Raw genomic sequence first — 56034 nt, 5'->3', positions numbered from 1 at the left:
AGTTCCTCGGCGAGACTGCGGAGGCTTGCGCGGCCATCTCCGAGAAGCTCGTTTATCAGCTCAGCATCAATATTCTCATAGGCCATATCATGAGCCACGTTTGCAGCCCTGTTAACAGATGGTATTCAAACCCGTTTGGACTGCGGTTACTCACAACGCTTAGGCGTAGAAACACGGAGTGATGTATTGCTCAGTGGGGTTCTCTCGCCAAGGCGAGGTGCAACCCCATCGCAGTGGTGTCCAGCCAGTTGAGGTTGCACCCTTGATGGCGGCTATCGGTAACGAAGTACGCAGCCATGACGGACTGCTGGAGTAGCCCTAGCTACACCGAGGCCCTAACTAGGCCTGATACCGACAGCGCCAGCACTGTCAACAGCCAAAGTGAAAAATATATCGACGGTAATACTGGGAAATCCAAGCGAGGATGAGCTAGTTCTACCAACTCCAGCACCTGCTACAGCCTCAACAAAGTAGTATAGACTGTATCACGGCTCAGAAGACTCGTAAACAGCCCTTAGTCGGGAATGAGTGTGCGGAGGTCGCGCACGTCCACGGTGTCGTTGAGGTCGTCAAGCATGCCCAATACGTCTGCGCGGCGGTCGTCGGGTCAATGCGGTCAGTGCTATACTCGGTTCTCATGCAAGGCTGACTACGTTCCGACGGAATACAGAGGTATTCGGCTCTGTTGAAATCCTCTTCTTCAGACAAATTCTCACCTGAAACAGCTGGTCGATGAGAGATGCGAACTGTTCGACAACTCTACTTTAGAGTAATAATCAAAGATTAATAACTCTTGAATAACAGACGTGAGTTATGGAAAAGCATCCGAAACCACAACGAGGGACAAACGGGGATGTGATCTGGCACCGAGTGGGGGCATACTTTATCGACTCAATACTCATGGGGCTAATCTGGGTTGCCGTTATACTCGCCGGGACGCCCCTCGGCGACATCGGGTTCCTCGTGCTGGCGTTCGCGGGACTGGTCGCAACATTGGTTTACGGGTTTCTACTTGAGGGACTGTACGGCTACACGCCGGGGAAATATCTGCTTGGACTCGTCGTTATCAAGTCCGACGGCTCAAACTGTACAATTGGGGCGTCAGTCCTGCGGAACCTGTTGTGGATCGTTGACGCACTCCCGACGTTGAACCTCGTCGCAATGGTGTTGATACTGCTTACGGATGATAACCAACGGGTCGGTGACCTCGTCGCAGATACAGTCGTCGTCAAGCGACAGTAATCAAACCGAGTCGTAGCTGTTTGCCCTGTATTGACCGTTCAGAGTGATCGGTCGATATTGTGACTGAGACAGGTGATGGTGAGTTCACGGAACTGCTTCCACCAACGTCGTGAGCGGACGAACGCACCGTACTTCCGCTTGAGCGTTGAGTTAACCGTCTCTAATTGACTCCGCTGGCCGTAGAGATCAGTATCTAAGCGCGCATTCCATTCCCGGTGGAGTGGCGTGAATTCACGATGCTTAATCAGTGGCCGAACCTCGTGTTGCCGGGCAAGTCGCCTGATTTTCTGGTCGTCGTAGCTCTTGTCACCGAGCAGAATGTCAATATCCTCGCAATTGCGCTTGATCAACGATGGAGCGATCTTGCTATCGTGTTTCCGAGTCGTCGTCACGTGTAAATCGAGAATCGCGTTTACCTTCGCATCAACCAGCAACGTCACTTTGAGCTGCTGAATCGTGAGTTCGGCTCGTTTCGTGTAGTGTTTCGAGGTGTGACTACGGTCAAACCCTGACGCATCAACTCCAACAACACCGCTTGTCGGAAGTGGCGTCGCTGAGAGTGTCAATATGACACGCCATACAGCCATATCAAGCCGATTGAACGCCTTACAGAGCGTTGACGGCGTAGGAAGTTCAGCCAATCCGAGGGCGTGACGAATTCGCGGCATCTCGATCAGTTCATCAAGCAGACCACGATAGGTCGTGTTCTTTCGAACCTTGAGACAGAGCATAACAACGTGCTGCGGAAGTGTGTAGCGGTGTTTGGAAAACTTCGAGGAGTATCGAGAGACCGCTCGGCGTGCCAGATGGATTGCCTTCTCAGTAAACCGGAGAATCTTCGACTTCGGGAGGGCCTTCATCCCGTAGGATTACACGGTGAACATGTAACTCTTTGAGGATTTCAACAGAGCCAGTTATTCCTAATGTGACCTCCTCCTCGCCGTGAACGGCGAGGCTTCCCACGGTACCGCACCGCTGATTTGGGATATTTGCTGGTTTACGACCTGTCGGTATGACAGGCCGATGGCGGGGTCGTTCGAAAGACGCGAGCGTCTTTCGTGATGTCGTCAGAACGCGAAGCATTCTGACTGCTAACCAGAAGCCGGAGACTTCTGGTGATGCCGAGAGATCAAAGATCTCTCGAACCACCACACCGCCGTTACTCCTATCCCCGGCAGGGGGATTCGAAGTTATCTTAACCGAGACACCACAGCGGTTCGAGAGTGTGTCTCGAACATTCTGAGCCTCGGAGTCCCCGATATTGTCCGATTAGGTGGGCGGTCATGCCGCCTCGGTGTACGTCATACTACGACACGATGCTACTTAATATCCGTAGGAAGCTGATGCGTGGTTCGTGGAGGTGTTGTCGGATTCACTCCCGTCCCCAGAACGCGGAGTGTTCTGGTGTGCGAACGAGACGCGAAGCGTCTCGTCAACGCCGTAAACGGCGGGATTCTCTCCCCTGAAGAAAGATAGACAATACTATGCGTGTTCGTCTGCGTTCAGTTTGCAGCGCAGTTATTCGGGCCGAGTTCGAGGGCTTCAGCGTCGCCCCCTGGCTGTTCCTTTCCCCAGTTGATCTGCTTAATCTCGTTGTAGTTCGCGGGCTCCTCGGAGAGGCTCTCAACGATCGTTTCGACGAACGCTTCCTCATCGTCGTCGGCGACGAAACTCAAAAGTTCGTTCGTCGTCTCAGCCCGAAGTTCGCCGAGTTCAGTAGCGATCGGACGGGTGGACTCGTCGCTGAAGTGCCCCGGAAGAACGATAGTTGTCTCGTCGAGGTCGGTGAGTCGATCAAGACTGTCGAAGAGTTCGCTCGCGGCAGTACGGATGGCGGCCTCCGTGGAGTCCTCAAGGTCGGGACGGCCGACGCTCCGCAGGAAGAGCGTATCCCCCGAGAGAAGTGCATCACCGAAGGCGAAGGAGATACTCCCGGGCGTATGTCCTGGAGTGTGGTGAACATCGAGTTCGCGCTCGCCGATGGCGATGGCGTCCCCGCCCTCGAGTTCGGTCACCTCGTTGAGGTCGCCTGCGTCCTCATCGTGGAGGTAGTAGGGGACGTTAAGTTCACCGGCGAGTCGACGCGCACCCGAGATGTGGTCGGCGTGTGCGTGCGTATCTGCGACACCGACAACTTTTAAGCCGCGTGCGTCTACGACGTCGAGATACTGATTGATGTACTGTGAGGGGTCGACGACGACTGCCTCGCCGTCGTCGTGGACGATGTACGAGACGCACCCGGTTCCAGGACGGACAATTTGAATGACGTCGTCAGCGGCGCCGTCGTACTCGCGGTGCACCCGTCCCCATCCGTTCATTCCGTCGTCGACTGACTTCGCGTCGAAGCCCTCCTCCCGAAGGAACTCAGCGGCGCGCGCGGATGTGAGACCGCCGACACAGACGACGGCGATTTCCTGCCTCTCGGGAAGATCCTCAAGGTGGTCCGCGAGCGTCGAGAAGTCGTGATCCAACAGTTCATCGTAGATCGGGAGGTTCGTACTCGTCGGAATACGCCACTCCTCGTAAGCGTCTTCGTTCCGGACGTCGAGGACGAAAAGGTCCTCTGTGTCGTCCTCCTCCACACGTCGGGCAACCTCTGATGGGGCAATAACAGTATTGCTCATCCCACACATTACTACACAATACAGAGGGATAAATATACTGCCCAGCAAGACGGCTTCTGGGATTGCTACGGCTGAAGAAACTCGCTAGTTGATAGCTAGTCGGATACAGCCCTGCAATTCAGAGAGATATATTCAAGTATGAGGTTAGTAGCAGTCGACTCAGTACGTTTAGATCGATCAGCTCTCTGCGGGCGCGCGCTGGCGCTGCTCGCTGTATTTCTCGTCAAACTCGTCGATGAGCTGGCCCATTTTCGCGTACCAGTCGTTGAGCGTGCGCTGCATGTCTTGGGCGATCTCCTCGCCATCACGAGGTTTGTAAACGTGGTAATAGCCGCCCTGATCGTAGTTCACCTGCTCTTTCTGGATGAATCCGGCTTGCAAGAGGCGCTGAACTGAACGATATGCGGTCGAGCGCTCCCGGTCAACTCGCTCGGCAACCTCGTCGACCGTCAGCGGTTCCGCGCTGTCGCAGAGCATCTGGAATATTTCTTTGTCGAGCGCCTTCAGATCGTGAAAGCACTCCAGCAGCCCCTCACACTCCATATCCTGCCGGAGCATCTCACTCATTGAATCAGCCATTGGTTGCTCATATTACGGCCTACACACGCAAAAGTGTTTGCGTGTATGATACAATACTGGAGCGAGGACACGGCTGCACATACCTGCACTACACTGCGGTTGAAAGAGGAATGGGACGGCGATCACAGAGCTGTCGTGTCCATGTATCACTACGGATCGGGCACAACCGGCAAATCATATGGCTGGCAATGTGCATTAGCTACTACACTAGAGAGTGAAGATGACGCAACACTCCCCCTATCCTACGAACGCACCACACATCGCCGGCCGACTCAAAATGGGACGACAATGACCGAGGACACGACTGACGAGGCGGATCGCGACGTCGGGAGGGGACTCTTGGATGAGGAGATGGGGCCGAGCGGCGCGATGGCGCACCTCTACCGGGGCGAGATCCACCGGATGAAGTACTGGCGCGAACGCCTCGACAAAACCACCAACTGGGCAGTTATTGTTATGGCTGCCATTCTTACGTGGGCGTTCTCCAGTCCCAACAACCCACACTACATCATCCTCATCGGCATTGCGATGCTGGGCGTCTTTCTCACGATCGAGGCGCGACGCTACCGGGGCTACGACATCTGGCGCTCGCGCGTCCGAACCCTCCAGGAGAACGTCTGGTCGGTCGGCCTCAACCCCGAAACGGACGTCGTCGACCCAGAGTGGCGCAAGCGACTCGGCGACGACTACCGCGAACCCGCGGTCAAGATCACCGCCGAAGAGGCTATCGCACACCGCTTACGGCGGATTTACCTCCCACTCTTCGCAATCCTCCTCGTCGCGTGGCTCGTCCGTATCACCGCCTTCTCTCCCGAGTCGTGGCTCCAGACCGCAGCCATCGGGATGATTCCGGGGCTCGTCGTCATCGGTCTCGTCGCCGCGTTCTTCGTCAGCACACTCATCATCGCGTGTCGCCCTCGGACGTGGCATACGCGCGGCGAACTCCTCGACGAGCGCCTCCGAAAGGACGAGTAGGCGATCTCGGTCTTTCGACGGCACTCGACCCCCAGTCCTTATCGCGAACTCGGGCGAAACACGAACGTATGCAGGCCGTCTTCCACCACTCGAACAACGATGCCGAACTGCACGCTCGGGTCGTTAACAACGTCATGAATCTCCTCGAGGACGAAACTATCGACCTCGACGACGTCGCGCTCGTCACGAACAGCGGTGGCCTCCAACTCGTCACGACCGACTCCCCGGAGCGAGCACGAGTCGAACGCCTCCTCGAGCGCGGCGTCACAATCAAGCAGTGTCAGAACACCATCGAGGGGACGGACGTCACGGCGGCCGACCTCATCGACGGCGTCGAGCTCGTTCCGTCCGGCGTCGGAGAGCTCACACGCCTCCAAAGTGATGGGTACGCCTACCTCACACCGTAGCTCAGAGTAGCGCGGGGATGGTGTTACGGAAGATGTTGAGCGAGATGATGAAGAGGAGCGTGATGACGAACCAGTTGAAGCGCCGCTGGTCAATCTCGAGGCGCCGCAGATAGGTGCCGAGGAGGAGGCCGACGATCGTGACGACAGCGATCGTCGAGCCCAACCAGATCCGATACGTCGTCAAAAGATCGGTGAACAGCGCCATCTGAACGAGACGTACCGTGAAGATGATGCCGAGAACCATCGAGAGCCCGCCGATGTACCGTTCGGTGTCGCGCTCGAACGTGTGGAAGTACGCCGGGAGGAGCGGGCCGAGGTTCGACGCCGCGAGCAAGAATCCTTCGAGGAAGCCAGCGGTGCTGAGCGCGATCGGGTGGTGTGCTTCCTCAATAGTGACGAAGTTCTGCACGACCTGGAAGACGACGTAGGCGAGAATGATGAGGCCGATGAGGAACGGCACGATCGGCCCGGTGTTGTACTGTGCGAGGAAGTAGACACCGACGACCGAGCCGATGATCGCCAAGGCGACCAGAATCCACTCCTCACGGATGAAGGAGACGCCGGTCTTCGTCTCGCCGACTTGGAACATATTGATCATCCACGGTGGAATTGCGAGCACCACGACGGCGAGCGTCGGGTCAATGACCGAGGCGAAGATTGGCGTCGTGATTAGTGCGTAACCGAAGCCAAGCATGCCTTTGATCGCGCCGGCGACGATGGCGACGACAACGAAGAGAGCGAGTAGTTCGGTCGTCACAGTCGACTGTACACCCTTCGTGACGTTCCCCCAACCCGGGAAGAGCAGAATCGAACCGGCGAGGACAGCGAGTGTCGCGAGGGACATCATCACCTCCCGATAGTGGAAGGCACGGAGGTTCGTCAGGAACTGCTGCGGGTCAATAGTTGGTTCGCGTGTACTCATATGAATCAGAGCGATGGACTCGGATATCATGAGATAGTGGCTGTACGCCTAACCATATCGGTGAATCAGCAATTCGGGCAGTAATGCACGACGTGACGCCGGCGCTGATCAGTCCTGTCCGTGCTCAGTGAGGCCGAAACCCTGATTTCGCTGCTCCTATGGGCGTCATAGATACCTGCGAATATCGCACCTTAGCGAGCGGCGAAGCGGTACAACAACAGCGTGATGCCGACGATTCGACCAGTCAGGGGACGAGGTGTCTATTGTGCGAGGTAGCCACCATCAACACCGAGGGCCTCACCAGTAACGAAGGACGCGTCGTCGTCACAGAGCCAGAGGACAGCGCTCGCGACCTCCTCGGGTGTGCCGAGACGGTTCATCGCGTGCTTATTTGCGATTTGTTCGCGGAGCTCGGAGCCCTCTTCCATACCGCCCTCGCGGAGGAGTGGCGTGTCGATAAAACCGGGACAGACGGCGTTCACGCGGACACCCGTCTCGCCGTTCTCGAGGGCAGCAGTCTTCGTCAGTCCGAGGACACCATGTTTCGCGGCGACGTATCCGGAGGAGGTTGCGAAGCCGACCTGCCCGAGGATTGAGGAGTTGTTAACCACGACACCACCGGCGTCCTGTTGTTTCATCTGCGCGATCTCCGCCTGCATACACTTAAAAACGCCGACGAGATTCACGTCGATGACGCTCTCCCAGCTCTCGGCGTCGTACTCCTCAACCGTCGCACTGTCACCGCCGATACCGGCATTGTTGAACGCATAGTCAAGGGATCCATACTCCTCAACGGCGGCTTCAACCATCGCCTCGGTCTCCGCGGCGTCAGTGACGTCCGTCTCCACGAATAATGCATCGCCACCGTCGGCTTCGATGTCGGCGATGGTCCCCTCGCCTCCCTTGACGTCGACATCCGCGACGACGACGCGTGCTCCTTCCGCAGCGAATTCAAGAGCGGTCTCTCGACCGATCCCAGATCCACCACCCGTCACGAGCGCCACAGAGTTATTAGCGACCATACTACAGAATCTATCGCGTGATGTGAAAAATATCGGGGGCAGTTCTCATACCCCACGATCGGGAGTTGACTGATGACGCGAAGCCAAGCTGATACTGCTACGCTCCGAGTGCTACACTGTGGCTGAGAACGTGGTATAGAGGGTTAGGATGTGGTGAGCCGGCACCACGTGCTGGATGCGTTACTGCGGAGGCGGCAGACGGCAGCGAGAACGACGGCGCCGCTCACGAGGAACGCGGCTCCGAAGATGAGCACCGTGCTCACGGTGTTGAGGGCCGCGATGCCGTAGATGTTCCCCAGTTTGTTTGTCGCGACGGCAAGACTGCCGGCGAGCAACATTGCGGCGAAGTAGCCCTTGATCTCGTCCTCGTCGACGAGGTTCGTGGCGCCCGCACCGATGCGGGCGCCGAGTGCGCTTCCAACGAGCAGGAACGCGACAACGGGCAGGGCGACCGCTCCGGACTGCGCGTAGGTGAACGCGCCGAAGGCGCCGGAAATCGTGATTTGGAGGATGTCCGTCCCGACGGCAATGGCTGCCGGGATGCCGAGCCCGTACATCATGGCGGGCATCAGGAGGAACCCGCCGCCGACACCGAGGAAGCCCGAGAGGACGCCGATAACGAGACCGATTGCCGCGACGATCACGCCGGAGACGCGGACGTCTCCACGGAAGGTGACCATCGGCGGAATTTCGATTGCTTGGACGCGTTCGGCAAGGTCAAGGCTGGCCCCGCTCTCGTCGTCGCTCTCGTCCGTCCAGGCGTCGCGGAGCGTGAACAAGCCGACGAGTGCGAGTAGGCCGACGTACGAGACGTTGATAACGAGGTCGGCCATGCCGGTCGCCTCAAGGAAGAATACGACGCTCTTCCCAAGTTCGATGCCAGCGGTCATCGCGGCAGTCATAATGGCCGCGAGTTTGTAGTCGACTTGGCCGTGGTCGCGGTGGCGCAATGCGCCGATGACGCTCGTCCCGAAGACAAACGCAAGCCCACTGCCGACGGCGACTGTCGATGGGTACCCGAGTACGAGCAGTGCGGGTGTCACGAGGAATGATCCGCCCATCCCAAAGAACGGCTGTGTTGAATCACTAGACGGCGTCGGGATGGGGCGCTAAATCAAAGGAGTTGAAGCGGAGAGATTCGGTTGCCTATGACACAAATCTCCCGCTTCACTGGTGAGATTGTGCCGATTGCCCAAGTTGTTACCGGTGATGGAGACGAATCCGCCGCCCCGGAAGGTGGCGGCGGATTCGCCGACTATGCCCTTGTTTCCCTGCATTGTCTGCGGATTTACCTCGACACGTCCTACCGAATGACGATTGACCTGTTGAAGGAGATGCCACAAATAACCGGGGAGATCGGCCTCAACGCGGCCGATCTCCCCTCGCCCTCCACCTTGTGTAAAGCATTCGACCGGATCAGTATGAGCGTCTGCCGAGTGCTGCTGCGCCAGTCGGCGCAGCTGCACGACCCCTCGAAACACGGCGCGATCGACGCTACATTCTACGAACGCTCAGCAGCGAGCCGCCACTACTGTCAGCGAATAAGCTACCGCGTGCAGAAGCTGAAGGTCACGAAACTCGTCGATACAGAGACTCAAGCAGTCCTTGACGTACACTGCTCAACGACTCGGGAAGGAAGCGATGCAGACCTCGCTGAGCAGATCGCCCGCCGGAATGCGGGCGATCTGCGGTCTCTCGCCGCCGATAAAGGCTATGACAAACAGTCACTCCGCGAATCCCTTCGTGACCTCGGGATTCGCCCGCTCATCAAACATCGCATCTTCGCACCATACGACCACGCGCACAACGCCAGAATCGACGAACAGCGCTACAATCAGCGCTCTATGACCGAAACCGTGAACTCGGCTGTGAAGCGCTCGCTCGGCTTCGCCGTGCGAGCGCGTTCGTGGTTCCGTGAGTTCCGAGAAATCGCGCTGATGTGTGTCGTCTATAACATCAAGCGGGCTGTGAAACAGTGAATTCCACCGCCGTATGGCGATTCAACACAGCCGCTGTAACCCACCTACCGTACAATCCCGTCAACCGCGACAAATGAAATGATGCGGACAAGATGGAAGGCATCTACAGATGACCCGATTCGATGCCGAGGGCGCAGCAGATAATGTGCCGCGTTTTATGCGTCGTGGTTCAACTAATTCACGACGACCGGCTCCAAAATGATAGGTCCCGTCGGGAATCCGGGCGGGCGTACTCAAGTCCTGCGAATAGAAGAAGCACCAACAGGCATTCTTCGCCGACGCCGCGCTCGACTACTTCGACTGGACGGACGGTGAAGCGGAACTCGACACGTACCGGGCCATAACCCAAGACGAACTGGGAAACCGTCCACGCACTCGAAGGTTAGGTGACAGAGTTAGAGGAGGCGTTCGAAGTGTTCCGTAAGCAGGTGCGCCAGAACTGGGGTAGCCTATCGTGGTGTGAATACGAACCACCGCAGACCTGCGACGAGTGTTCCAACAATCACCTGCATAATGACTTGTCCTACCGATGTCGGTGGGAGATACTTGATGAAGAAATACTGGAACACCATCTGCACGAAGTTCCCGTCGATGAAATGAGGGAACGCGTTCATCAGCGCCAGGATACCTGCCCCGTAGATGTAGAATGCGATAGGATTAGTGAACGGCCCCTTGATCCAATATTTGAACAGTCCAAAAACGTAGCCCATCTACGCATCCCCTCGGTACAGGTTCACCGCACGTTGAGTGATCGTATACCTATTGGAAGCCTGCCGCCATCCGATCGGAGCGTACTCATGATCGCCTTTTTCGATATCGCTAGCTTCGATCTCTTGCGCGACCTCGTCGAACAAATCCATCCGGTCTTCATCCTCGTCCAGATCGAACCGTGCCTTGATCGCCTCGAGCACTTCGTCCCCGTCCAGGTCTTCAGTCTCGATCTCCAGCAGATCGACGACAAACTCCCGCGCGTCCTCATCCTCTCGGAGATGATCCAGTAGTCGTTCGACTTCCACATCAAGGACAGCCTCCAAGTCGTCGGAAACACGCTCCCGCCGGCGTTCGTGGAAAATGAACGACCGGCCTCCACGGGGCTCGTGCTCCTCCACGAGTCCCACCTCATTCACCAAGTTGTCGATATGGGTCCGCGTCGCCTCGTCCACCTGTTCCAGGATACGCCGCGTCCGCACCCGCTGTTCGCTTCCGGAGACAGCACCCGTCGCGTACAGATACGAGACGACAGCCGCCTGCTGTTCTGCGCTCCGATTCGCTGGGTACGCCTCATTGATGTATTCGATGATCGCGGCTTCGCCCCGCGTCTCACCGTCCCACTTCGACCGGTAGAACTCCCGAACGTCCTCGTCTTGACAGATGCTACACTCCGGATTGGCGTTCGCGGGATAATGCATCGCTTCCCGCGGTTCGGACAGCATATTGTGCGTGAACCGGTTGTTGACCGTGTGATCCGGGAAATGGCGGTCCTTGATCACCTCGCCTGCCAGCAGGATGCCGGCCGTCACAGGGAGGAACGGGACCGGCACCGCCATATCCGCTCCGCCGAGGTCGACGTGGCCGCATTGCTGTCGGAACCAGTCACTGAACCGTTCCCCCGGTTCCGGCGGTGCTACCTCTCCAGTCCCTTGTTCTTCGATGACGGATACCTGGTCCGCTGTGAACGCCTCGTTGTTCGTATTCATCCGAACCAGCGTATCAGCATCGAGTCCGACCGTCTCCGCTAACGCCGCCATCTCTCTTTCCACGCCGTCCCCGCTCCCGACGTGCTTACACGCCAGGCACTGTCCTTCACCAAACTCTACCCGGAGTACCACATAATCGCCCTGCTGGTTCGTCGCCGCGTCAAGCACCGTCTCCGGCAAGTCCCACTGAATCTGCTTCCGCGCCCGCGCAGTATCCACCGTCGAGACCGCCAGCCGGAGTTCCGAACTATCGACCGTATCAGAGTACTCCTCGTACGGGACCGGATGGGAGTGGATCGACGACCCGAAATCCGGATGCGCCTCCATCAGTAGACGCTGGGACACGTCCGCTTTCATTGCCCCCACATCGTCCGCATACGCCCAGAGATATCGGTTCAAGTTCGACGCCGACACCTCATCGCTATCCACAAGCCGGACCGTCCCCTGCAAGTCTGATAACGTGCTGAGCGCGTACACCAGCGCACCCCCACCGGCCCCCACACCGATGACATGGAGGTCGTCCACATCCACGACATCCGGGAGAGCCGGGTTCGCTGGGTCGGTCGGATCAACGGTGTAGTTAAAGGTGGAGAACGTGACGTCGTCTACAGGGTCGACCGGGGTATCCAGGTTCTCGTCGCTTGCATCGGCAAGAAGCAACTGCTTGAACACCTCCGCACAGCCTATACAACCGGCCGTGTGCGCGCCAATCGGGTTCGGCTCATCGCCGAACGGATCGACAGCCCCGGTAGTTGATGTATGCACCAGCCATCCGCGGGAACTCACGCCCACCTCACCAGCAGCGCCAGTAAATTCGCCGTCGCCAAGATGAAGCACCGCATCATACGCATCACGTGATACTGCATCGAACCCGGCCGTGACTGGCGATCCGATGTTCTCATTCAGGGCCACCACCGTCTCCCCGATATCGTCTGCTCGAACTCCCGGCACGAAGACTTGCCGCTCGACAGACTCGTCGGCTTGGATATCGATCCGGTCGACCATCGGCGCCAACCGAGCGAGCAGGTTGATGGCGGTGAAGAGTGCGGTCTGGCAGTTCTGATTGTCCGTCTCCGGTACGTCAACGAGGACCCGATAGCCGGAGAACCTGTCTAGATTTTCCTCCGCACCGAGAATCGTCCGGAGTGCGGTCTCAGTCCGGTCCGAGTTCCAAGCAGTATCTGGCTGTGACATCGATTTTACACCTCCACGACAGTATCCTCGATCACGAACCGATCCACTACCCCGTCGTCATCCAGTAACTGCCACCCGCTGTCCCGTGTGTACGTGTAAACGCCGCAGTCCCGGAGGTCGTACACGGGCGTGGCCCCGAAATCCGGGATGACGATGGACACGAACCCCTCGTGGAAGCTTACCGCCTTCTCTTCGTCCACCGGTGAATGCCGTGCACGGCCCGGATGGGAGTGGACTTGCGCCAGCAGAATCTGGTCGCGTGCCCGGAGCTCTTGGTTGATCTCCGTCATCTTCTCCAGCGGGACCTTCACCCCGCCGTGCCGGGATTCGACCCGCGGATAGACGCACGTCGACACGTACGCCTCGTCACCGGCGATCGCCCCGGCCCAGAACACGTAACACTCGTGGTCACGGTTCCCGTGCTCCTCAACGTACCGCTGCGTCTCCTGGAGCACTGCGGTCGGGATATAGTACTTCTCTATATGATCCGTTACACGGCGTTTTCGCCGACCCTGTGCAGGGGACTCATACGCCCGTGGCGGTAGTGAGGGCGCAGGTTCCTGAACAGGGGCTGGTTCTTCGGAAGCGGTGAACAGGTCGCGGAGTCGATCGAGTAGTTGCATCGGCTATTTCCTCATGAGATGATAGATTTTCTGGAGCGTGGTCGTCAGGTTGAACCGGTCGGGATCCCAGTCTTCCCTGCGCTCGTCGTGGTTGAACGCAGTGTAGCACTCGCGGGTGCCGTCGATACAGATGCCCTTGTCCTCGTTGATGTTCGGACAGTTCGGCCACTTCTCGGTGAACTGGTAGGACGGGGCCTGCTGGGGGAAGTTATCGAAATTCACCTTCAGTTCGTACGCCGTACCGTCCTTCGGACAGGGTAGCGTGACGAACAGGTTGAGCCCGTCCTCCTCCAGCTCCCACCCGTACTGGTTGGGTAACGGCGACGATTCGAGATCGCCGACCTGCTTCTGCATCTTCGTCTTCGACAGTTCCTCGTCCATGTAATCTACCGACCTCTGTCTCAGATCACTTCGGGCTCAGGCTCGAGGACCAGTTCCGCACCGTCGGGGATGTCCAGCTCCTCCAGCGTCTTCCCGCTCGCAAGCGGGTCACCGTCGTAGACCAGCTGGTACTCCTCCGACTCGTCCGGATCGATATTCAACCGGCCCATGACCGAGGTCTTCAGCGCCTGTATTTTCTGTTTGACCGGGAACTCGTCCTCCAAGTCTCCGCTACTGCTCACGATCGTGAGCGTGATGCGGTTGTCGTCTGCACTCATCTGGGGAACACCTTCACCCCATACTTGCTGCCGAAGGATATATAAGCGCTTTCTGACAACTACAGTTCGTAGGTAGTACCCCACTACTTCAAAGTCGAAGTAACGATGTACCACACCTGAGTTGATGTCCCATGGAACAACTACGAGATGCACTCCAGGCATTCGGCTGGACGAAATACGAAGCCGCGTGTTACTCTGCACTCGTCCGGTTCGGTTCGATGAAAGCCAGCGCACTCGCGTCCGAAACCGACATTATGCAGTCAAAGATCTACCAGCCCCTCAACAGCCTGGAAGACGACGGATACGTCCGTATCACCGACACTGACCCGAAGATCTACGCCGCCCAGAACCCGCAATACGTCATCGAACGCGAAGAACGCAAGTTCAACAGGGAGAAGCAACAGATACTCGAGAAGCTGCAAGAAGGATGGGAGATCGGCGAAGAATACAGCAACGAGGACGACCGCGCCTGGGTCGTCAAGGGCCGCGAGGGCAAGACTATGGAACTCAGCAAGCTCATCGACAACGCCGAAAACACCCTCCGCGGCTTCGACAGCCGCTTCATCCAAGCACCACGCGATGCACTCGAAGCACTGGAAGAGCAGGCCGAAGACGGGCTCGACATCAAAATCGTCGGCCCATCACAAGCACGGAGCCGGCTGCAACGACTTGCGAAAGCTGGCGTAGCCGTTCGGGAACTCACCGATATCACGCGGACATCGTACTACATCGCGGACGGAGAACGGGTGCTCATGAATCTGAGCAACGGGAAAACGACCGTAACGCTTGATGACGCCGATATTGTAGGAATTATAAACAGCGACTTCGAAGAGACATTCAAGGAGGCGGCTGAGGTGACCAACAATGATGATTGACCGCCAGCTCATCCCCCTGACATTGCTACACGCTAGCAATGAGCAGGAAATCGAAGGGCGGACTCGGCTGCAGAAGATGGTGTTCCTGATTCAGCAGGAGTTCGAAGAACGTGGCGAAGACTTACCGGGTACGTACCAGTACGAGCCGTACGACTATGGCCCGTTCGCCAAGACGCTGTACGACGACATCGAATATCTGGAGGAACGGGACATCATTGACGAGTCAAAAGAGACGATTGCAGAGGAGGATGGGAAGGTGAAGTACAACTACGAACTGGGTCCGCGCGGCGAGGAAATCCTCCAGGAGTGGCCGGAAGAACAGGTAGAGATAGTGTTGGAGGTCGCGGAACGGATTAAGAGCGATTTCAACGATATTCCGTTGCTAACTCTTTTGGACCACGTCTACTCAGAATATCCGAAATACGCAGAAAATAGCGTTCTGTAAGCTTTCGTCGTACCAGCGCTCGAATCATTCTACTGCCCCTATACAGTTGGACACCCATCCCGGATAGGTTGGTTGACATCGTGCTGCGCCTCTCTCCGGTGTCCATAGACACTACCGTCGCCGTTTCGTTGTAAGGGGTTCATCAAACTCCGCCACTAGTAAGCAAGGTCGTGGCTGCGCGCGCAGCGACCGCAGGGAGCGAGCACGGAGCGGTGGGTGGGGCGGTGGGGCTTGGGCAGGTCCGGCACACATCAAAAAAGAGGGTACTCAGCCCTCCTATTCTTCCCACCAGCGGCGGTCGCGCTCTGGGAAGACGATCATACTGTTGTAGGTCACGGCGAGTGAGCACCGTCCCTCGTACCAGTTCTTCTTGACTGCCCGCATCCGCACGGTGTCACCTTCCTGGACGAAGGCAGGCTCCGATTTTCGCCACGAGGTGAACTTGATTTTCCCGGTGTCGTCCGCGACCAAGCCCACCTGAGCGATCTTCGGGCTGGAAGCATCCCAGAGCTGAACGACTTCTCCTTCGATGCTCACCTCGTCGGTCTGCACGTCCGGGATGTCCTCAATCGGGCAGATCGCGCCGGGGGCCGCCTTGAGCGCGTCCATCGTGTCGAACACTGCTTTGGTGATGTCCTGCCCCTTGGCGACCCGCTTTGCGAGTGCCCGCGAAACGGCTGCCCGACTATGACCGGTGCGAAGCCGCTGTGCCATCCGGTCTGCTTCCTGGTTCACCTGCGCCAGCTCCATCCGGGAGAGGCGCTCGCGCGGATCCGTCCGGTCCGGGGTGCGTTCCTCCCGCTTGCGCTGCCGCCGTTCGGTGACGACCTCGCGCGTTCGCTTCGCCCGCCCCTCTTGGGTGCCGAGTTCTGCCTGGGCGCTGATGTGGTCCAGTTCGGCCTCCCGGGCGCGAATCTTCTCTTCCTGCGCGAGGGGCAGGTGCGAGAAGTCTTGGACGATGCCGTCGGGGTGGTTGGAATCCACCTTCGCCTGCGTTTCCTGCTGAACCGTCGCCCGGAACTCCGGCTTGTCGTCGACGACCTCGAAGCCGTCCTCGTCGACGCCGGCGTCTTCGGTTCGTTCGAATGCCTGTTCATCCACCGTAACGACCTTGCGACTCGAGTTGTTACTTGACATTGGTATCCTCCAGATACCACTGAAGGCGCTTGCGCGCCGCCACCGCGATGTCCCAAGCATCGCGGTTTTCCGACGATGTCGACGTCCGATAGCACCGACTGCGCGCTCTCGCTCGCGCCTTCGCGAGCGCCCTACCGGGCGCGAGCGAGAGCGCGCCCGAGTGCGGCGACCCCAACCAGCGCCGCGCGCCGACCCGCCCGGAGCGAGCGGCCAGCGGAGAAAGCGTGGGGGGTGAGCAGCCACGCCGCGCAACCCCCCGCGCTTTCCCGCTGGCGTCGAGGGCACATTCATTTTAGCCCGGCAGCCCGCCCGCTACCGCAGGCAGGCAGCCCGGAATGGTCGGTCGCGAGCGACGCGGAGGGCGGCAGCGGCGAGCGGGGCGGGCCGTCACGGACACACCTGTCCAGCCGGCCGCGCCGCTCGGCGACCCAGCTACCGTCCTGGCGGACTTAGAAAGGGCGAGGCCGCCTCGGTCGTCCCCCGACCCCGCAAGCACCGCAGGGACGAGGAGCGCAGCGGTGGTCGCGGGACGTCGAGCGGCCGAGGGCTTTCATATCCGTCTCCTCACGCTCTCAATATTGACCCGGATTAGGTGCCTGAAACCTCGAACCGGGCCCCACCGTCTGTGCCCTCGGTGACCTTGATCTTCCACCCGTGGGCTTCGACGATCCGTTTGACGATCGCGAGTCCGAACCCGGTGCCGTCCGGGTTGGTCGTATACCCACTTTCGAAGACATCGTCTCGTTCGTCTTCTGGGATACCGGGGCCGGTATCTTCAATGAAGAAGCCACCGTCGATGGAGCCAACGCGAACCGTGACTCCGTCGCCGCCGTGTTCGATTGCGTTCCGGTACAGGTTCTCGAACACCTGGATGAGTCGACTACGATCCGCGTCGATCTGGACGCTCGACTCGACCTCGAGCGAAGCGGATTTGGTTGTGACGTTGGTCCAGGCTTGATTAGCGACTGCACGAAGCTTAACCGGTTCCGTCTCACCGACGGCATCGCCTTCGCGAGCAAGTGTCAACATGTCTTCGATGAGCCGTTCCATCCGATTCAGTGCACGGTCGATGGCGTCGACGTGATCTATCTCACCAGTCATTTGGATGAGCTCTAGGCGACCCTGTGCGACGTTCAGCGGATTCCGGAGATCGTGAGACAGAAGACTGGCGAACTCCTCGAGGCGGTCACGCTCCCGCCGAATCGTCGCCTCTGCTGATACCCGCTCAAGGGCGGTCACAACGTGGGTTGCCAGCATCTCCGCGACATCCTCGTCGCGTTCGACGAACGCACCCGGCTCCGAGGCGAACACCTGTAGGACACCGTAGCCTTCGAGCGGAATACTCAGCAATGCTCGGGGGTCCTCACCTGGTTGGGGGTCAGATTCAGCCCCGCCATCGCGGATCGTCGACGTGGCTGCCGACCGCGTGTCGGCGAGATCGTCGACCCGAAGGACCGTGTCGGTTTGATAGCTCTGGCCGGCGTACCCGAACGAGAGCGGAACCGGATCACTGGCGTCGACGCCGTTAGAACCGGAACTGGCAGCTGGCACAAGCTGATCACCTTCTACCACGGCAACCCGGGCAACGTCTGCACCGAATAACTCGACAGCGCCGTCAGCAGCCCGTCGGTGGATCGCTGCTCTGGAATCAGCCGCGGTGATGTCAGTAGCGATCTTGTGGAGTTGGGTCACCTTCGTCGTATGTTGCTGGAGCCGAGTTTCGGCTGCCTTCCGGTCGGCAACATCCTGAATGACACCCGTAAACAGGTGGTCGTCCGCAACCGCATACTCGCCGAAGCTAACCTCCACAGGGAACTCCTCTCCGTTCGCTCGCTGGGCGACTAATTCGAGCCCCGCCCAATCGAGCGAACGCTCATCCGTTGATAGATACTGCGTCATCGCGTCCCTCTGTGGCTCCTGCAGTCGGTCGGGCAGCAGCGTCGTCAGCGGCTCCCCGATGAGCGACGCTGGCGAATATCCAAAGAGCTCCTCGACGGCGTCGTTCGCATACCGAATCGTACTCGACTCGTCGATCGTAATGACTGCGAATGACGAGTTTTCGGTCAGGGCGCGAAACCGCTGTTCAGACAGTTCCAGCTGCTGTTCACGTGCTTCCAGGCCGGTCGCATAGTAGCCGAGCAGAATTCCAGCAGTCATAAAGATCCCAACGTCATTGAGAACGAGGACGATCGGTTCGCCGGCTGGAACCTGTTCGAGCGAGATGATGAACAGCACCCAGAGGGTGACGGCCACGCCGACGAGTGCGCCACCAAGGATCCACATAGCCAGCTGAATAATTCGGCCGACTGGATGCGTTCGTGCCAGCCAAATTCCACCACCGATGAGTCCAAGGCCGACAGCAAACGGGAGGGATACTTCGATAAAATCGACAAGAGGCGTGTCGGTATCAGTAATCGCGCGGCCAAGCGTCAGCGATAAGAGGACAAACCCAAGGGTGGCGACCGACCACTGACTGGCCACCCGATACACCCGATTCATTCCAAAATATTACGATATGGTGACCATTTAACAGACGTGGTCGCTAGGCGTCGGTGGTTCGGCCGATCACATTGTAAATCAATGTGTGCGGCCGGTGATCGGAGATCCCACACGACGGTCATCAGACTACTGCTGCGCCGATTCTTCCGTTTTGGCAAGCAGGACGTTGACGCTATCCGGCGTCACCGCGAGTCGGATGCCCTCGACCGTGAACCGCACTTCGACGTCCTCCTGTGACGAGTTCACGAGCTGGTCCAAGGCGTCGATGTCGATATAATCGTGGAGTTGGAAGGCGTCATTATCGAGACCACACGCCTCCAGTGCCTCAATAATATCAACGAGCAATTCACTCGATGTGGCCGGACTGTCCACTGGTGGGGAAGCCATCTATGCGCTTGGGACATAGTATGGCAGCGGTTTAAAAGGTTAGGAGTCAACCAGAGAAGCTTGTCGCTTTGCTACTTGACTTAGCGCGTTTGGGATAGCGTCGGCGCAACCAGAAGCGATTATGCGCTTTGACGCCGACTGGATGTCTCGTGCTGATGACCGCATTCTAGAGCATCTTTCTGACGACGGCCCCGACACCCCGAAGGAAATGGCGGACAGCGATCGCGTGCGCTTCTCCCGCCAACACATCAACGCCCGCTGCAAGACGCTGGTCGAATACGGCCTTCTCGTCCACCTCGGCAACGGCGTCTACGACATCACACGAGAGGGTGAGCAGTACCTTGCTGGTGAGCTCGACGCTCGTGACCTGGAGTCCGAATGAAGTTACTCCTCTAGAAGCGCCACTAGCTGGGCGACGTATGGGCTGTTTTCCCAACTGCGATGCGGGCTAATCGTCGTGATCAGCGTTCGCGCCTCTTCGGGGCTCAGATGTCCGTTCCGAGCGTAGTCGACGATGAGCCGCGGCGTCGGGACGATCCGCGGGCCCTGTAGCACGGCGTGAATCAGTGGGAAGTTCGTCCCGCCGAACTCGTCGGTGAGAAACCCATCGACATAGAGCGCGTTCGCGAGGACGATACCGTCGGTTTCGCCGTCGTCGAGCCCGAACGTCGGCCGCGAGTCTGATGTATCCTCGCGCTCGTACGGGTCCGTGACCGTGTAGTAGCTGCGGGCCGCGAGGACGTTGTTCGCAGCCGCGGCGTGGATGTCTTGGTACTGCGTGATGTCACGGAGTTCGGCGACCACTTCTGGCGGTACGAACACCTCACACGAGGTGAGCAGATACTGGAACGGGTCCGGAGTGTTAGTGTCGACGGCCGCGTCGGCTCGGGGAACCGCGAGACTGACGAGCGCACTAGTGTCGGCGACGACCGTACGCAGTCGCCGGCCGCTCATCGCTCGTCGTCGGCTGCGGTATCGACCGCCGTCGCGTCGCCATCGTAGACGTCGACGTCGTCGGGGGCAGCAAGATCGAGTGGTTCATCCTCGAGATCCGCTTTGAGAAGCCGGAGGCGCTGGGCAGTCTCGGCGCCGACTAGCTGTTTGACCGTCTCGAACTCAAGCTGGTCATCGTAGTACTTCGTCGCGACGAGTTCCTGGAACGTCTCGCTGTCGGCCGTATCTTCGATGTACTCACGAATCGCCTCGACAAGCAGATCCGTCCGATCCTTGTCGAAGAGCTCCGCGATCGCATCCAGCCGGTCGACGAGATACTCCGGCGACTGGAAATGGACCCGTCGCGGATCATCACTAGCGCTCATTCTATGTGCAAGTTCTGCACATAGAGTGATAACCGTTTCGGCGTTTGCACAGAGCTTGCACATCAGGGCTCTGACGGGACCGTCCCGTCAGCTCAGCCGTCGTCCTGTGCGTTCAGCTCCTCGAGGAACCAGCTGGCTGCCGTCCCGATCCGAACGCCGTCGACGTTGCGCATCTCAAGGCCGTTCGTGGCGGTTCGAAACGGCTCGTCGTCGACGAGGATGCGGTGGATGACTGTGTGGACGGGATCGGTCCCGTAGGTATCAATAACGGTCGCCATCGTCCTGTCGAAATGCGCATCTTCGTGCTCGGTTCGCGGGTTCTGCGCCCGTTGGACCACGAGGTCGACCACATCGTCGACCGATGCGTGCTCGGGATCTCCGGTTTGCTCACGAACGTTATAGTTGGCCTCTCTATCAGGCATTGCGAGTCACTCCACCACGTCGTCCGAATCGGTCCTCGCCGGGTCGGTTGCTCGTTGCCGGCGGATTGCCGCCAGCGTCTCCTCAAGCGTGTCCACACTCCCGATCGACGCGAGCTCATCGGTAATCTCGTCGATGAGTCCGGCTCGCTCGACGGCAGTCTCGTCGCCGGCGGTCGTGTCGATCGATGCGACGCGAAGCGCCCGCGTTTCGTGCCAGCCACAGTCCCAACAGTCTCGGGTCACCTCGATCTGCTCGTCCTCTTCGGCTGCGAGGACGGCGTCGGACAGCGACGTCGAAAGCGGCCGGTCCGGTCCGACCTCGAGGGTGACTGGGGACCCGCACGCGGGGCAGTCCATAGGTATCCCGAGGAGCGCACATCTGTTGAAGATAGCGGAGCGACGGGACAGCGACACATCCAGCGCTGCTAAGGCCGTGGAGTGGGACAGCTACGGGCAACTGTGGACCTCCCCCCTGGTCGCCGTTCAACTCGTGTCGACGATCGCTCGGCGGATCACTCAGGGACGATGTGCGCCTCGAGGTCGCGCGTCCAGTACGTTGCTGGCCCATTTGGACTACACCGCGCACAGACCTGTATCGGGCCTTCGAGATGACCGAGTTCGATCCGAAACCGTGTCAGCGCTGCGAGCGCGTCGACGACGAGGCCACAGCTGTCACAGGCGTAGCGATCACGCTCATCGGGATCCGGCGTCTCCTGAATCGCACAGTCGACGCAAATCGGGTGGCTGACCCGCTCTTCCTTCCCCCACGTGTAGGCGATCCCAGTCTCTATCCTTGGTGGAGCCTCGCAGAAGGCACAGCCCGCCAGCGTCTGCTGCATCATTCGTCTGCCTCGCCGGCGTCGTGGGCGGCCATCCAGCCCGTGTGGAAGACGGCGAGCTGCTGCATCGATTCGAACGCTGTGTCACTGGGCTCGTGAACGAGGAGCCGCTGGTCGACGACCGGTGTGACCGTCCCGGCATCGAGTAGCTCTCGAACCAGCTGGCGGGCCGTTTCGTCGTCGAGATCCGCCGTCGATGGTGACCGCGCATCCTGATCCTGAGCGAGCAATTCTGCTTCGAACCGTTCGTGATCGTCTGCCGTATCGTCGTATCTATCCGGACCAGACATACGAATCAGGGGCAGCACAGGAACCGCCCCGCACCCCATTCTGGGGCACAATAAACAGTCGCCACAATCATCCATTCTCAGGCAGGATGTCAACCTGCTCCCTCACCCTCCACGCTCCACGCCATCGTCCGGGTGGCAGCCCGGTCACGCTTGGCCTGCGGCCTGGCACCTCGGCCCTGTTGGCCACGAACATAACTTTGGGCCGCCACCCCCACTATATATCGGTTGATTTCCTGCTGTCTAGTGGCCGAGTTCGCCTCCAAATCGCAAGACAGCGAAACTTGACACCAGATTCCGTGGACTGTCCGGGAAGCTCCTTGTTCGCGATTCTGGTGTCTAGTGCTGCCGTCTGTGGTTTTGTGGCTTCAGCAGGCTTAGATTCTACTCAGTGTCTAGAACGGGTTGATACTGGTGTCAGGCTGGGAATTCAGATCTGATTATTTTCTCTTGAGGTGTTGGTAAACTATTTCCTCATAACGAGCCTAATTCCCCTCTGGTTTGGACTCCTCAAACCTGGATTCAAACTCAAACTGTTGGTGTAGAATAGTGAAACTATCTCCTTGACGGACTTCGTTCGAACCGAATAACAGCTCGATATCTTCACCGATTTTCTGTGTCCGGTTCTTATCGAAAATGTTGTACAGCAACTTCAGCGTCAGTGATGAGAAAGCGATACATCGCTCAACATCAACAGTGTGTACTTCAAGTGTAACGGGAGTTCCAGGTTCGTCGTCATTGCCGGTTTCCATTCGCCAGAAATCAAATTTCCAATCGGCGTCCATCTCAGTATATCCTTCACGAAGTGCATCAATATCGGTCTCCACGTTGATTAAGTCGCTCTCAAACAGCCAGGTAGCATGATCCCACTCAAAGGGAAGGATGCGGAACCCATGCTTGAAATCATTCATTAGCGTCCCGATCTCATTCCAATAGTTCAGCACCGCGTTGCAGACGGCCATATACCCTTTTGGATCATAGAGCGTCTCGATATGCTTGGCATCTTCATCGAATCGAGCTGGGCATCCAAGAAATTGGTTGACAAAGCCTGTCTCGTAATCGACGTTCTCTTTCCATCCTTCGGGAAGATCTAATGTGACATAGCCCTCTGGTTGCTCAAGAAGCACTTCGATAAAGTACCTAGTTTCGCCGTTTTCCGTACGTTTCAGCGCCTCTAACGTATCATATATATCTGGTGTATACAGTTCGTCTTTGACCGCATACCAGGGATTCTTCGGCCGGCGCATCCTCGCCGAAAGGACCGTCGCAAACGTGTCCGCTAGATGTGAGTGGATGAACAACGCATCCAGCGCGTCATGAGAATTCCCCAGCTCCAGCTTATTGATTCGTCGCTTCCAGTAGGTGAATGGGTAGGCCTTCCGCCAGATATCGCCTACAGTAGGTTTTCCCCGTGTCATAGGGTGATTTTCATGTAGTGATACTGAAAGCGTTCTGCCACAGTGGGGAGAATTAGCATAGAGTTCTCAATTGCTATACCTCTGGTCTATCCATCGAACGAAACGAACCGTCGCGCCCTGTGAAGTGGGGACTGGTCCTCGTCCCGATCTTCTTGATTCGGTTCTCGCTCGAACTCGCGTTCTTCGAGAGCAGCCTCCAGTCGGTCACGTTCGGAGCGGACAGTGGCGAGCTCGGTTCGGAGCTGGTCGACCTCCGCTTCCAGACCCTCGATTCGCTCCAATTTCTCCTCCAGTTCGGACTCGAGACGCTCGACCTTTGCTGTCAACAGACGGTTCTTTTCGCGAAGGTGAGCTCGATTCAGGTCACCAGGTCGCTCGTCGCTCGCCGGGGCATCGGTGGGTGAATCCGATTCATCGTCAGCTGTGTCCTCCTCGGGCGTGACTTGCTCTCGCCCGTGGTTCAGGCCCGCGTCTTCGATGGCTTCCAGCGTCTCGTTGTAGGTTTCGTAGCCGGGGAACCCCTCGTAGGTTCCATCCTCTCCCTCCCGATCGACGAACGCGTCCTCGGGACACACCTCAAGCGCGACAGCCGCCTTCCGAACGGCCCAGAAAGGCATCTGGTCGTAGGTTCCGCCGTCAACACGGTCTGAGCCGGCCTCCGGAATCCACACCGGAATGTCGTAGCCGGCGCTCCGCAGTTCGTCGACGGCAGCCCAGTAGTCCTCCCCGTCGAGGTCCGCATCGGCGTCGGAGATAATCCCCGTCGCGAGCGCCATCAGCTTCGCCAGCCCGCCGCCGGCGTTCACCTTCGAATCGCCGAAGGTGTTGGCCTGCTCGTCGACGAAACAGGACTGTCCGCTCTCGCTGTGGCGCCAGCACGGGTCGAACTGCGGCCGCGGCTGGTTCGGATCCGTATCGTAGGCATCGCTCGCGTAGTGGCGGGCGATCTCGGCGATGTCGATGTTCTCGACGGCCTCGTAGACATCTTCTTTGAACGGCGTAATGGGCCGTCCTTCGAGGGCGCCTTCGAGTTCTGCCAGCCGCTCCTCACGTCGCTGGAGCGCGGCTTCACGCTGTCGCTGTCGCTCCCGTTCCCGCTCGCGCTCCGCTTCGACCCACGCTTCAAGCGTGGTCCGCCACCCGTCGTGGTCCTCGTAAAGTTCCGGCCAGAGCGTCGCGACCAGCGAGTCGACGCAGTTCGTGTGCTCAACCCGTGTGAGGGCATCGGCCCAACTGACCGCCTGCTCGATGAGTGCATCGTCAACGGTCTCGAACGGACGGAGCTCGTAGCGGACGTCGTCGGTCGCGATGGGCGTGACGACGGCATCGTGGTCGGCGTGTACCGATAGCGGCGGCTTATACTGGCGGTTCTTGTTGTTCACCCAGTCGGGCTGGATGACGTCGCCGGCGCCGTCGATGCGCTTGTTCACGCGGGCCTCTGCCTCCTGGAGCCACGCGTTCGAGCGGTCGAGAAACTCGTCGAACACCCGTTGGAGCGCATCCGAATCATCGCTGAAGTGATCCGCAATCGGGAGCGTGGCCTCCGGAGCTCCGAAAATGTACGCGCCCCCGACGGAGTCCAGCGCATACACAGCGTCTCGCGTGCCGTACAGCGTTGCATACTCCTCGATGTAGGCCTCGAGGGTCCGCTCGACGAGGGTACGCGTCTCGGCATCGAGGTCGCCACGTTGCGGCTTGATATCGTCAGCGAGGTCAATATCGCCCCAAGCGGGAACCGCCCGGAGGTCGGCATACCCGGGTGTCGGGGGCTCATCCTGCCAGACGGTCGTCCCCTCGGATTGGTCGTACCGACAAGGTTCCCACCGCTGGAAGGCCGACGCCGTCTTGTAGGTGGTGACGGCATAGAGGGTCCGTTCGAGGCGATCGTGAATCTCGTCGTAGTCACGATCGAGACGGGCAACCCGCCCGCGCTGGGGGTATCCGGCCTTGATCGCCTCGACATCGTCGTGGTCGCGTTTGATGTACCACCCGACGAAGTCGTTCAGCCCGATGGTCGGGTAGTCGTTGACGGTCGCCAACGCCTCGTAGACGGGGTTGGCGCGACGGTAGTGCTCGTGGATGGCTGCTTCGGAGAGCGTCATCTCGTGTACTCCTGCACCTCCTGAGCGGGAGCGAAACGACTACGCACTGGCATCGCTCGATTCCTCCTGGTCGCCGGCGTCGGCCAGTTCGATTCCAACGTAACAACGTCGCGTCTGGCCGTCCAACCATTTCTTGTCACGCTCGAACTGAGTGTGGTCGCGAAGCGTCCGTGTGAACCGGTTTTTCGGCTTCACCTCGTACTCTCCGGCCGCCGCATACTGCTCGTACGCATCGTATACATCGGCGACCGCGACGACCCCGTCGTCGGATTCGGTGAGTCGGTCTCGGACGAATGCTTGGATGCCGAACGGATCGTTCTCGTGGTCTTCCTGAGTCATGGATTGCTCGTCGGCAGGTTCGTCTGGCTCCACACCTGCCAGATGGAGTTCATTATTTTTGATCGCCTCTGTGAGCGCAGCGAGGTCTTTGGTCGCGTCAGAGTCCGGGGTGTAGAGCTCGAGATTCTGCTCATCCCCGATGACGCCTATCGCATACGAGTCATCCGTGTACTCCGGAACGGGTAGGTCGGTACTGGGCAAGAACGGGCGCTTGACAGGCACCCAGTCCGCTTCGAACGCCTCACGTGACTCGTAGGACTCGGGCAGTTCTCCTGGCCTAAAGACGGTGTATGACTCGCTCTCGGCGTCGTAGCTGTATGTCGCCGGGAACTGATCTTTTGACACAGCGTCGAAGGAGTCGATCCGGGCGTGTTGGTCTCCGGCACTATCCTCGAGGACGAACACACCGTCCCGCTCGAACCAGCGGGTGTGGCGACTACCACCGATGGCCGGTCGGACGGCCGTCACCCCGTCCGCGGCTCGCGCACCGCCGTTGAATTTTACATTGTGGTTCATCGTATACAGCCGCGTCTCACCGGATGAGAGCTGATTTCGCGGCTCATCGAGAATCTTCGCAAGCCGGTCGGCAATCTCGGCGGCTGTTTGATCGTCGTGGTCTGCGACGACGAACAGTGGGATTCGCTCCTGTTCCTGGGCTTTCCGGAGGTTCGAGAGGACTTTCGCCGGGCGAACGTGGGTGGTTGTTTCGACTTCGACTTGGAGCTCCCGGTCGAGGTCCGCATGCGTCGCGATGGCGTCGGGACGGGACTCCCCGTTCTGATCGAGGACCTCCACGGAGAATCCCGCCGCTGCGAGCGCACGCTCGACCGTTTCGAGGACTGCATCGTGGTGCTCGCCCCCGCCGGTCGGTGACGTCGACGTGTCGGGCGTGGCTGCCTCCTCACCCTCGTCTGTGAGCCGACACTGCACCGACGATCCCCCGTCCTGGAGGTCGACCTCGATGAGCGAGGATGCCTCCCGCACCTCCGGCAGCGTCTCGTAGCCCTGAGCCTCGATGGTGTCCTCCTCGATGCGCGAGAGCAGTTCCTCATCGACGTCCTCGACAGACACCCAGCCGTTCGTTTCGCGGACGTCGTTCGACAACTGGACAGCGCGGATCGCCCGGGCCATCGCGACTTCCAACGGCAGATCGTCGGCGTTCTCCAGAGCGACGTCAGTCGCCGCGTCACGGCTTTCCACGGTCGTGCCGCCGGCGACCCCGTACTCCTCGCGGGTATGCTCGTGAACAGCCTCCAGGGCGTCTTGGAACCGCTCTTCCTGCGCCCCAGTCAGAGGCTGCTCGCTATCAGGATGCCCAGGCGGAATCGGGAGGGGTTCGATACTGAACGGGTCGGGGCCGGTTTCGCCGAACTCTGGGCTCGGGAGCTGCGCGATCCACTCGCCACGCGGGAGCGAACTGATCCGATTCTTGAACTCGACGGGATCCATTGCCTCGTGTGAGAGTGCCTCGGCAATGTCGGCGTCGACGGCGATCTTCCCGACGAGCGGACTGCCGATGTTGTTCAGAACGTTCAGGTAGACCTCGCGGTTGCCGGCCTCCTTCATCTGCTCGGGGAACTGCGTCACGAGTTCGATGGATAGCCGGAACTCCCGCCCCTTTTCGAGCAGCGTCGTCAGTGTATCCGAGACGACGACCGATGACGCTTCGTCGATGAGCAGGTTCGCCACGTAGTCGTCCGGCTTGCGGGCCAGTTCGTCGCCGTCGCGACGCTTGACAGCGTCATAGAGTTGTGTCAGGATGACGCCGGTCATCACCCGGGCAGCCTCGTCGCGAAGATCACCGAGGTCGAAGATGACTACCTTGTCCTCGTCGAGGAGGTCACGGAAGTCGAATTGCGACTGGGTATTGTTGAAGATCCGGCGGAGGTGGGCGTCCTGCGTGATGTAGTCCATCCGGTTGCTGATGCCGCTCACGACGTTCGAGAACGTCGCCGGGTTCGAGCGCAGGTGACGCTCCAGTTTCCCCGCGACTTGCGGGTCGCTAGCTCGCGGTGCATCTTCGGGTGTCGAATCTGGTGGCCCGGCGGCGTGGAACTGGGTCACCGCCTGCTCGAACTGGTCGTGGGTGAAGTAGTTCGTATCCTGCCGGAAATGTCCGTTTTCGAGGCCGTACTCCTCGTCGTACATCGCCTTGATGAGGTACTTGATGAGCGTCGGCGAGGCGATGGCGTCCTCGTACCGCTCCGGCCCCATCACGAGCTTGATGAGCTCCTCGTAGTGGTCGGCCTTGTCCTGGATCGCATCGACCCGGCGGACCCCATCCTCCAGCGCCGGCGTGATGTCGAAGAACGCGAAGCCAGGCAGGATGTCGGGCACCGAGAAGTGGAGGACGTTCTCTTCGAGATCCTCAGTTCCGAACCGCTTCCCGTGAGCCCGCATATAGTTCTCGGGGAGGTTCCCGCCCTTGGAGTCGATCAGGAATACGGGGCCCGTGGTCTGGTCGTACAGGGAAAGCGCGTCGTTGATCAGCGCGACCGATTTGCCGGCGCCGCTCTTCGCGAACCGGCCGACGTGGAACGGGAGGAGATGCGGCGGAATCCGCATCGGCTCCGGCGTAGGCGTGCCGTCCTCCCCGAGACCGCGGCCGATCGCCATCCCCGAGTCCGTGAATGCATCCATGTGGTCCTGCGCTGGGAGTGGCAGGGGCGTCCGGCTCTCGGGTTCGGCGTCGGACCCCCGCCCGCCCTCGGTCGTGAGGTCCGTCGCCGGCGGAACGACCACGAAGTTCGCCAACTCAGCCGGCCCGAGGACGAGATCGGGGCGGGTCTTCCGCCAGTCGCTCTTGGTAGCCAACGTAGCGTTGAGGACCCGGTCGGCGTGCTTCTTGGCCCGCCGCCCCTTTCGAAGCCCACGGCGGATGCGCTTCGGTCGGAGCCGATAGTGCGGCCCGTTCAGGTGATCGAATACCGACCCGATATCGTCGAGACGATGGTCAACCCGCTCTCGTTGTCGGTCGGAAGTCACGAGCGAAAGCGCCCGCATATTCACCGTGAACGTGTGCTGTGGCTCCTTCTCGTCGATAGCCTCCACTCGCTCCCGCCCACCGATGTCGAGATACCGACGCTGTCGCCCGGTGTTCGACGGACTCTGTGGTTCGTTCTCCGTGTTTCCGAGGAGTTCTCCGAAGAACCAGTCGACGACTCGATCTTCGCCTTCCCGGAGCTTTCGCTGGCGCTCTCGTGCCTCGTGCGTCCAGTCCGATTTTCGCTGAAAGAGTACCTGGAAGGCGATCGGGTGTTCGGCCCGGGTCAGCTGATCGATGAGTGACGCGAGCGGGGCCCGAGCGTGATCGTCATCGTCGTCTTCCGTATTCGTGAATTGGGGTAGTGTCGTCATCCAGTCTTCCCGCCGAGTAGCCTGCCCGTGCCAAGTGATTCCGAGTGGGATCGTCTCGTCGACGGTCGGGTCCGTGTGCGCCGGCTGGTGATCGGCATCGAGTTCGGAGTCGGACGGACCAGCCGCTGTGGACTCGTCATTCGAATCGGCCTCAAACAAGACTTCATCCTCGTCCTGCGACGTATTGCTCTCCGACAGTACACTTCCGCCATCACCGACCGGTTCCTGCCCCGTCGAATCGAAGAGAGTCACGGGCTTTGAATCCGAATTCGGGTCTCCGGAGGATTCCTCAGCTGTCCCGGGGTTCATTCCGTGGCTATCGTCACCTCCGGCACTGTGGTCCTGAGACGGATCTGCAGTCGATGGGAGTAGCTTCGCTTCCAAGTCAAGGGTGACCCGCTCGAACGTGACGGTCGGCGGATACAGCGTCCGGAGGCGTTCCTCGAAGGCATCTAACCGGCGGTCGGCCCCGTAATAGAACTCGACCGGCTCGTCTGCCCCCTCACTCACTGCGAGGAACTCGAACACCGGTGGCGGATCGCCGAAGGGACCGATACTTGCGAGAAGTCCGTCGTTGCCAGCCCCAAGGCCGTGGAGGCCGGCCAGTTGACGGACTACGGTCTCCGGCGCGAGATCGCTCCGGGAGGGAGTGATCCGGATGTACTCGTCGCCGTTAGCCACTGCCGGGAGTTCTGATGGGGTCTGCTCAGTCATCCTCCTGAGAGGTAGTGCTAGTTGGTTCACCGCCGTCGGCACGCGTGCCGGCGGGTTGGCTATCTGGATTCGTCACGCTCGTCGTCGGTTCGGGCTCGAGCTCGGCCACGTCAGCAGCGCCGCCGTCGATGACGTGAGCCTCGTAGTCACTCGCTCGAATCCGAAGCGGGAACCAGCCCTCCTGGTCGATACCGACCAGCGCTTCCGAGTAGCCGTCCTCGTCCTCCCCGGCCTTCGCGGAGGTAACCCAGTTCACCTGCCGCTCGCTGAGGTCGAACCACTTGGCAATCTTCTCTTTCTCCTCGTTGACGCGGTGGAGGACGGTGAGCGAACAGAGGTTCGCGATGGTTCGTGCCTCCGGCGTCAGCGCGAATTCACCCCCCGTTTGCGTGATGAATTCGAGACTCAAATCGAAATGCCGGCTGTGCCGGACGGCCGTCTCTAGGAAGTCCAGCGAGACGGCGTCGTTCATCAGGTAGTGCGCCTCGTCGATGCAGAAGACGACGCGCTTGTCGGTCTGCTTGACCCGCTCGTAGACGCTGTTGAACAGCACCTGCATCATCAGGCTGGTCTCCGCCCGGCCACGGGTCCCCTCCTCCTGGTGGAGATCGAGGTAGATGACCTTCGAATCGAGGTCGAACTCCGATGGGCGAGCCAGATTCTCGAGTTCACCGCCTTCGCGGAACGACGGTCGGAGGTCCTTGAGTAGCGACTGGGCATCGGACTGGACAGCTTCCTGCTCCCCATCCGTGACGTACCCGTACTCTTCGGGATCTTCCACCATTTCCTCCAGAACCGTGATGACGTCGTGGATGGTGGGCGAGTCCCGGGTGTGCGTCTCTGGGTCGCGGGTGATCCCCCGCTTCTCGTAGGCTTCCTGGACGGCCCGCCGGAGCGTCTGGTTGCGCTCGCCGAGTGGGTGGTCCGCGACGTGCTCGAAGAACGTCGCGAAGAAGGTCATCACCCAGTTGATCTGCTCGCCCCACGGGTCGATGTCGTCGACTTCCTGTAGGACGTGGTCGGGCGTCGGTTTGATTTCCAGCGGGTTCAGCCCCCGCCGGCCACCGACCGTGATACGCTCGCCATTGAGCGCCTCGTTGACGCCGGCGAACCCCCGCATCGGGTCGAGCATAATGACGACCGTATCCTCGTCGAACATCGCCCGCCGCACCAGCCGGAGCTTCGTCGCGAAGGATTTGCCCGCGCCGAGCCGGCCGATAACCATCATACAGTAGCCGGTTTGCCGCTTGAAGCGGTCGAGGATGAGCGGGCTCGAATTCAGCGCGTACGTCCCGTACTCGATACCAGGTTCTGCAAACGCCCCGGAAACGAAGGGGAACATCGCGCCGACCGCCCCACCGAGCATCGGCGTCTTGCTGTCCAGCGTCTCGTTGAACTGATCGAGGGCGATGGGGCTCGCCGACGTGAAGGTCTTCAGCTGTGACCACCGTGGCGTCACCGGCGTCAGATTCGCGGGGGCCTGTCGGGCTGTCGTCGATACCGACTCGGCGTCGATATTCTCGCGGTCGTCGCCCCGGACCGTGAGATACATCGAGACGTCGAACGCCTGCATCGTCGTGTTCCGGAGGACGTCGTACATCTCCTGGTGGTCCTCGAGGTCTTTCTCGACGCCCCGGGCGCTCGCACGGTGTTTCTCGGTCAGGTACTCGTAGTCGGCTTCGAGGTCCTCGATCTTGTTCTCCAGCGAATCCAGCGTCTCTCGCGTGTCGCGAGGGTCGATGTGGATGCTGACATCGGTCTGCTGGGTCTCGGCGGCTGCGTACAGCTTTTCGAGGAAGCCGTCCATCGGCGCATCGGGGTACTCGCCGACCCACAGGCTTTGTGCCCACTGGGTGTCGGTCCTGAGAGCGCTGGGTGTTCGCTCGATACTCGACGGCGAGACGACGGTCTGATGGATCTCGGGGATGCCGTCGACCGCCTCACCGTCGGCCTCGTAGTCCACGGTGAGCTGTGGCTCGCCATCATCCGCCCCATCTCCGTCGGGGGTCTCGTCTGCGGTCGCCTCGTCGTCAGTTTCTGAACTATCCGAGCCGGTGAAGGGCAGCAGGTTTCCAATCATGGTTTGGTGATGACGGGGGACGTGCGGAGCACCTGTTCAGGGTCGCCGTACTCGATTTCCGTGCCGGTCCAGTATTCCGCGATAAGGCGGGTGAGTTCGGCCGCATCGACGGGGCGCGTGTCACACCCCTCGATGCCGCGGAGGCCGCGCTCGACCCGCCGGCGCCGCTCGTCCAGTTCCTCGAGCATCGCGGCTCGCTCTTCCTCCTCCGGCGGCGCCGTGACAATCTGGACGAGGATGCCCAGTACGGGGATCCCAGCGAGCTTTTCGAGGAGGCTGGCCCGTTCGTATCGGACCTCCTCAGGTCGCACCGGAATCAGGACGTAGTGGTCGCGAATGGTCATCTGCCGCTGCGCCAGCTCCCGGTCGTACCAGTCGACGTAGTGCTCGATGAGCGCCTGGAGTTTCTCGTTCGATTTGACGTCCGGGTCGCTCAACCTGTCTTCGTAGCGACCGACGTACTCGTCGGCGGGGAACGCCTGCGTCGTCGAGTAAATCTGGATCGGGAACTCGACGGTCGTATTGACGAAGTCCTGGAAGGCCTCCGCCTTCTGGGCCCACTCCTCGTCGGTCGCGAGCGCCATCGTCGGTGGCGACACCTGAACGGCTCCGACAAGGGCCCGATCCGTCCGCTCGATGGCGTTGTGTCGCGGGTAGACGCGCTCGACGTGGGTGTACTCCTTCGCTTCCTCGTGGGCGATCTCTGTCTCGCTGCGATGGAAGTTCACGAATAGGCCGAGCCAGTCGAGACTGTTGGTGTAGCCTGGCGTGAGGTAGACGAACAGCCCACCGAAGGCGATCGCAATCGCTGCGAGTGGGATCGTGAGGGCGGACACCGGAATGCCGCTAACGGTGAGTGACGGTGGGATAACGACCTGCGTCACCAAGACTACCAGTACGCCGGGAAGGCCCGCGACGGCGAGGTCCGTCAGCGAGTACTTCCCGAGGAACTGGGTGTCGGTACCGAGCGACTTCGGAATTCGTTTTGCGGGGTCAGTTGCGGAGCTCATGGGTTGTTAGTGGATGTAGCGTGGCGGGTCATCTGCTGAATCTCGATCCCGGTTCCGAGTCTGGGGGTCCCGGAACGCATCGTCTCGATCGAACTCCTCGCTTCCATCGTTCCCACTACTATCCTCGCTGGTGGTGGAGCCGGCCGTAGAACCATCACTTCCGCCGTCGAGGTCTCCGCCTCCGCTGTTTCCTCCCCCTCCACCACTGCCGTCGGTGAGCGCTTCACGGAGGCGAGAGCCAGTCGTATTGAGTCGTTGGCCGGTAGAGTGGGCTCTCGAATCACCAGAGTTCAAGACGTATTGGCCACCGCTCTTGACTGCGGGCTCATCGCGCACTCCTCGAACGAAGTTTCTCCCACCCTGTTTGGCCGATTGGACTTGTTCACGCCCTCTAGACAACCGACTACGGGCCTTCTCAGCAGACATATGTCTGGCCGCCCTGTCGGCGATGAAGAACAACGCCCCGGCCTGCCAGAACAAAACAAACGGAGAGGCAACGGCGAGAAGCGGGATAACGAGTGCCGTCAACCAAGCCCCGAACTCACCAGCTGAGGGGCCGAAACTCGTTCCCAAGATGTCCCCGAGACGGAACAAGAGAGCAACTGGGACCGTCATAAACAGGAAGGGGACATAGAACCCGGCCAACTTCTTCATGAATTTCGAGACTAGGGCGAACGGCCCGACGCCAGGGATCCAGAATACAATGAGTAGTGGCATCAGGAACACGAATAGGTAGAGTGCCAACTGTCTCGCGAGGTAAATCAGGCCGATCAACACGAATAGGAGCAAATTCGTTGAGAGAGCCACGACCGTGCCGAGCACGCCCATCCCAGTGAACGACAGCGTCTGGAATAGCGAGATCTCTGACACCGAGGGGACGAGGAACCCAGCTAATGCATCCATCAACCGCAACGATAGCGCTGCGATCCACCACCACGATAGAATACCGAGAAGTCCGGCGAAGGCGCGTTTCTTGAGCTTCGAACGGTGGTATCCGTTGAACAAGTGACTCGTCGATTCAAGGAATATGACAATGCCGATTGAGAGGCCGTACAGAGATAGCGAAAGCGGGATGATCATCTCCCAATAGTAGTCGTAAATTCCGGGCCACGCTGCGTTCGTCGGCTGATTGAACACCGAATCTGGATGGGGAGTACCCACCACTGTCCGCAAGACTGCATCACCGTGGTTCTCGATGACGGTCTCTATGGGGCTGAAGAGTATCTCAAGGAGTTCTTGGATAGCGTTGATGATAATGTCTCCAAGGGCACCGCCATCGCTGCCCCCGTCACTTTGAGCTAAAACCGGAGCAGTGCCCGTACTCAGTAGCCCGAAGAAGACGACGATAGAGCGAATGAGGAATCGAACGAGACTACGCATTGTCTCCACCCCCGTCCAGTAGTTCAATCTGGACGTCTTTACACGGGTGTTGGATCGCGCCTTGGTCGTTGATGTGGTATCCACCGGACAGTTCCGCCCGAATTGGTTGCTCAATATCCCCGTGTGGGGTCTGAACAACGACGGTTAATTCTGCAGTATCACTCTCACATGAGACATCGTCGTTGTCATCGATGACGAGAACACCCCGTTGTTTCAGGAATTCCCGTTCAGTACCGGGGCTGAGGAATTCTTCGCTCGCCTCTGGACGCTCGAACGTTGTATCAGCAACGCCGTCTCCTTCGATGACCTCAGGTGCGTTCCGATACGGCGCATTCCGGAAGCCAATATTATACACCCAAGAGGGGGCAGTACCGACGTTCTCGACCGTCACAAAGAGCCGACCGCTACTGTAGCCATCATCTTCATCGAACTCCGGCTCGACATCGACGATCTGGATATCGGGCCGAAGCTCCAGCGACATCGACTCAGACGACTCCCCGGTAACGGCGACTAACTCGTACTCGCCGGCAGAGTACGTCCCACCAGTCTTGAAGACGATCTGTATTTCGACTCCTGTAGCTCCCTGTGCAACGGTTGACTGTTCGAACGTAGTACCATCTGGGCCAATCAGATTGAGTTGGTCGACATCGTGATCATCAGCCAGCGTCACCACAAGGTTGGGTCCCGCGAAGCTGATTTCCTCAAATACCGAATCTGTAGACGGCGACGTTGAGGACGAACCTGTTGGGGATTCAGTCTGGTTGCCGGGACCATCGGTTCCGGAACACCCTGCTACTCCTGTAAGCAGGACTGTTCCAGACGAAGCCAAAAGACGGCGTCGACTAATCCACCGTTCCGAATTCCGGTCATGGGATTCTGAATGTTCTCTGATCATTATAGTGACCTCCACGGGGGCCAGATACGCCACCCTGTAATCCGATCGATGAAGAACACTGCAAGGAGGAACAGCGAGACGGGAACGCCGATCCGGAACAGCGTCGACACCAGCTGGAGCACTGAGCCTTGCAGCAGGACGGTATCCGAGTCGCCGGTATAGCCGGGAGGATTGAGCCACCAGTGGCCGGGTTCGTATCGGGCCGACACACCGCCAGGGGAACGTTCAATCGTCGTCGTGACGGTTCCGTTCCCGGTCGTGTTCACCCGCTGCCCGTTGACGACAACGTAGCCGTCCCGTTCGCCGGTATTGATTGGTGCGTCGGTATTCGCGTTCAGGAGCGTCACCCGGACGGTGACGGTGTCTTCGGTCTGGTTCACCACCCCAAGGGTGAGGTTGCTCTCGTCAATCTGGATTCGAGCGAACTCATCGCCGGGCCGTTCCGCCTCAACCCCTCTGACGAGTCCCCACGCACGGACGGTTTCGGGCTGTTCGTCGGTCGTGGCTCGCGTCGCGATGCCGTAGCTGGCCGTGTACGGCTCCGTGAGAATGTCCAGGTGAACGTTCGACGGGAGCGTCGGCGGCGACGTCGACGTCCCGTACACATCCAGTATCGTCACGTTCCGGCGGGGCGACGGCGTTGGCCCCGTCTCGATGGGGTACGCGTTCACCTGGAGTGGATGGAGCGGTGAGTGGGCGGTCCGCTGTCCGTCGTCCGAGCTGTAGACCAGCGTATCCCAGTCCTTGTCTCGGGCTGAGTAGAACCGCCAGACACCTCGGACATCACCGTTGGGCAACTGGTAGCCGAGCCACGGCTGGTTCTTGTAAACGACGAGGCCGAGATCACCGTTCGGATACTCCGCGATGAACCCTGATACCGCGAGGTCGTACTTCGTGACCTCAAGGGAATCAGTCACCGTGACGGTCTCGGTCGGGTATGAAACGGAACTCTCCCAGTTGGTGCAGTCGCCCTCGTCGTTGTGGGCGGTACAAACTTCGACCTCCTTCCGAAGCCGGACCGAGATGTTCGCCTGGAGCGTGAGCTGATGGTCTTCGCCGGCGTACCCATCCAAGGAGTACGACAGTGCCGGCGTGTGGGAACCGCCAGCCGTCGTCTCTTCGTCGCCGTCGACGAGGAGTCTCGTCTCCTCAACCTGGTGGCTCTCCAGACTCCAGTAGACGCGTCGATCGCCGGAGGTGTCGTCAGGCGGCACTGCCACCCGGTAGTCGATGGTGCCGCGGAGTGTCCCGTCTGGAGCGACGTAAAGCGGCTGTCTGGACGACGAGAGGCGCGCTCGGGTGGACGGCTGGACGGCGAACACCTCAGTATAGGCTTCCTTGATGAACTGGTCGCTGGTGAGGTCCGCATCTGGTGGATGGATCGACACGGAGCTGTTGGTCGCCGGGAACTCCTGGTGGTCGCCCCGATTCCATTGCTCGACCGCCCGCGGGGGCGAATCGAACGGGACATCGGTCCCCTCGCCAAGCTGCTCGACCGCCGACCCGTTACTCAGATTCGCACCGTCGGTCGCACCGTCTTGATCCCCCGACCACAGTTTGTGAAAGGTCTCCTCCGGGACGCCGTGGTCAGTACTATTCGGGGGATGGGCGCCCACTGGAACGGCGGCTGTCGATGCGACGAGGACGGCGGACATGACGAGTGCGAATCCTGTTGCGTAGTTAGAACCCACAACTCGTGCCACCGACCACGATGTTGTTCAGGATGAACTGGACGATCTCCGTCCCGAGGGGGGCGACGATCACGCCCCAGAGCAGGCCCTGATTCCGGACAGATTTCATCTCCTTCTTCCAGTCCGAGCGACGGGTGAACGGGATCGCCACCGTCGCGCCGAGCGCGAGGACGCCGCCGATGAGCGGCCCACCGAACTGGATGATAGTGAAGATGTTCTGGATGGTATCGGCCATGTTCGAGTCGCAGAATGCGCTCCCTGGATCCGACTGTGCGGCCGCCGTCCCTACGAACAGGATCAGCGGGAGGAGCGCCAGCAGGATCGGGCCGATGGACCTGTGGATGATCCGAATGACGGACGTCGATTCCTCAGTACTGGCCGGCGTCTCGCCGGAGGGGACCTTAGCACACATCGTTTGTGGGAACGGATAGCACGACTAAAAGAGGTCAGAAAATTTGAATGAATTTGGAGATCTTCAAAGTTCTCCAAGTTCTCTAGAGAAGTTCTCATTCTACTGGGATATATGCGACCGCATAGCTTGGGTCGAACTAATGTCAGACGCAGACACAGCGACCAGCGCCAGCAACTCCGGCTCGGATGTTAGCGACGATGTGGCCCGAATCAATATGCGAATCCCGCAGGACAAATACGAGTGGTTACAGGAAGAACTCGACTCATTCACGAGTGATACAGGCCGATTCCAGTATCTCATCCAATTCTATTCCGACCACAAAGAAGACGACGCCGACTGCTGATCTACGACCCACAGGGCGACTTAGACCTGCAGCGGAGCAACGATGAGAAGCGGGCAATCCTCGCCCTCGAAATAGTACTGCTTTACCGTCGTCGCGTCCTCGAACTCGTCCGCATCCTCGGGAAGGGTGATCGTGCGGGCGCTGCTGTGTTCGTGGATCGAGTAGATGCCGAGTTCGGAGAGGCCCTCGCACTCGGCGGGATCCAGTTCTCTACTGACCGCCTCCAACCACGCTTCAATTGACACGGAGGACCGCTCGTCCGTATCAGGTTCACGGGGGGTACTGCGGGGACTGGCTTGTGCCATGATACATTTGCACATACTTGCGTCTTATCTACTAAATACTGACGGCCAGTGAATTTCTTAAAATCTGACTATGTAACTAATGAAGTGTTTGTCTGACGGAGACCGAATACACGTTAAGAAACGCTATTCTGAGGCGTTGAGACACGCTTGGATATCAGCAGCTGTCGGAAAAATCAAAATCACGAGGGGAACGGCGACAAGCGACCACCCGACTGGATCCAGCTGTGGAATCGGATACGATGATAGATAGACTATGATTCCGAGTACGACAATAGGGGTATAGAGGAGAGTCGGTGCGATCGAACCGAGTCGGATAGCGACTGTCGGAGCAGACGGGGCGTAAACGGCGTCGACGTATGGGCCACGTCGATTGACACCGAACGAGACCGATTCCGCATAGAGACTGTGGGCGGCGTAGTGTGCGGACTCGTGGAGGATCCACGCCACACCACACGCGAGTAGGTAGACGCCGAATATCAGAGCCGTCTTATGGAACATTGGAATTTTCGCCGAACGGTTCGAGATGGGAGCACATCGCAGTTAAGCCTGAAGGGTAGCCGTGGTCAGCGACCTTAACCAACAAACTCGTGATCAACGGAAGTCTGTTGGTTAACGGAGAGAGACAGTCGATACCGTTGCCGTTCCTCATTCGATCTCGATGACCTCGCCCTGGCCTTCGTGGAGTCGCTCGCGGATTTCAGTCAGTAACTCCTGCCCTTCCTCGTACAGCTCACTCCCTTCATCAAGTGATACCTCATTCGCGTCGAGTTGATCGATAATCTCCTCGAGGCGGTTCATCCGACTCCTGATATGCGAGTCTTTCGCCATCGCTTAGATCACCCCCAGCCAGAGTGCGGTAATGAGGAGCAACAGCACCAGCAGCACGACAATTGCGGCCTTGTAGTAAACCGGCGACAGACCCTCAGGCGCGGTCGCCTCTTCGACTGCCTCGGCCAATTCCTGTTCGTGTTCGTGCTCCTGTTCAAAGGTCTCGTACGCAGCCTCAAGCTGTTGCTCAAGGGGGTCAATATCGCTAGCAAGGAAGTCATTCCGAGACTTCACGATGTATTCGCCGGCCGCTGTCGGTGTGATCGCGGCCATATCCGCTACCCGATCCGCGATTAGCCGGTCGTCAGTATGGCCAATTGCCGTGACGATCGGGGTGTTCGCGGTGAAGATCGCTTCCGCGACCCGCTCGGTGTTGAACGCCTGAAGGTTCGAATCGCTCCCACCGCCGCGGCCGACGATAATCGAATCGACGTCCTCGGAGCGGTCCAGATGGTGAATCCCATTCGCGATAGACGTCGGGGCCTCTGACCCTTGGACGGTCGCATCCTTCACCAGGATGTCGACGGTAGGGTCCTGCTCGTGGATCGCGCTCTGGATGTCGTAGCGAGCGTCGCCCCGGAGGGACGTGACGACGCCGACCCGCTCCGGGAACGCCGGCGGGCGCTGTTTCTGCTCGTCGTCGAACCAGCCACGCTCTTCGAGTTCGCTTCGCAGTCGCTCGACAGCAGCTGCTTGGTCGCCGTCGCCGACGACGATCACCTCCCACGGCTTGAGATCGATTTTCCCGCCCTCTATCCAGTAGTCGATATCGCCTTCGAGGATGACCTCGGTGCCGTCCTCGAGGTCGGCGTCCATTTTCCGATAGCGGTTCGCCCAGATCATACAGGGGAGCTCGGCCTCGCCGTCGGTGAGCGTGAAGTAGAGCGCCGTACTGTTCTTGTGGAGGTCAGTGACCTCTCCGATACAGCGGACGCCGTTGAGGGCAGGCGTGTCCTGGACGACCGACGCGATCCGGTCGTTCAGCTGGGACACGCTAAGGACTTCTCTCGCATCGGGTTCGACCGCCTGCCGTTCGGTATCCGGTGCGTCCGCCATCTCCGTTTCCTAACTTCTGAACAGGAACCTCAAAAAGCTACGTTCGAGTGCCGGGTTTGGCTGCGTTACGCAGGCCTACAGGTCGCGGGGCTGGACCGTTTTCCGGTCGTTGGCCTCAGCACGCTCTGCGGCGTCGTCGAGCAGTTCGGCGACCTCTTCGTTGAGGGAATCGTAGAAATCTGCCGAGACGTTGTGGTCCGAGAGTGCGTCCTTCACGGCTGCTTTGACGATTAGGTCAGACATTCCATCGCGGACTTCTCTTGTCCACTATATAAAGGTTCGAAGTTCTCACGCAGGGTTCTCGCCTCGTCGTATCGAATATTGGCCTTCGAGCACCAGAGAGAACATATGCCACCCCTCAAAGATAGGGAACGGACGGATGCACGATCTAACCGGGTTCCAGCGGGATATCTTGTACGTGATCGCCGGGCTTGAGGAACCACACGGGCTCGCAGTAAAGGCCGAACTCGACGACTACTACGAACAGGAGATCAACCACGGCCGGCTCTATCCGAATCTGGACACGCTCGTCGAGAAAGGCCTCGTCGAGAAAGGTGAGAAGGACCGCCGGACGAACGTCTATACGCTCACGCGCCGCGGCCGCCGTGAAATCGAAGCTCGCCGTGAGTGGGAGCATCAGTACATCGAGATTGGAGAGTCTGCGCCTGCGTAGGTTCTCTCGTACAGATCAGCTACTCCAATGTCCATGAATTATCTGAAAATCCGCGATGGGTGTGATTTCCATCTCGGAGGATGTCGGTAGTAGCTCTCCTCTTCGGTAGCGACGTATGTTAGCGATTCGCCGCGAGGCGGCCACGGCGGCGTTCGAATTCTTCGTCGTCGATCTCACCGCGGGCGTACTGCTCACGGAGAGTCACGAGGGCTCTATCCTCGGCGGGTCCGTCAGCCTGAGATTGGGTAGCCAGCCAATAGACGAGATAGATGGGTAGACCAATGATGAGGGCCATCCAGAGGATGCCGAACAGCATCATGCCCCATCCCCATAGCCCCCAGCCGGTCATGTGGCCGTCGTCCCACATTCCGTAGTGCCAGTCCCACATCACCGCGTCCGGGACGGCTGCGTGCGTCAGGGCCATACCCCCGATAACCGCGACCGTCAGCGCACCGACGACGATCAGTCCGAGGGAACGAGTACCGCGTGGTTGAATTGAGTTTGTCATGTATATTTCTCCTGAAATGGTTCGGCGTGGTTAGCCGAGGATGTACTCGAGGACGGGGTAGCGCTCGACGAGCGCCTCGCCGCCGACCTCGTACTGTTCGATGTACTTGTCGAGCCCGAGGATGCGGCCCGCACCGAACGCCGCAACCGCGAGGAACACGAGCATGTACGCGAAGTCGCCATTGATGACGCCGTGGGCGATGTCCCAGTTCCCGAAGTAGAACATGACCATCATGAGCGCGCCGAAGAACGCCGCGAGGCGGACGACAGCGCCGACGAGCAGTCCGAGACCGATGAACAGCTCGCCCCACGGGACAGCTACGTTCGCGAACTCGACGAACCACGGGGTCGAACCCATCCACGCGAACATTCCCGCGAGGGGGTTGCCGTTGGTCGCCGCGACGTTCGCCAGGTAGCCACCCGCCGAGAACGGCTCGGCAGCCACGATCTTCGTGAATCCCGAGTACGCGAACGCGTAGCCCATCATGAGACGTAGCGCGAGCACGAACCACGCGCTCAGGCTGTGGACACGTCCACCGACGGTCAGTCCGCCGACCTTGCTCTCAAGTTGGTTGACGCCAGAGTTGATCGTAGACATTGTTACTTCACCGAGTGAGTGTACGCAGGGAGAGACGATATACCGGTAAGCCAGTGTTCTGAGTCAGAAAACCGGGCGGCTATTTTACCCCACTAGGACGAGTATGCGAGTGTGACTGAGGAGTTGAGCCCACCAGCCGTCTTTGCCACACTCGACGACGAGTACGCTCGTGATATTCTCGTGGCGACGAAGACGGACCGAATCTCTGCAAAAGAACTCAGCGAGGAATGCGATATGTCACGCCCAACCGTCTCCCGTCGCGTCAACACACTCGTCGAGCAAGGACTTCTCGAAGAGTACACGCACGTCGATCCCGCTGGTCGGCACTATCGGGAGTATGAGGCACGTCTCGAACGTATCGAAGTCCTCCTCCAAGACGAGGGGTTTGACATCCATATCGATGTCCGGCCGGATCCCGCGGACCGGATTACATCCATCTTCGAAAACATGCGAGGAGACTGATTCATGGAACACACATTATTCGTCATCGCCAAGCTGTTCATGACCGCGTTGGCTCTGGTCATCGCGTACCAAGCCTATCGCGGCTACCAACGCCACGGAACACAGCTGATGCTCTACGTCGCCCTTGGGTTCGCACTAATTGGCCTCGGCGGGCTCCTCGAAGGAGTGCTATTCGAACTGCTCCAGGTATCAATCTTCCAGGCAGGTCTCGTGGCTGCACTAGTCGCGGCAGCGGGAATGCTTTCAATCTTGTACGCGCTCTATGCGCCGAACCCCTGACGACCAATTCATAGGATCAAGTGGGACGTACTGCGTAGTTATCTTCTCAGTCTCTGGGGCAAAACGAAGGTTAATACCCTCCGCCGTGTTTGCATCCGTTCTCAATACGCAGGAAAGGTCGGCGTACTGTAGATACCTGCTGACAAACTGAAGTACGTATGAAGCGGAATGTGACGCGCCGTGGACTACTCCGGGTCGGCGGGACGACCGTCGCACTCGGAGTCGCCGGCTGTCTGGGGTCGCCAAGTGAGGACCAGTGGGCAATCGAGGGGATGCTGTCAGTGACGAACGCCCAACAGTTCAGCTCGCCAGGCTGCAGCTGTTGCGGACAGTACGCGTCGTACTTGCGGGAGTACCTCGACACGACGCTCCAAGAAACCGAGGCTGAGGACGTGACTACCCTCAAGCAGCAACACAACATTCCCACGGAACTACAGAGTTGTCACACGCTCGTTCTCGACGAATACGTCGTCGAAGGACACGTCCCTGCCGAGGTTATCGCCACGCTACTCGACGAAGAGCCGGCCATCGACGGCATCGCGCTGCCCGGAATGCCGGCCGGGTCGCCGGGAATGGGCGGGTCCAAGTCCGACTCGTTCATCGTCTACGCACTCGGTGACGGGAAGACGGATGAGGTGTACGCCGAAATATAGGAGCCTGATCGAGTGAAACTGGTCAAGATTCTTTGGGACGGCAGACGATGGTCTGAACGATGATTAGACGACTCCTCCACGATATCGGATACGTGATCGCGTATGTTCTCTTCGTCGGCGCAAACACACCGGATTCGGTCGTCAAGCGCCTCCGCGTGGCGTACCGCCTCGTCGGCGTCCGGATCGTCGAGACACCACAGGTCGATTCAGTCGAGCGGACGATCTTTCTCTGTCCGTATCGGAATTTGGGTGCCAACTGGTTTGGGGAGAAGTGGATTTGTCATGACATCCTCGACCGTATCGACGATGGATACGTGACGTATCTCCGACGGCACAAGGGAATCGACTACCAGCGTCCTCGCGGGTGTACCGACCTCGCGTACTGCGACGAATCTGAGTACTGCTATTCAGAGGTTTCCGAACTCGAATAGGTGACCGATGGATCAGAGTACTCTACGCAACCGAATCACCGATCAGTTCTCCTACCGCGGTGAACGAGCCGACATCTGGCGGGCCTTCGATCTCCTGCTCGACACTGACGAGTTCCTCAATCTCGGCTATTCGGAGTGGTACCAGCCACATATTGTCGGATCGAGTCAGCGTCGACTCGTCACGGAAGTCGGATCGAGAGTCTCGTCACATCTATCCGCAACGGACGGAGTTCGTCTCCTCGATGTCGGTTGTGGCCGAGGGGGGCCGGCGATCCACCTCGCCGACCGATTCGGCTTCCGAGTTACTGGACTGGATCTCGTTCCGTACAACCTCAAGCGGGCAACCGAGAACGCACGCGGGAAGTGCGTCGAAACCGATTTCGTCGGCGGCGACGCCACACAGCTTCCGTTCGCGACGGACTCGTTTACCGCGTGCACAGCCATCGATGCCCTCGTTTATCTCCCCGACCGGAACAGCGTCTTCGCCGCGGTCGCGGATGTTCTCGAACCGGAGGGAGTTCTCGTCCTCTCCGACCTCGTGGTGCAGTCCGACGTAACTGAGACAGAACGGAGGTTCGTCGACTCGTTTGCAGACGCGTGGGACATGCCGTCAATAGGGGCGGTCGAGCAGTACACGGCCGGTCTCGAAGACGCGAATCTCGAACTCAAGACTGTCGAGAACATCACGAACCACAGCGTCGGGCGGTTTCGGAAGTGGACGACGCTGTACCTTCAGCTTCTCGGGAGTCCGATTCGGTCGCTCATCGAACGACTGTTACGAGCGTATGACCTCGATCCAACGGCGATTACCGAACAGGTGAGGGCCGCGCACCGTGCGTTGCCGTTCCTGCAGCACGTCATCCTCGTTGCGAAAGCGAAGCCGCTCTGACGTGGTTACTCACACGAAACGAGAAAGAATCGAACCCATACGTCGGCGTTTGAGCGTCCCACGGACGATTGGAACGATCCGCGGGATGTCCTCCAGCCGTGTGTAATCTACGAGTTCGAATCGATCGTCGTCTCGAAATATTTCGTCCGTCTCACGATTCAGGTGACACCCGCCAGCGACGGTGTGCCATGCGGGCGCGAGTACGTCGTGGGCGATACCCACGGCGCCTTCCCCGCGGACGTGCTCGAGAAACCGGAACTCACCACCTGGCTTCAGTACCCGGGCCACCTCGGAGAGTGTGGCATCAAAATCGGGGATGGTACAGAACACGAGTGACGCGATGACGACATCGAAGGAATCGTCAGCGAACGGGAGTGCTTCTGCACCGGCGCTTTCGATCTCGATTTCAAGCCCGAGGTCGCGTGCTCGTTCGAGCGCTTTCCGGCGCATATGTGGGTCTGGCTCAATCGCGAACAGTGTGACAGTTCCGCTGTCAGCAGCTGCTTCTCTAACGTGCGGAAACATCGCACCTGTCCCCGCACCAAGGTCCAGAACCGCCCCGGCGATATCATCCACGAGATAGCGGCGGTGTTCGGCAAGCACGGTTCTCTCTGCCGGTTTCATCACCGGATCATACAGCCGCGCGAATATCGGATGAGACGGCTCAGTCGTCTCTATTCTCTCGTTCAGTGTCATGAGTGTTTTCAGAGTGTGTTGAATCAGTTTCGTGTTCGTGGTGGGCGTACCAGCGAGGTTCGGGCCATTGGAATCCACCTTCACGGTAGACGTCGAACACGCCCCGCTCAATGTCGTCGCGAATGATGTCGGCGGTTCCCTCGTCAACGCTCACGAAGTGACACAGCGGGTGGCCCGGGTACGCCACTGCATTTTCGAGGACACCGACAACGATGCCGGTCGATGGAGCGCGAATCGTCTCGATGTCGTTCTTGAAGTGGTCGGAAATCGTGAACAGCGGCTCGTCTTCCTCAACGAGAGGGTGCGGGCCCCACTCCATCTCGACGAGCCCCCCAGTTTCGGCACGGAGCCACGTTTTCTCACCGTCGCGGGCGACCACGCGCGTCCACCCGGGCCAGGACACCGGTTGGTTGGGAAGGACCTCGTGTTCGGCGAGGACGCTCGCGACACAGTGGAGCGCTCGGTCGAGGTGCGCGGTCTGGAATCGATGGGCGCGCCCCATCTCAACCGTGACCGTGGGGATACCGTCCTGACAGGCCACGTGTCGGAGTGTCCCTCGTGAACCCTCGCCGTCGAGGATGACGCTCGTGCCGAACGCGCGGGCGAGTCGTTCCACAGCCGGGTCGCGCATATCTGCGCGGACGTGGTACATCGTCGTGCGGTTGCGCGTCGACGTGTGGAAGTCAAGCCCGATGTCACACTTCGAGATGAACTCCTCGTAAATCGTGTTTGCGAGCCGTTTTGCTAGCGTACTTCGAGCACTGCCAGGGAACGAGCGGTTGAGATCTTCGTCATAGATCGGGATGTACCGTTGCTGGGCCAGAAATCCTGGGACATTCAGTACGTGGAGGCAGACAAGCGTCCCGTGAAGATCACTCGGTTCGTACTCGGCTGCGACCTCTTGGATGATCTTGACCCCGTTGAGTTCGTCGCCGTGAACTGCGGCTGTCAAGCAGACTGTCGGTCCCGCTTGGTCACCATTGACGACAGTGACTGGCAGTTCAATCGCGTCGTCGTGAAACGTTGTCGCGACGGCATACCGGAACTGAGACTTCTCACCGGATGGAATCGTCCTACCCCCGACTTCGATCTGGTGTGGTGAATCACTGGTCATTGGTTCCCTCCCTTCGTTCGGTCGGTCTGTTCCTGCTGCGGTGGTTCGCGGTGCGTTCGGCCGAGGAACCGCGGCACCGATCTGAGATATTCCTCGTAGGCGTCGCCGTACTGCTCGCGGAGCCACGGCTCTTCGGCGAGTGGTGCGAGCAGGAACCACACGATTCCACCGATGGCGAGAATGACCGTTTGAATCGAACCTGCGAGGAGGCCTCCGCTGGCGAGCATGGCGATGAACCCCACGTACTGTGGATTGCGAGAGAAGCGATACGGTCCCTCAGTTTGAAGGTGGCCTTCGAGACCACTGCTCTCCCAGAATCCGAGTGTCCACATCGCCCAGATGGACAGCGCTGTGCCTGCTACGAAAACAAGCACACAGACGAGTTGCACCACCACCGGTGGTTCGTACCAGTGCCACCAGTCGAGGTATGCAACGCCGACCAGACCAACACCGTATAGCATCCACGCACTCCAGCTCACCCAGAATGTCCAGTTCCGCGTTCCGTGCGGCCAGAACTGGAATGTTGGACTGACGATGGTAGCAAGGAGGCCACCCAGTAGGAGTCCCCCAGATAGGAGACCGACGCTGAACAATGTCTGTGTCGCCTGGAGTGCCATAGGGATCACGCACCAATGTCGGGCACGGAAATATCGGCGCTGCGGAGACGACGGGCGTTGATAGCGACGATGATCGTCGACAGCGACATGAACACGGCACCGATGGCCGGCGACAGCAGGATGCCGATCGGTGCGAGGACTCCGGCAGCGAGTGGGAGCGCGAAAACGTTGTAGCCGGTCGCCCAGACGAGATTCTCCTGCATCTTCCGGTAACTCGCCTTCGAGAGCTTGATGAGCCGCACCACGTCCAGCGGATTATTGTCGACGAGGATGATATCGCCAGACTCGATGGCGACGTCGGTCCCTGAACCGATGGCAATACCGACGTCAGCTCGCGTGAGTGCTGGCGCGTCGTTGACGCCGTCGCCGACCATCGCGACTAGTTTCCCCTCGGACTGGAGCGCTTCGACTTTCGTGTCCTTTTCGTCGGGGAGTACCTCCGCGAAGTACTGGTCGATACCGAGTTCCTCCGAGACAGCCCGTGCGACGTCCTCCGAGTCACCGGTCAGCATCGCCACCTCGATGTCCATCGCGTGTAGCGCCTCGATGGCCTGCCGACTTTCTTCCCGAATAACGTCCGCCAGCGCAAATGCTGCGACGACTTCGGATTCGTCGTGAACCAGGTAGATAACCGTCTCTGCGTTCGAGCCAGCTTCCTCCGCGAAGGCAGCGATTTCGTTGGGCCGCTCGATACCGAATTTCTCAATCAGGTTCGGTCCACCGATATGCACCGTCTCGCCGTCCACAGTGGCTCTGACGCCGAGACCGCGGAAGTTCTCGAAGTTCGAAACGCTCGCTCGCTGGACGTTCCGTTCCTCGGCGGCGTCCCGGATGGCGCGAGCAATCATGTGCTCGGAGTCACCCTCGACACCAGCGGCGACTTCGAACGCTCGCTCTTCACTCCAGTCACCCGCCGTCTCGACACCGACGACGCCCTGTTCGCCCTTCGTGAGGGTCCCGGTCTTGTCGAACATCACCGTGTCTAGGTTGCGGGATTCCTCCATGGCAATGCGGTCGCGGATGAGCATCCCGTTCTTGGCAGCCGTCGAGGTGTTGATTGCGACAACCAGTGGAACGGCCAGGCCGAGTGCGTGTGGACACGCGATAACCAGGACCGTCACGACACGCTCGAGGACGGTGATATTGTACCCGGTGGCGACGACCCACGCGACGGCCGTAATCGCCGCGACGCCGAGTGCCACGTAGAACAGCCAGCCAGCTGCCTTGTCGGCGAGCAACTGGGTCCGAGATTTGGATTGTTGGGCCTCTTCGACGAGTCGCATGATGCCCGCAAGCGCCGTCTCGTCGCCAGTCTTCGTGATTTTGACGCGGAGGCTCCCGTCCTGATTGACCGTTCCGGCGACCACCTCTGATCCGGGCTCTTTCCCGACTGGTCTGGATTCGCCGGTAATCATCGACTCGTCAACGGACGACTCGCCCTCGACGACTTCGCCGTCGGCAGGCACGCTCGCGCCCGGGCGAACGAGCACGATGTCGTCCTCGCCGAGTTCGGAGACAGGCACTTCCTCGGTATCCCCACTCTCTGTGATGCGCTCGGCAGTGTCGGGCATGAGTTTCGCCAATTCGTCGAGCGCCCCTGAGGCTGCTCGGACCGACCGCATCTCCACCCAGTGGCCCAGCAGCATGATGTCGATCAGCGTGACGAGTTCCCAGAAAAACGGTGTCGTCCCTTCGAGAAACAGACTCGCAACCGAGTAGACGAACGCGACCGAGATCGCCAGCGAGATGAGCATCATCATGCCCGGCTCGCGGTTTTTCAGTTCCGTCCGGGCCATCGAGAGGAAGGGCACACCACCGTATGCGAAGATCACGACCGCAAGTGCCGGCGTTATCCACGCACTCCCGGGGAACGTAGGGGCCGTATAGCCGAAGACGTCCTGAATGAATTCGCTAAAGATGAGGACTGGCACCGAGAGCGCGAGCGACACCCAGAATCGTCGCCTGAACATTGCCTCGTGGCCTGAGTGATCCGTGTGATCGCTGTGGTCCCCGTTTCCACCCCTGTGTCCCTTCTCGTGGGCGTTACCACCATGGTCGTGCTCGTCGTGTACGTGCTCTGCTTCTGTAGAGTGAGCGTGCTCGGCCGCAGCGGGGCGGTGCGCGTGTTCGGCATCGTGCTCGTGTTGCGCGTGTTCGTCCGGGGGTTCTGATTCCGTGGGGGCCTCATCCGCCGTAGGTTGTGCTTCGTGCTCAGGAGAGTGGGAATGCTGCTCTGATGACGCGTGGGCTGATGCTCGTGGTTCCGACTCTGCTTTTAATCGGCAAATTCGACAACAGTAGACGGGTCCTTCGGATTGATGTGAGGTGTGGCCCTCTTTAGAGGGATTTTCGGAGGTCTCGTGGTCTGGATTGTTGCTCATGGCGTGGGTTTTGGTGCCGTCCCTTATTATGCTGTCCAGACCCTGATACAGCGCGGTGCCATCGAAAGGGTCGGCAACGAACGAGAACGGCGGGGCGGTCGGTGGCGTGCGTTCCGGTGGTTCTCAGGCGGAGGCGGTGTATCCAGCGTCCTCGACGGCCTGGACGAGTGCCGTGACGTCAGCATCGCCATCGACGCTCGCCTGTTCAGCTTCTCTATCAGCGTTCGCGTCGGTCACGCCGCTCACTTCTCGAAGCGCGTCTTCGACGGTCTGTTCACAGTGGCCGCAGGTCATTCCCTCAACGGTGATGGTCGTCGACATACACAGATACATACGAGAGGGACCTCTTTGTCATTTTCTGCTTCGAATCCAAAGTCTATCCGGTATTGGAAAATGGCATTCGAAATCTCACGCTGGGAAACAGTCTTGTGATGCGGGGGTTCTATGCGTAGATATGCGTGATTTAGACGAGACAGACATGGAGATCCTCTCGTTACTGGCAGAGGATGCACGGCGCTCGTTCAGTAGCATCGGTGAGAAAGTGGATCTCTCAGGGCCAGCCGTCTCGGACCGTGTGAAACGGTTAGAGGAAGCCGACATCATCAACGGCTTCACCATCGACGTGAACCGGGCACAGCTGCGAGCTGGCGTTCCGGTGTTCGTCCGGTTTGAAAACGACACATCGGCTATCGAGCCGCTTCGAAGCCGACTCCAGGATGCGGAGGGTATCGAACACCTCTTCGTCACTGCCGAGGGGAAAATCTGGTTCTACGGCCGTGCGGAGGGGCAGAACGTTCGACGGTGGATCAATAGCCTCCTCGAAGATGCGCCATCGACGGACTACTCGGTGACGCTCGTCGATGACCTCGAATGGACGCCCTCACTCGACGGCACTGAGTTCGCAATCACATGTGCCGAGTGTGGGAATACGGTCGATAGCGAGGGCGAATCCGTTCGAATCGACGATGATGTCTATCACTTCTGTTGTCCGTCGTGCCGTAGTCGCTTCGAAGACCAGTATCAGCGTCTCGAAGAAGGGGCCTAAGCTGTAGTCGCGGTTTCCGCTCCGAGTCGATGGGGTCGACATTGGCATCCTTCGGCGGTGAAATGGAAGTAGACCTTTGAATCTAAATTCTACACCAGTCTAAAGCCCTAGTCTCGAAACAGTAACTGCACTAAGGAAGGACCACGTAGTATAGGACAGGAATGGGAACGCGAACTGCACATCTCGACATCACAGGGATGACCTGTGCTAACTGCTCGGCGACAGTTGGCGATGCGCTCGAGTCCCTCGACGGCGTTGTCGAGGCGAACGCGAACTTCGCCACTGACGAGGGCTCCGTCGAGTACGACCCTGACGAGGTATCGCTCGAAGAGATATTCGAGGCCATCGAAGATGCCGGGTACGGTGCGGTGTCTGACACCGTGACAATCGGCATCTCCGATATGACCTGTGCCAACTGTGTACAGACCAATGAGACTGCCCTAGAGAACACACCAGGTGTCATCGCGGCCGAGGCGAACTTCGCCACCGACGAAGCCCAAGTCCGGTACAACCCCGCGGACACGTCGCTGGATGCACTCTACGATGCCATCGAGAGCGCGGGCTACTCGCCCGTCCGAGAGGACAGCGCCGACGGCGACTCCGGTGAGGACGCGCGCGACGCCGCGCGACAGGCTGAGATCCGCAAACAGCTTCGACTGACCCTGTTTGGTGCGGTACTCGCCGCTCCGCTTCTCTTCTTCCTGCTAGAGAAGTACCTCCTCGGCGGCGGGGTCGTCCCGGAGACGGTCTTTGGTGTCGAGTTCGGCTGGGTCGAGTTCTTGCTGGCGACGCCCGTTCAGCTGGTGCTCGGCTGGCCGTTCTACAAGAACTCGTACAATGCGCTGGTGAACAACAAGCGCGCCAACATGGACGTGCTGATCGCGCTGGGCTCGACCACCGCGTACGTCTACTCCGTCGCCGTCCTCTCCGGGCTCATCGCGGGCGGCCTGTACTTCGACACCGCAGCGCTCATCCTCGTGTTCATCACGCTCGGGAACTACCTCGAAGCCCGCTCGAAGGGCCAGGCCGGCGAAGCACTCCGCAAACTGCTGGAGATGGAAGCCGAGACGGCCACCGTCGTCGACGAGGACGGCAACGAGGAGGAAATTCCGCTGGAAGACGTCGAGGTCGGCGACCGGATGAAGGTCCGACCCGGCGAGAAAATCCCGACGGACGGCGTGGTCATCGACGGCCAGTCGGCGGTCGACGAGTCGATGGTCACCGGAGAATCCGTCCCCGTCGAGAAAAGCGAGGGCGACGAGGTCGTCGGCTCCACCATCAACGAGAACGGCGTGCTCGTCGTGGAGGCGACGAAGGTCGGCGAGGACACGGCACTCCAGCAGATCGTGCAGACGGTCAAGGAGGCGCAGTCGCGCCAGCCCGACATCCAGAATCTTGCGGACCGCATCTCTGCGTACTTCGTGCCGGCGGTCATCGGGAACGCAGTCTTCTGGGGGCTGGTGTGGTTCCTGTTCCCCGAGGTGCTCGCCGGCTTCGTCGAGTGGCTCCCGCTGTGGGGCCTCGTCGCCGGCGGGCCAGCCGTCGCAGGTGGGGCCGTCTCGGTCTTCGAGTTCGCCGTTATCGTCTTCGCCTCCGCGGTGCTCATCGCCTGTCCCTGCGCGCTGGGGCTGGCGACGCCCGCCGCGACGATGGTTGGGACGACTATCGGCGCACAAAATGGCGTGCTGTTCAAGGGTGGTGACATCCTCGAACGCGCGAAGGACGTCGATACGGTCGTCTTCGACAAGACTGGGACGCTCACGAAAGGTGAGATGGAACTGACCGACGTCGTCGTGTTCGACGGTGACGGACAGCCGCTCACGGATGGCGGCGATACTGCTGCCGATGGTGGCCAACTGACCGCTCGTGACCGTCTCGGTGAGGAGGATGTCCTGCGGCTCGCGGCCACGGCCGAACATGCGAGCGAACACCCGCTTGCCCGTGCCATTGTCGACGGCGCCGAAGAGCGGGGGATCGACGTGACCGACCCGGACGACTTCGAGAACGTCCCCGGCCACGGCATCCAAGCGACCGTCGGTGACAGCGAGGTCCTGGTCGGAAATCGGAAGCTCCTCCGTGACAACGGAATCAACCCGTCGCCCGCGCAGGACACGATGGAGCGCCTCGAGAACGAGGGGAAGACGGCGATGCTCGTCGCCTACGAGGGCGAACTCGTGGGTGTGGTCGCGGACGCCGACACGATCAAGGAGAGCGCGAAAGACGCGGTGAGTCAGCTCCAGGAGCGCGGCGTCGACGTGATGATGATCACCGGCGACAACGAGCGTACCGCCCGCGCCGTCGCCGAACAGGTCGGCATCGACCCCGAGAACGTCCGCGCGGAGGTCCTCCCCGAGGACAAGTCCGACGCCGTCGAGTCCATCCAGGACGAGGGGCGGCAGGCGATGATGGTCGGTGACGGCGTCAACGACGCGCCCGCCCTTGCCGTCGCGTATGTTGGAACGGCCATCGGCTCGGGTACTGACGTCGCCATCGAGGCCGCGGACGTCACGTTGATGCGCGACGACCCAGTCGACGTCGTGAAAGCGATCCGCATCTCGGACGCGACGCTCGCGAAGATCAAGCAGAACCTCGTCTGGGCGCTCGGCTACAACACGGCGATGATCCCGCTCGCGTCACTCGGTCTCCTGCAACCCGTGCTCGCCGCGGGCGCGATGGCGTTCTCCAGCGTGTCGGTGCTGTCGAACAGCCTGCTGTTCCGGCGGTACACCCCAGATCACGACTACAAACTGCTCGGGAAACTCCGCTGAACACTACTGCCCTCGACTCATGTCATCTATTTCCCGCCGCATGGTACACGCGTATCTCGTCGAGAACGCCGATACTGAGCCCACGTACCTTCGGGCTCGGGATATCGCCAGCGACCTCGATGGGTCACCGAAAGCCGTCGCACAGTATCTGAGCCAGCTCCAAGACGACCTCACCGACGTGTCGCTCGAACAGTGGGGGCGCTCGAAGAGCACAACGTGGCGAATTGAGGTGAGCGAATCGTGAGTACCGTTGCGGGGCGCGTCGAAACCGTCCTCCCCGACACCGGCACCCGAGAATGGTGGGCGCTGTATCTGCTTGCCCCGGTCGTCCTCGTCGGTGCCGCACTCCTCGCGTTCCCGTCGCTCGTCTACGACCGGTTCGTCTGGCAGTATCTCTGGGGCCCGGTCGTCGCCGACGCTGCCGGCCAGCCAGTCACACACAAGGGAATACAGGCCGTCCGCGGATACAACACCGTGAACACGGTGGCCTATCTCGCGGCCGTCGTGTACAGTCTCCCAGGACTCCGGGCATATCTCGACTACCTCGATGTCACGTTCGATGCGCGGCTCGCGTACGGGTTCGCCCCAATCATCGTCGCCGGCGGGGCGATGCGCGCCCTCGAGGATATCGGACTGCTCGGCGACTACGCAGTGTGGTTCATCACGCCCTCGATCTACTTCGTCGTTACCGCCGTCACCGTCCTCGCACTCGGCGTCGGCGCACTCGCTCGCAATCGGAATATCGGGTCCATCCCGTCGATCGTCGGTCTCGTCGGGTCGGTCTGGGCGATTGGAGCCGTCGGGTGGGCACTCTGGTATGGACTCTCGACGGCAGCGACATTCCGCCTGTGGGTTCCTGTTGCGACGACGGGGATCGCCCTCGGCGTGACCGCGCTCTACTACTGGGGGGCGAGCCTCGTCGATATTGCACATCTCCGCCATCCGCTGTTCCTGTTGGCCGTTTTCGGGCAGATGTGGGACGCTGCGCAGAATCTCGTCGGCGTGACCTTCCTCGGCTATTCCCCCAAGCTGGTCGTTACGAATCTCGTGTATCAAGCGACTGGATTCTCGGGGTCAACATTCGTTCTCAAACTCCTCGTAACCGGTGGCATCGTGTGGTACCTCGCAGACGTGAAAGACGAGATGAATCACACGTGGTGGTGGCTCATGACGTTCTTCATCGGGGCGATCGGACTCCCAATGGGCGTCCGTGGATCCCTTCGAATGATGCTCGGGGTCTGACAATGGAGACGATGAACACGAGCGATACGATACGGCAGTACAGCGCGGCAATCGCACTTGTTTCGGGAGTCTACTCGCTGCTCTCCGCGACAACCGGCAGCGGGATGATGAGCTCGAACAGCGGGCTCCTTATGGCACTCCTCGGCGTCGTCGTGGTCGTCCACGGCGTCGTCCTGCTGACGCCCTACGCGAGTCGGCTCGGGAACGCGAGTGGTCCCCTGATGATCGGCTACTCGCTCGTGATGTTGCTCAACCAGGCACTGGTCGGTGTTACCGGGAGTATGAACTGGGGAATGGGTGGCGGGATGGAGTCCGGTATGAACGGCGGAATGGATGGCGGGATGAGCGGTGGCATGGGCTCGACGATGACCGCCGGGATGGCCTGGGACCTCGGAATGGTCGCGCTCGCAGTCCTGATGTTGTTCAGTGGGATCATCATGATGAACCGGCGAAACGACAGCTCAGGGATGTAATTCGGCGAGACGAATGACGTCCGTACCTACAGCGACAACGAATCGACTGCCCAGCTACCTCGCCCCGCTCCCCCGGCGCGTCGAGGACCTCGCACTTCGGTACGCGTGGGCCATCGTCGCGATTAATCTGGCCGGGACTGCGTTCGGGTTCTGGTACTACCGCTTCCAGCTGGCCCAAACCCCGATAGTGATGTGGCCGTTCGTCCCCGACAGCCCCGCTGCGACGCTGTTCGTCGCGCTTAGTCTCGCCGCGTGGAAACTGGACTACGACGTCGAGTGGCTCCATATGCTCGCCTTCTTCGGAAACATCAAACTCGGGCTTTGGACGCCGTTCGTCCAGCTGGTTCTCAACGGGGCGGGCGATATCGAACCCTGGCTCTACTGGTTTCTCATCGTGAGCCATCTCGCGATGAGTCTGCAGTCGTTCCTGATCTATCGCTACGCCGAGTTCTCAGTCAGTGCGGTCGCCGTCGCCACCGTCTGGTACGGGCTTAACGACATCGTGGATTACTTTGCGCCGCTCGTTGGGGAGTTCCATCACACGTTCCTGCGGGCCGAACTCGTCAACGGAATCATTGATCACTCGGGGCAAGCCCACGACTTCGCAGCGGCCGCGGCAGTGACGCTGACGCTTGCCGCGACGTTTCTGGCACTAGCGACGCGAATAAAGAAACTCGAACCGAGCGGTGATCCCTCCAAACGAGGGCTGGACTAATGAATTGCTGCTCACGACGAACGGTGCTTCGTCGGAGCGGGGGTGTGCTAACTGCCGGGATGGCCGGAATTGCTGGCTGCCTCGGAGGGGGAGGCCCGCCGGAGCCAATAGTCACGATGACGAGTGACCTTCGGTTCGATCCTGTTGAGATCACAATCGAACCCGGCCAGCAAGTTACCTGGGAGAACAAGAGTCCTGCTCCCCATACGGCATCAGCATACGAAGAGTCGCTGCCAGAGGAGGCGGCGTATTTCGCCAGCGGTGGCTACGAATCCGAACGGGCTGTCCGACAGAGCACGTCGTCGAGAGGATTTCTCGAACGAGGTGAGACATCATCCGTCTTTAGTTAAGCGAGAAACCGCGTGATAGCGGCGGCTTATCGAGGCATCTTTCGGAAGGAATGAGGAAGTCCAGTCTGTGTACGACAA

Annotated in this window: 62 protein-coding genes (1 of these 62 only partly in view); 21 read left to right on the top strand and 41 right to left on the bottom strand. The window is 59.7% G+C overall.

Translation table 11 applies throughout. The features are described 5' to 3' along the window. Positions 1–86, bottom strand: the 5' end (the start) of a protein-coding gene (lrp, locus tag J2754_RS14265) for an HTH-type transcriptional regulator Lrp (RefSeq protein WP_188873133.1). 370 nt of this gene lie to the left of the window's left edge; only the first 86 of its 456 coding nucleotides appear in the window; its start codon is at positions 84–86; the stop codon falls past the left edge of the window. Positions 87–813: 727 nt separating this feature from the next. Here lrp and J2754_RS14260 point away from each other — a divergent pair. Beyond that, positions 814–1242, top strand: a complete 429-nt coding sequence (locus tag J2754_RS14260) for an RDD family protein (protein WP_188873134.1) — start codon at positions 814–816, stop codon at positions 1240–1242. A 38-nt stretch (positions 1243–1280) separates the two neighbouring features. Here J2754_RS14260 and J2754_RS14255 read toward each other — a convergent pair whose 3' ends face one another. The 3 genes from J2754_RS14255 to J2754_RS14245 form a co-directional block, all read right to left on the bottom strand. After that, complete coding sequence (locus J2754_RS14255) at positions 1281–2102, bottom strand: IS5 family transposase (RefSeq protein WP_188873135.1); 822 nt, start codon at positions 2100–2102, stop codon at positions 1281–1283. Positions 2103–2744: 642 nt separating this feature from the next. Beyond that, entirely contained in the window at positions 2745–3866 is a 1122-nt protein-coding gene (locus J2754_RS14250) for an MBL fold metallo-hydrolase (protein ID WP_188873136.1), read from the bottom strand. A 177-nt stretch (positions 3867–4043) separates the two neighbouring features. After that, entirely contained in the window at positions 4044–4445 is a 402-nt protein-coding gene (locus J2754_RS14245; protein ID WP_021780725.1) for a helix-turn-helix domain-containing protein, read from the bottom strand. Between the two features lie 288 nt (positions 4446–4733). Between J2754_RS14245 and J2754_RS14240 the strand changes: the two genes are divergently transcribed. Both J2754_RS14240 and J2754_RS14235 read left to right on the top strand, forming a co-directional pair. After that, positions 4734–5420: a DUF2270 domain-containing protein gene (locus J2754_RS14240; RefSeq protein ID WP_188873137.1), complete on the top strand. Its 687-nt coding sequence runs from the start codon at positions 4734–4736 to the stop codon at positions 5418–5420. 68 nt (positions 5421–5488) lie between these two features. Beyond that, a complete protein-coding gene (locus J2754_RS14235; RefSeq protein WP_188873138.1) occupies positions 5489–5827 on the top strand; it encodes a DsrE family protein in 339 nt (112 codons plus the stop codon). A gap of 1 nt (position 5828) precedes the next feature. On the opposite strand, the gene J2754_RS14230 is transcribed toward J2754_RS14235, so the two are convergent. The 3 genes from J2754_RS14230 to J2754_RS14220 all read right to left on the bottom strand — a co-directional run bounded on the left by J2754_RS14230 (position 5829) and on the right by J2754_RS14220 (position 8832). Continuing rightward, the gene (locus J2754_RS14230; protein ID WP_188873152.1) at positions 5829–6749 is read right to left on the bottom strand and encodes a sulfite exporter TauE/SafE family protein; all 921 of its coding nucleotides are present in this window, start codon (positions 6747–6749) and stop codon (positions 5829–5831) included. A 260-nt stretch (positions 6750–7009) separates the two neighbouring features. Then, complete coding sequence (locus J2754_RS14225; RefSeq protein ID WP_188873139.1) at positions 7010–7771, bottom strand: SDR family oxidoreductase; 762 nt, start codon at positions 7769–7771, stop codon at positions 7010–7012. 143 nt (positions 7772–7914) lie between these two features. Then, entirely contained in the window at positions 7915–8832 is a 918-nt protein-coding gene (locus J2754_RS14220; protein WP_211087836.1) for a sulfite exporter TauE/SafE family protein, read from the bottom strand. An 87-nt stretch (positions 8833–8919) separates the two neighbouring features. Here J2754_RS14220 and J2754_RS14215 point away from each other — a divergent pair, with 87 nt between their 5' ends. Continuing rightward, the gene (locus J2754_RS14215; RefSeq protein WP_209590459.1) at positions 8920–9750 is read left to right on the top strand and encodes an IS5 family transposase; all 831 of its coding nucleotides are present in this window, start codon (positions 8920–8922) and stop codon (positions 9748–9750) included. Positions 9751–10199: 449 nt separating this feature from the next. Here the strand turns inward: J2754_RS14215 and J2754_RS14210 are convergent, their stop codons facing one another. The 5 genes from J2754_RS14210 to J2754_RS14190 all read right to left on the bottom strand — a co-directional run bounded on the left by J2754_RS14210 (position 10200) and on the right by J2754_RS14190 (position 13923). Then, positions 10200–10460 carry a hypothetical protein gene (locus tag J2754_RS14210; protein WP_123124766.1) on the bottom strand — a complete coding sequence of 87 codons (261 nt, stop codon included), beginning with the start codon at positions 10458–10460 and terminating at the stop codon, positions 10200–10202. Beyond that, the gene (locus J2754_RS14205) at positions 10461–12641 is read right to left on the bottom strand and encodes a ThiF family adenylyltransferase (RefSeq protein WP_123124767.1); all 2181 of its coding nucleotides are present in this window, start codon (positions 12639–12641) and stop codon (positions 10461–10463) included. 5 nt (positions 12642–12646) lie between these two features. Further along, on the bottom strand, positions 12647–13096 hold the full coding sequence (locus tag J2754_RS14200) for a Mov34/MPN/PAD-1 family protein (RefSeq protein ID WP_211087835.1): 450 nt from the start codon (positions 13094–13096) through the stop codon (positions 12647–12649). Positions 13097–13267: 171 nt separating this feature from the next. Then, positions 13268–13645 carry a ubiquitin-conjugating enzyme E2 variant gene (locus tag J2754_RS14195; RefSeq protein ID WP_123124769.1) on the bottom strand — a complete coding sequence of 126 codons (378 nt, stop codon included), beginning with the start codon at positions 13643–13645 and terminating at the stop codon, positions 13268–13270. A gap of 20 nt (positions 13646–13665) precedes the next feature. Continuing rightward, positions 13666–13923, bottom strand: a complete 258-nt coding sequence (locus J2754_RS14190; RefSeq protein ID WP_123124770.1) for a sumo domain-containing protein — start codon at positions 13921–13923, stop codon at positions 13666–13668. A gap of 131 nt (positions 13924–14054) precedes the next feature. Between J2754_RS14190 and J2754_RS14185 the strand changes: the two genes are divergently transcribed. Further along, positions 14055–14798, top strand: coding sequence for a TrmB family transcriptional regulator (locus J2754_RS14185; RefSeq protein ID WP_123124771.1), 744 nt, complete (start codon positions 14055–14057; stop codon positions 14796–14798). After that, the gene (locus J2754_RS14180; RefSeq protein WP_158601464.1) at positions 14791–15243 is read left to right on the top strand and encodes a type II toxin-antitoxin system antitoxin SocA domain-containing protein; all 453 of its coding nucleotides are present in this window, start codon (positions 14791–14793) and stop codon (positions 15241–15243) included. Before J2754_RS14185 ends, J2754_RS14180 begins: the two co-directional genes overlap by 8 nt. Before the next feature lie 276 nt (positions 15244–15519). Here J2754_RS14180 and J2754_RS14175 read toward each other — a convergent pair whose 3' ends face one another. From J2754_RS14175 to J2754_RS14165, 3 genes are all read right to left on the bottom strand, one after another. Then, positions 15520–16380, bottom strand: a complete 861-nt coding sequence (locus J2754_RS14175) for a DNA-binding protein (protein WP_123124773.1) — start codon at positions 16378–16380, stop codon at positions 15520–15522. Positions 16381–16968: 588 nt separating this feature from the next. Continuing rightward, positions 16969–18861, bottom strand: a complete 1893-nt coding sequence (locus J2754_RS14170) for a sensor histidine kinase (RefSeq protein WP_211087834.1) — start codon at positions 18859–18861, stop codon at positions 16969–16971. 144 nt (positions 18862–19005) lie between these two features. Beyond that, on the bottom strand, positions 19006–19266 hold the full coding sequence (locus J2754_RS14165) for a HalOD1 output domain-containing protein (protein WP_123124777.1): 261 nt from the start codon (positions 19264–19266) through the stop codon (positions 19006–19008). A gap of 121 nt (positions 19267–19387) precedes the next feature. On the opposite strand from J2754_RS14165, the gene J2754_RS14160 reads away from it, so the two are divergent. After that, positions 19388–19648: a MarR family transcriptional regulator gene (locus J2754_RS14160; protein WP_123124778.1), complete on the top strand. Its 261-nt coding sequence runs from the start codon at positions 19388–19390 to the stop codon at positions 19646–19648. Positions 19649–19650: 2 nt separating this feature from the next. On the opposite strand, the gene J2754_RS14155 is transcribed toward J2754_RS14160, so the two are convergent. From J2754_RS14155 to J2754_RS14085, 15 genes are all read right to left on the bottom strand, one after another. Then, positions 19651–20220, bottom strand: coding sequence for a hypothetical protein (locus J2754_RS14155; protein WP_123124779.1), 570 nt, complete (start codon positions 20218–20220; stop codon positions 19651–19653). After that, positions 20217–20585, bottom strand: a complete 369-nt coding sequence (locus J2754_RS14150) for a ribbon-helix-helix domain-containing protein (RefSeq protein ID WP_094530930.1) — start codon at positions 20583–20585, stop codon at positions 20217–20219. The genes J2754_RS14155 and J2754_RS14150 overlap by 4 nt, the downstream gene beginning before the upstream one ends. A gap of 92 nt (positions 20586–20677) precedes the next feature. Further along, the gene (locus J2754_RS14145; RefSeq protein WP_123124780.1) at positions 20678–21007 is read right to left on the bottom strand and encodes a DUF8158 family protein; all 330 of its coding nucleotides are present in this window, start codon (positions 21005–21007) and stop codon (positions 20678–20680) included. A 6-nt stretch (positions 21008–21013) separates the two neighbouring features. Further along, positions 21014–21364, bottom strand: a complete 351-nt coding sequence (locus J2754_RS14140) for a DUF8105 family protein (protein WP_123124781.1) — start codon at positions 21362–21364, stop codon at positions 21014–21016. Between the two features lie 155 nt (positions 21365–21519). Further along, positions 21520–21846, bottom strand: a complete 327-nt coding sequence (locus J2754_RS14135) for a DUF7558 family protein (protein WP_123124813.1) — start codon at positions 21844–21846, stop codon at positions 21520–21522. Continuing rightward, the gene (locus J2754_RS14130) at positions 21846–22154 is read right to left on the bottom strand and encodes a DUF8069 family protein (protein ID WP_425351000.1); all 309 of its coding nucleotides are present in this window, start codon (positions 22152–22154) and stop codon (positions 21846–21848) included. Before J2754_RS14130 ends, J2754_RS14135 begins: the two co-directional genes overlap by 1 nt. A gap of 464 nt (positions 22155–22618) precedes the next feature. Continuing rightward, a complete protein-coding gene (locus J2754_RS14125; protein WP_123124783.1) occupies positions 22619–23551 on the bottom strand; it encodes a hypothetical protein in 933 nt (310 codons plus the stop codon). A gap of 86 nt (positions 23552–23637) precedes the next feature. Further along, entirely contained in the window at positions 23638–25653 is a 2016-nt protein-coding gene (locus J2754_RS14120; RefSeq protein ID WP_211087833.1) for a hypothetical protein, read from the bottom strand. Positions 25654–25692: 39 nt separating this feature from the next. Then, entirely contained in the window at positions 25693–30063 is a 4371-nt protein-coding gene (locus J2754_RS14115; protein WP_123124785.1) for a type IV secretory system conjugative DNA transfer family protein, read from the bottom strand. Further along, positions 30056–32143 (bottom strand): VirB4 family type IV secretion system protein, encoded by a 2088-nt coding sequence (locus J2754_RS14110; protein ID WP_211087832.1) that lies wholly within the window; start codon positions 32141–32143, stop codon positions 30056–30058. The genes J2754_RS14115 and J2754_RS14110 overlap by 8 nt, the downstream gene beginning before the upstream one ends. After that, complete coding sequence (locus tag J2754_RS14105; protein ID WP_211087831.1) at positions 32140–33153, bottom strand: TraC-like domain-containing protein; 1014 nt, start codon at positions 33151–33153, stop codon at positions 32140–32142. The genes J2754_RS14110 and J2754_RS14105 overlap by 4 nt, the downstream gene beginning before the upstream one ends. Positions 33154–33159: 6 nt before the next feature. Beyond that, on the bottom strand, positions 33160–34533 hold the full coding sequence (locus tag J2754_RS14100; protein WP_211087830.1) for a TrbL/VirB6 family protein: 1374 nt from the start codon (positions 34531–34533) through the stop codon (positions 33160–33162). Beyond that, the gene (locus J2754_RS14095) at positions 34526–35203 is read right to left on the bottom strand and encodes a hypothetical protein (RefSeq protein WP_342590130.1); all 678 of its coding nucleotides are present in this window, start codon (positions 35201–35203) and stop codon (positions 34526–34528) included. The genes J2754_RS14100 and J2754_RS14095 overlap by 8 nt, the downstream gene beginning before the upstream one ends. A 224-nt stretch (positions 35204–35427) precedes the next feature. Further along, entirely contained in the window at positions 35428–37083 is a 1656-nt protein-coding gene (locus tag J2754_RS14090) for a DUF8186 domain-containing protein (protein ID WP_211087828.1), read from the bottom strand. 25 nt (positions 37084–37108) lie between these two features. Beyond that, complete coding sequence (locus tag J2754_RS14085; protein ID WP_004594540.1) at positions 37109–37531, bottom strand: hypothetical protein; 423 nt, start codon at positions 37529–37531, stop codon at positions 37109–37111. 139 nt (positions 37532–37670) lie between these two features. On the opposite strand from J2754_RS14085, the gene J2754_RS14080 reads away from it, so the two are divergent. Beyond that, positions 37671–37874, top strand: coding sequence for a hypothetical protein (locus J2754_RS14080; protein ID WP_211087827.1), 204 nt, complete (start codon positions 37671–37673; stop codon positions 37872–37874). A gap of 20 nt (positions 37875–37894) precedes the next feature. On the opposite strand, the gene J2754_RS14075 is transcribed toward J2754_RS14080, so the two are convergent. The 4 genes from J2754_RS14075 to J2754_RS14060 form a co-directional block, all read right to left on the bottom strand. Then, complete coding sequence (locus tag J2754_RS14075; protein ID WP_245333058.1) at positions 37895–38119, bottom strand: hypothetical protein; 225 nt, start codon at positions 38117–38119, stop codon at positions 37895–37897. A gap of 705 nt (positions 38120–38824) precedes the next feature. Continuing rightward, on the bottom strand, positions 38825–39007 hold the full coding sequence (gene xseB, locus J2754_RS14070) for an exodeoxyribonuclease VII small subunit (protein WP_211087825.1): 183 nt from the start codon (positions 39005–39007) through the stop codon (positions 38825–38827). Between the two features lie 3 nt (positions 39008–39010). Then, positions 39011–40063, bottom strand: a complete 1053-nt coding sequence (xseA, locus tag J2754_RS14065) for an exodeoxyribonuclease VII large subunit (RefSeq protein WP_211087824.1) — start codon at positions 40061–40063, stop codon at positions 39011–39013. Between the two features lie 75 nt (positions 40064–40138). After that, positions 40139–40306, bottom strand: a complete 168-nt coding sequence (locus tag J2754_RS14060) for a DUF1931 domain-containing protein (RefSeq protein WP_211087823.1) — start codon at positions 40304–40306, stop codon at positions 40139–40141. A gap of 136 nt (positions 40307–40442) precedes the next feature. Here J2754_RS14060 and J2754_RS14055 point away from each other — a divergent pair, with 136 nt between their 5' ends. Then, a complete protein-coding gene (locus J2754_RS14055; RefSeq protein ID WP_092893800.1) occupies positions 40443–40736 on the top strand; it encodes a PadR family transcriptional regulator in 294 nt (97 codons plus the stop codon). A 118-nt stretch (positions 40737–40854) separates the two neighbouring features. On the opposite strand, the gene J2754_RS14050 is transcribed toward J2754_RS14055, so the two are convergent. Together J2754_RS14050 and J2754_RS14045 are read right to left on the bottom strand one after the other, a co-directional pair. Continuing rightward, positions 40855–41244, bottom strand: coding sequence for an SHOCT domain-containing protein (locus J2754_RS14050; RefSeq protein WP_211087822.1), 390 nt, complete (start codon positions 41242–41244; stop codon positions 40855–40857). A gap of 30 nt (positions 41245–41274) precedes the next feature. Continuing rightward, complete coding sequence (locus tag J2754_RS14045) at positions 41275–41841, bottom strand: DoxX family protein (RefSeq protein ID WP_211087821.1); 567 nt, start codon at positions 41839–41841, stop codon at positions 41275–41277. Between the two features lie 111 nt (positions 41842–41952). Here J2754_RS14045 and J2754_RS14040 point away from each other — a divergent pair, with 111 nt between their 5' ends. The 5 genes from J2754_RS14040 to J2754_RS14020 all read left to right on the top strand — a co-directional run bounded on the left by J2754_RS14040 (position 41953) and on the right by J2754_RS14020 (position 44555). Beyond that, positions 41953–42303: an ArsR/SmtB family transcription factor gene (locus tag J2754_RS14040; RefSeq protein ID WP_211087820.1), complete on the top strand. Its 351-nt coding sequence runs from the start codon at positions 41953–41955 to the stop codon at positions 42301–42303. Between the two features lie 3 nt (positions 42304–42306). Then, complete coding sequence (locus J2754_RS14035; RefSeq protein WP_211087819.1) at positions 42307–42582, top strand: DUF7521 family protein; 276 nt, start codon at positions 42307–42309, stop codon at positions 42580–42582. A 158-nt stretch (positions 42583–42740) separates the two neighbouring features. Further along, positions 42741–43235, top strand: a complete 495-nt coding sequence (locus tag J2754_RS14030; protein ID WP_211087818.1) for a DUF411 domain-containing protein — start codon at positions 42741–42743, stop codon at positions 43233–43235. A gap of 59 nt (positions 43236–43294) precedes the next feature. Then, positions 43295–43666, top strand: coding sequence for a hypothetical protein (locus J2754_RS14025; RefSeq protein WP_211087817.1), 372 nt, complete (start codon positions 43295–43297; stop codon positions 43664–43666). A 7-nt stretch (positions 43667–43673) separates the two neighbouring features. Then, positions 43674–44555: a class I SAM-dependent methyltransferase gene (locus tag J2754_RS14020; RefSeq protein WP_211087816.1), complete on the top strand. Its 882-nt coding sequence runs from the start codon at positions 43674–43676 to the stop codon at positions 44553–44555. Positions 44556–44564: 9 nt separating this feature from the next. Here the strand turns inward: J2754_RS14020 and J2754_RS14015 are convergent, their stop codons facing one another. The 5 genes from J2754_RS14015 to J2754_RS13995 all read right to left on the bottom strand — a co-directional run bounded on the left by J2754_RS14015 (position 44565) and on the right by J2754_RS13995 (position 49684). Continuing rightward, a complete protein-coding gene (locus J2754_RS14015; RefSeq protein WP_211087815.1) occupies positions 44565–45251 on the bottom strand; it encodes a class I SAM-dependent methyltransferase in 687 nt (228 codons plus the stop codon). Next, on the bottom strand, positions 45220–46365 hold the full coding sequence (locus J2754_RS14010) for a succinylglutamate desuccinylase/aspartoacylase family protein (protein ID WP_211087814.1): 1146 nt from the start codon (positions 46363–46365) through the stop codon (positions 45220–45222). Before J2754_RS14010 ends, J2754_RS14015 begins: the two co-directional genes overlap by 32 nt. Continuing rightward, a complete protein-coding gene (locus tag J2754_RS14005; protein WP_211087813.1) occupies positions 46362–46982 on the bottom strand; it encodes a methyltransferase family protein in 621 nt (206 codons plus the stop codon). The genes J2754_RS14010 and J2754_RS14005 overlap by 4 nt, the downstream gene beginning before the upstream one ends. A 5-nt stretch (positions 46983–46987) precedes the next feature. Beyond that, positions 46988–48952: a copper-translocating P-type ATPase gene (locus J2754_RS14000; protein WP_245333066.1), complete on the bottom strand. Its 1965-nt coding sequence runs from the start codon at positions 48950–48952 to the stop codon at positions 46988–46990. 534 nt (positions 48953–49486) lie between these two features. Next, on the bottom strand, positions 49487–49684 hold the full coding sequence (locus J2754_RS13995) for a heavy-metal-associated domain-containing protein (protein ID WP_211087811.1): 198 nt from the start codon (positions 49682–49684) through the stop codon (positions 49487–49489). Positions 49685–49817: 133 nt separating this feature from the next. Between J2754_RS13995 and J2754_RS13990 the strand changes: the two genes are divergently transcribed. The 7 genes from J2754_RS13990 to J2754_RS16765 all read left to right on the top strand — a co-directional run bounded on the left by J2754_RS13990 (position 49818) and on the right by J2754_RS16765 (position 55956). Next, the gene (locus J2754_RS13990; RefSeq protein WP_211087810.1) at positions 49818–50408 is read left to right on the top strand and encodes an AsnC family transcriptional regulator; all 591 of its coding nucleotides are present in this window, start codon (positions 49818–49820) and stop codon (positions 50406–50408) included. 161 nt (positions 50409–50569) lie between these two features. Then, positions 50570–53176 (top strand): heavy metal translocating P-type ATPase, encoded by a 2607-nt coding sequence (locus J2754_RS13985; RefSeq protein ID WP_211087809.1) that lies wholly within the window; start codon positions 50570–50572, stop codon positions 53174–53176. 40 nt (positions 53177–53216) lie between these two features. Beyond that, positions 53217–53420 (top strand): DUF7123 family protein, encoded by a 204-nt coding sequence (locus tag J2754_RS13980; RefSeq protein WP_245333057.1) that lies wholly within the window; start codon positions 53217–53219, stop codon positions 53418–53420. Continuing rightward, positions 53417–54418, top strand: a complete 1002-nt coding sequence (locus tag J2754_RS13975; protein WP_211087807.1) for a DUF63 family protein — start codon at positions 53417–53419, stop codon at positions 54416–54418. Before J2754_RS13980 ends, J2754_RS13975 begins: the two co-directional genes overlap by 4 nt. Positions 54419–54420: 2 nt before the next feature. Then, positions 54421–54891 (top strand): hypothetical protein, encoded by a 471-nt coding sequence (locus J2754_RS13970; protein ID WP_211087806.1) that lies wholly within the window; start codon positions 54421–54423, stop codon positions 54889–54891. Between the two features lie 13 nt (positions 54892–54904). Beyond that, positions 54905–55606, top strand: a complete 702-nt coding sequence (locus J2754_RS13965) for a DUF1405 domain-containing protein (RefSeq protein WP_211087805.1) — start codon at positions 54905–54907, stop codon at positions 55604–55606. After that, positions 55606–55956 carry a cupredoxin domain-containing protein gene (locus J2754_RS16765; RefSeq protein WP_425350999.1) on the top strand — a complete coding sequence of 117 codons (351 nt, stop codon included), beginning with the start codon at positions 55606–55608 and terminating at the stop codon, positions 55954–55956. The genes J2754_RS13965 and J2754_RS16765 overlap by 1 nt, the downstream gene beginning before the upstream one ends. Positions 55957–56034: the final 78 nt, after the last annotated feature.

Origin of the sequence: Halarchaeum nitratireducens, assembly GCF_017874695.1 — an archaeon.
GTDB classification, from domain to species: Archaea; Halobacteriota; Halobacteria; order Halobacteriales; family Halobacteriaceae; genus Halarchaeum; species Halarchaeum nitratireducens.
Note: the sequence above shows the minus strand (reverse complement) of the source record. Positions and strands in the feature narration are given on the sequence as shown.

Bases quoted from the DNA above. Each gene is read 5' to 3' on its own strand.
- J2754_RS14260 (WP_188873134.1), top strand. From the start codon at position 814: ATGGAAAAGCATCCGAAACCACAACGAGGGACAAACGGGGATGTGATC.
- J2754_RS14255 (WP_188873135.1), bottom strand. From the start codon at position 2,102: ATGAAGGCCCTCCCGAAGTCGAAGATTCTCCGGTTTACTGAGAAGGCA.
- J2754_RS14250 (WP_188873136.1), bottom strand. From the start codon at position 3,866: ATGAGCAATACTGTTATTGCCCCATCAGAGGTTGCCCGACGTGTGGAG.
- J2754_RS14245 (WP_021780725.1), bottom strand. From the start codon at position 4,445: ATGGCTGATTCAATGAGTGAGATGCTCCGGCAGGATATGGAGTGTGAG.
- J2754_RS14240 (WP_188873137.1), top strand. From the start codon at position 4,734: ATGACCGAGGACACGACTGACGAGGCGGATCGCGACGTCGGGAGGGGA.
- J2754_RS14235 (WP_188873138.1), top strand. From the start codon at position 5,489: ATGCAGGCCGTCTTCCACCACTCGAACAACGATGCCGAACTGCACGCT.
- J2754_RS14230 (WP_188873152.1), bottom strand. From the start codon at position 6,749: ATGAGTACACGCGAACCAACTATTGACCCGCAGCAGTTCCTGACGAAC.
- J2754_RS14225 (WP_188873139.1), bottom strand. From the start codon at position 7,771: ATGGTCGCTAATAACTCTGTGGCGCTCGTGACGGGTGGTGGATCTGGG.
- J2754_RS14220 (WP_211087836.1), bottom strand. From the start codon at position 8,832: ATGGGCGGATCATTCCTCGTGACACCCGCACTGCTCGTACTCGGGTAC.
- J2754_RS14215 (WP_209590459.1), top strand. From the start codon at position 8,920: ATGACACAAATCTCCCGCTTCACTGGTGAGATTGTGCCGATTGCCCAA.
- J2754_RS14210 (WP_123124766.1), bottom strand. From the start codon at position 10,460: ATGGGCTACGTTTTTGGACTGTTCAAATATTGGATCAAGGGGCCGTTC.
- J2754_RS14205 (WP_123124767.1), bottom strand. From the start codon at position 12,641: ATGTCACAGCCAGATACTGCTTGGAACTCGGACCGGACTGAGACCGCA.
- J2754_RS14195 (WP_123124769.1), bottom strand. From the start codon at position 13,645: ATGGACGAGGAACTGTCGAAGACGAAGATGCAGAAGCAGGTCGGCGAT.
- J2754_RS14190 (WP_123124770.1), bottom strand. From the start codon at position 13,923: ATGAGTGCAGACGACAACCGCATCACGCTCACGATCGTGAGCAGTAGC.
- J2754_RS14185 (WP_123124771.1), top strand. From the start codon at position 14,055: ATGGAACAACTACGAGATGCACTCCAGGCATTCGGCTGGACGAAATAC.
- J2754_RS14180 (WP_158601464.1), top strand. From the start codon at position 14,791: ATGATTGACCGCCAGCTCATCCCCCTGACATTGCTACACGCTAGCAAT.
- J2754_RS14175 (WP_123124773.1), bottom strand. From the start codon at position 16,380: ATGTCAAGTAACAACTCGAGTCGCAAGGTCGTTACGGTGGATGAACAG.
- J2754_RS14165 (WP_123124777.1), bottom strand. From the start codon at position 19,266: ATGGCTTCCCCACCAGTGGACAGTCCGGCCACATCGAGTGAATTGCTC.
- J2754_RS14160 (WP_123124778.1), top strand. From the start codon at position 19,388: ATGCGCTTTGACGCCGACTGGATGTCTCGTGCTGATGACCGCATTCTA.
- J2754_RS14155 (WP_123124779.1), bottom strand. From the start codon at position 20,220: ATGAGCGGCCGGCGACTGCGTACGGTCGTCGCCGACACTAGTGCGCTC.
- J2754_RS14150 (WP_094530930.1), bottom strand. From the start codon at position 20,585: ATGAGCGCTAGTGATGATCCGCGACGGGTCCATTTCCAGTCGCCGGAG.
- J2754_RS14145 (WP_123124780.1), bottom strand. From the start codon at position 21,007: ATGCCTGATAGAGAGGCCAACTATAACGTTCGTGAGCAAACCGGAGAT.
- J2754_RS14140 (WP_123124781.1), bottom strand. From the start codon at position 21,364: ATGGACTGCCCCGCGTGCGGGTCCCCAGTCACCCTCGAGGTCGGACCG.
- J2754_RS14135 (WP_123124813.1), bottom strand. From the start codon at position 21,846: ATGCAGCAGACGCTGGCGGGCTGTGCCTTCTGCGAGGCTCCACCAAGG.
- J2754_RS14125 (WP_123124783.1), bottom strand. From the start codon at position 23,551: ATGACACGGGGAAAACCTACTGTAGGCGATATCTGGCGGAAGGCCTAC.
- J2754_RS14120 (WP_211087833.1), bottom strand. From the start codon at position 25,653: ATGACGCTCTCCGAAGCAGCCATCCACGAGCACTACCGTCGCGCCAAC.
- J2754_RS14115 (WP_123124785.1), bottom strand. From the start codon at position 30,063: ATGACTGAGCAGACCCCATCAGAACTCCCGGCAGTGGCTAACGGCGAC.
- J2754_RS14110 (WP_211087832.1), bottom strand. From the start codon at position 32,143: ATGATTGGAAACCTGCTGCCCTTCACCGGCTCGGATAGTTCAGAAACT.
- J2754_RS14105 (WP_211087831.1), bottom strand. From the start codon at position 33,153: ATGAGCTCCGCAACTGACCCCGCAAAACGAATTCCGAAGTCGCTCGGT.
- J2754_RS14100 (WP_211087830.1), bottom strand. From the start codon at position 34,533: ATGCGTAGTCTCGTTCGATTCCTCATTCGCTCTATCGTCGTCTTCTTC.
- J2754_RS14090 (WP_211087828.1), bottom strand. From the start codon at position 37,083: ATGTCCGCCGTCCTCGTCGCATCGACAGCCGCCGTTCCAGTGGGCGCC.
- J2754_RS14085 (WP_004594540.1), bottom strand. From the start codon at position 37,531: ATGTGTGCTAAGGTCCCCTCCGGCGAGACGCCGGCCAGTACTGAGGAA.
- J2754_RS14080 (WP_211087827.1), top strand. From the start codon at position 37,671: ATGTCAGACGCAGACACAGCGACCAGCGCCAGCAACTCCGGCTCGGAT.
- xseB (WP_211087825.1), bottom strand. From the start codon at position 39,007: ATGGCGAAAGACTCGCATATCAGGAGTCGGATGAACCGCCTCGAGGAG.
- xseA (WP_211087824.1), bottom strand. From the start codon at position 40,063: ATGGCGGACGCACCGGATACCGAACGGCAGGCGGTCGAACCCGATGCG.
- J2754_RS14060 (WP_211087823.1), bottom strand. From the start codon at position 40,306: ATGTCTGACCTAATCGTCAAAGCAGCCGTGAAGGACGCACTCTCGGAC.
- J2754_RS14055 (WP_092893800.1), top strand. From the start codon at position 40,443: ATGCACGATCTAACCGGGTTCCAGCGGGATATCTTGTACGTGATCGCC.
- J2754_RS14050 (WP_211087822.1), bottom strand. From the start codon at position 41,244: ATGACAAACTCAATTCAACCACGCGGTACTCGTTCCCTCGGACTGATC.
- J2754_RS14045 (WP_211087821.1), bottom strand. From the start codon at position 41,841: ATGTCTACGATCAACTCTGGCGTCAACCAACTTGAGAGCAAGGTCGGC.
- J2754_RS14035 (WP_211087819.1), top strand. From the start codon at position 42,307: ATGGAACACACATTATTCGTCATCGCCAAGCTGTTCATGACCGCGTTG.
- J2754_RS14030 (WP_211087818.1), top strand. From the start codon at position 42,741: ATGAAGCGGAATGTGACGCGCCGTGGACTACTCCGGGTCGGCGGGACG.
- J2754_RS14025 (WP_211087817.1), top strand. From the start codon at position 43,295: ATGATTAGACGACTCCTCCACGATATCGGATACGTGATCGCGTATGTT.
- J2754_RS14020 (WP_211087816.1), top strand. From the start codon at position 43,674: ATGGATCAGAGTACTCTACGCAACCGAATCACCGATCAGTTCTCCTAC.
- J2754_RS14015 (WP_211087815.1), bottom strand. From the start codon at position 45,251: ATGACACTGAACGAGAGAATAGAGACGACTGAGCCGTCTCATCCGATA.
- J2754_RS14010 (WP_211087814.1), bottom strand. From the start codon at position 46,365: ATGACCAGTGATTCACCACACCAGATCGAAGTCGGGGGTAGGACGATT.
- J2754_RS14005 (WP_211087813.1), bottom strand. From the start codon at position 46,982: ATGGCACTCCAGGCGACACAGACATTGTTCAGCGTCGGTCTCCTATCT.
- J2754_RS14000 (WP_245333066.1), bottom strand. From the start codon at position 48,952: ATGTTCAGGCGACGATTCTGGGTGTCGCTCGCGCTCTCGGTGCCAGTC.
- J2754_RS13995 (WP_211087811.1), bottom strand. From the start codon at position 49,684: ATGTCGACGACCATCACCGTTGAGGGAATGACCTGCGGCCACTGTGAA.
- J2754_RS13990 (WP_211087810.1), top strand. From the start codon at position 49,818: ATGCGTGATTTAGACGAGACAGACATGGAGATCCTCTCGTTACTGGCA.
- J2754_RS13985 (WP_211087809.1), top strand. From the start codon at position 50,570: ATGGGAACGCGAACTGCACATCTCGACATCACAGGGATGACCTGTGCT.
- J2754_RS13980 (WP_245333057.1), top strand. From the start codon at position 53,217: ATGGTACACGCGTATCTCGTCGAGAACGCCGATACTGAGCCCACGTAC.
- J2754_RS13970 (WP_211087806.1), top strand. From the start codon at position 54,421: ATGGAGACGATGAACACGAGCGATACGATACGGCAGTACAGCGCGGCA.
- J2754_RS13965 (WP_211087805.1), top strand. From the start codon at position 54,905: ATGACGTCCGTACCTACAGCGACAACGAATCGACTGCCCAGCTACCTC.
- J2754_RS16765 (WP_425350999.1), top strand. From the start codon at position 55,606: ATGAATTGCTGCTCACGACGAACGGTGCTTCGTCGGAGCGGGGGTGTG.